The 57671-nt window shown below is 69.8% G+C and carries 43 protein-coding genes and 2 pseudogenes (1 of these 45 running past the window's edge); 34 read left to right on the top strand and 11 right to left on the bottom strand.

Annotation, left to right across the window (positions count from 1 at the left end):
• Positions 1–427: 427 nt before the first annotated feature.
• A complete protein-coding gene (gene rpsA, locus NQ707_RS08455; protein ID WP_064725231.1) occupies positions 428–1900 on the top strand; it encodes a 30S ribosomal protein S1 in 1473 nt (490 codons plus the stop codon).
• A 208-nt stretch (positions 1901–2108) separates the two neighbouring features.
• Here the strand turns inward: rpsA and NQ707_RS08460 are convergent, their stop codons facing one another.
• The gene (locus tag NQ707_RS08460; protein ID WP_404435482.1) at positions 2109–2759 is read right to left on the bottom strand and encodes an IMPACT family protein; all 651 of its coding nucleotides are present in this window, start codon (positions 2757–2759) and stop codon (positions 2109–2111) included.
• 365 nt (positions 2760–3124) lie between these two features.
• On the opposite strand from NQ707_RS08460, the gene NQ707_RS08465 reads away from it, so the two are divergent.
• Both NQ707_RS08465 and coaE read left to right on the top strand, forming a co-directional pair.
• Complete coding sequence (locus NQ707_RS08465) at positions 3125–3889, top strand: hypothetical protein (protein ID WP_404435433.1); 765 nt, start codon at positions 3125–3127, stop codon at positions 3887–3889.
• Positions 3890–4050: 161 nt separating this feature from the next.
• Positions 4051–4674 (top strand): dephospho-CoA kinase, encoded by a 624-nt coding sequence (coaE, locus tag NQ707_RS08470; protein ID WP_404435435.1) that lies wholly within the window; start codon positions 4051–4053, stop codon positions 4672–4674.
• A 45-nt stretch (positions 4675–4719) separates the two neighbouring features.
• Here coaE and NQ707_RS08475 read toward each other — a convergent pair whose 3' ends face one another.
• Positions 4720–6870, bottom strand: a complete 2151-nt coding sequence (locus NQ707_RS08475; protein WP_404435437.1) for a siderophore-interacting protein — start codon at positions 6868–6870, stop codon at positions 4720–4722.
• Positions 6871–7024: 154 nt separating this feature from the next.
• Here NQ707_RS08475 and NQ707_RS08480 point away from each other — a divergent pair.
• The 3 genes and pseudogenes from NQ707_RS08480 (at position 7025) to NQ707_RS08490 (ending at position 11897) form a co-directional block, all read left to right on the top strand.
• Positions 7025–8853: pseudogene (locus tag NQ707_RS08480) on the top strand (BCCT family transporter).
• 182 nt (positions 8854–9035) lie between these two features.
• Complete coding sequence (locus NQ707_RS08485; protein ID WP_404435438.1) at positions 9036–10541, top strand: APC family permease; 1506 nt, start codon at positions 9036–9038, stop codon at positions 10539–10541.
• 27 nt (positions 10542–10568) lie between these two features.
• Positions 10569–11897 carry an NAD(P)/FAD-dependent oxidoreductase gene (locus NQ707_RS08490; protein WP_061225448.1) on the top strand — a complete coding sequence of 443 codons (1329 nt, stop codon included), beginning with the start codon at positions 10569–10571 and terminating at the stop codon, positions 11895–11897.
• Positions 11898–11924: 27 nt separating this feature from the next.
• On the opposite strand, the gene NQ707_RS08495 is transcribed toward NQ707_RS08490, so the two are convergent.
• Positions 11925–12848 (bottom strand): helix-turn-helix domain-containing protein, encoded by a 924-nt coding sequence (locus tag NQ707_RS08495; RefSeq protein WP_404435441.1) that lies wholly within the window; start codon positions 12846–12848, stop codon positions 11925–11927.
• 138 nt (positions 12849–12986) lie between these two features.
• Here NQ707_RS08495 and NQ707_RS08500 point away from each other — a divergent pair, with 138 nt between their 5' ends.
• From NQ707_RS08500 to NQ707_RS08520, 5 genes and pseudogenes are all read left to right on the top strand, one after another.
• Positions 12987–14414: an aldehyde dehydrogenase family protein gene (locus NQ707_RS08500; protein ID WP_061225446.1), complete on the top strand. Its 1428-nt coding sequence runs from the start codon at positions 12987–12989 to the stop codon at positions 14412–14414.
• Positions 14415–14490: 76 nt separating this feature from the next.
• On the top strand, positions 14491–16017 hold the full coding sequence (locus NQ707_RS08505; protein ID WP_404435443.1) for a GMC family oxidoreductase: 1527 nt from the start codon (positions 14491–14493) through the stop codon (positions 16015–16017).
• Positions 16018–16176: 159 nt separating this feature from the next.
• Positions 16177–18378, top strand: a complete 2202-nt coding sequence (gene uvrB, locus NQ707_RS08510) for an excinuclease ABC subunit UvrB (protein WP_404435445.1) — start codon at positions 16177–16179, stop codon at positions 18376–18378.
• Positions 18379–18389: 11 nt separating this feature from the next.
• Positions 18390–20204 carry a DUF262 domain-containing protein gene (locus NQ707_RS08515; RefSeq protein ID WP_404435447.1) on the top strand — a complete coding sequence of 605 codons (1815 nt, stop codon included), beginning with the start codon at positions 18390–18392 and terminating at the stop codon, positions 20202–20204.
• Between the two features lie 151 nt (positions 20205–20355).
• Positions 20356–20518: pseudogene (locus tag NQ707_RS08520) on the top strand (ISL3 family transposase); the annotation flags it as partial.
• Between the two features lie 174 nt (positions 20519–20692).
• On the opposite strand, the gene NQ707_RS08525 reads toward NQ707_RS08520, so the two are convergent.
• Entirely contained in the window at positions 20693–21451 is a 759-nt protein-coding gene (locus NQ707_RS08525; RefSeq protein ID WP_269208927.1) for an aspartate/glutamate racemase family protein, read from the bottom strand.
• Positions 21452–21457: 6 nt separating this feature from the next.
• Positions 21458–23170 (bottom strand): NCS1 family nucleobase:cation symporter-1, encoded by a 1713-nt coding sequence (locus tag NQ707_RS08530; protein WP_404435449.1) that lies wholly within the window; start codon positions 23168–23170, stop codon positions 21458–21460.
• A gap of 172 nt (positions 23171–23342) precedes the next feature.
• On the opposite strand from NQ707_RS08530, the gene NQ707_RS08535 reads away from it, so the two are divergent.
• From NQ707_RS08535 to NQ707_RS08555, 5 genes are all read left to right on the top strand, one after another.
• The gene (locus NQ707_RS08535; RefSeq protein ID WP_196825998.1) at positions 23343–24629 is read left to right on the top strand and encodes an amidase family protein; all 1287 of its coding nucleotides are present in this window, start codon (positions 23343–23345) and stop codon (positions 24627–24629) included.
• Positions 24626–25996: an allantoinase AllB gene (gene allB / locus NQ707_RS08540; RefSeq protein WP_404435451.1), complete on the top strand. Its 1371-nt coding sequence runs from the start codon at positions 24626–24628 to the stop codon at positions 25994–25996. Before NQ707_RS08535 ends, allB begins: the two co-directional genes overlap by 4 nt.
• Positions 25997–26156: 160 nt before the next feature.
• Positions 26157–27458, top strand: a complete 1302-nt coding sequence (locus tag NQ707_RS08545) for an alanine--glyoxylate aminotransferase family protein (RefSeq protein WP_331279324.1) — start codon at positions 26157–26159, stop codon at positions 27456–27458.
• Between the two features lie 32 nt (positions 27459–27490).
• Positions 27491–28978 (top strand): allantoate amidohydrolase, encoded by a 1488-nt coding sequence (locus NQ707_RS08550; RefSeq protein WP_196825996.1) that lies wholly within the window; start codon positions 27491–27493, stop codon positions 28976–28978.
• Between the two features lie 56 nt (positions 28979–29034).
• A complete protein-coding gene (locus NQ707_RS08555) occupies positions 29035–29877 on the top strand; it encodes a MurR/RpiR family transcriptional regulator (protein WP_196825995.1) in 843 nt (280 codons plus the stop codon).
• A gap of 702 nt (positions 29878–30579) precedes the next feature.
• Here the strand turns inward: NQ707_RS08555 and NQ707_RS08560 are convergent.
• Positions 30580–31068: an Lrp/AsnC family transcriptional regulator gene (locus NQ707_RS08560; protein ID WP_254303294.1), complete on the bottom strand. Its 489-nt coding sequence runs from the start codon at positions 31066–31068 to the stop codon at positions 30580–30582.
• Positions 31069–31293: 225 nt separating this feature from the next.
• Between NQ707_RS08560 and NQ707_RS08565 the strand changes: the two genes are divergently transcribed.
• A complete protein-coding gene (locus tag NQ707_RS08565) occupies positions 31294–32724 on the top strand; it encodes an MFS transporter (protein ID WP_404435454.1) in 1431 nt (476 codons plus the stop codon).
• 123 nt (positions 32725–32847) lie between these two features.
• On the opposite strand, the gene NQ707_RS08570 is transcribed toward NQ707_RS08565, so the two are convergent.
• Entirely contained in the window at positions 32848–33084 is a 237-nt protein-coding gene (locus NQ707_RS08570; RefSeq protein ID WP_279751913.1) for a hypothetical protein, read from the bottom strand.
• Between the two features lie 291 nt (positions 33085–33375).
• Between NQ707_RS08570 and NQ707_RS08575 the strand changes: the two genes are divergently transcribed.
• The 7 genes from NQ707_RS08575 to thrS all read left to right on the top strand — a co-directional run bounded on the left by NQ707_RS08575 (position 33376) and on the right by thrS (position 43856).
• Positions 33376–34575, top strand: coding sequence for a TerC family protein (locus NQ707_RS08575; protein ID WP_061225441.1), 1200 nt, complete (start codon positions 33376–33378; stop codon positions 34573–34575).
• A 129-nt stretch (positions 34576–34704) separates the two neighbouring features.
• Positions 34705–35040, top strand: a complete 336-nt coding sequence (locus NQ707_RS08580) for a hypothetical protein (RefSeq protein WP_061225440.1) — start codon at positions 34705–34707, stop codon at positions 35038–35040.
• 32 nt (positions 35041–35072) lie between these two features.
• On the top strand, positions 35073–36038 hold the full coding sequence (locus NQ707_RS08585) for a fumarylacetoacetate hydrolase family protein (protein WP_404435456.1): 966 nt from the start codon (positions 35073–35075) through the stop codon (positions 36036–36038).
• On the top strand, positions 36031–36804 hold the full coding sequence (locus NQ707_RS08590; protein WP_404435458.1) for a 3-keto-5-aminohexanoate cleavage protein: 774 nt from the start codon (positions 36031–36033) through the stop codon (positions 36802–36804). Before NQ707_RS08585 ends, NQ707_RS08590 begins: the two co-directional genes overlap by 8 nt.
• A 32-nt stretch (positions 36805–36836) precedes the next feature.
• Positions 36837–40256 (top strand): PHP domain-containing protein, encoded by a 3420-nt coding sequence (locus NQ707_RS08595; protein ID WP_404435460.1) that lies wholly within the window; start codon positions 36837–36839, stop codon positions 40254–40256.
• A 147-nt stretch (positions 40257–40403) separates the two neighbouring features.
• A complete protein-coding gene (locus NQ707_RS08600) occupies positions 40404–41690 on the top strand; it encodes an SLC13 family permease (RefSeq protein WP_129357541.1) in 1287 nt (428 codons plus the stop codon).
• A 150-nt stretch (positions 41691–41840) separates the two neighbouring features.
• The gene (gene thrS / locus NQ707_RS08605) at positions 41841–43856 is read left to right on the top strand and encodes a threonine--tRNA ligase (protein WP_404435463.1); all 2016 of its coding nucleotides are present in this window, start codon (positions 41841–41843) and stop codon (positions 43854–43856) included.
• 78 nt (positions 43857–43934) lie between these two features.
• Here the strand turns inward: thrS and NQ707_RS08610 are convergent, their stop codons facing one another.
• The gene (locus NQ707_RS08610) at positions 43935–44441 is read right to left on the bottom strand and encodes an FBP domain-containing protein (RefSeq protein WP_061225544.1); all 507 of its coding nucleotides are present in this window, start codon (positions 44439–44441) and stop codon (positions 43935–43937) included.
• Between the two features lie 114 nt (positions 44442–44555).
• Here NQ707_RS08610 and NQ707_RS08615 point away from each other — a divergent pair, with 114 nt between their 5' ends.
• Positions 44556–45122 (top strand): HIT domain-containing protein, encoded by a 567-nt coding sequence (locus NQ707_RS08615; protein WP_133566117.1) that lies wholly within the window; start codon positions 44556–44558, stop codon positions 45120–45122.
• 13 nt (positions 45123–45135) lie between these two features.
• Here the strand turns inward: NQ707_RS08615 and NQ707_RS08620 are convergent, their stop codons facing one another.
• The 3 genes from NQ707_RS08620 to NQ707_RS08630 form a co-directional block, all read right to left on the bottom strand.
• Positions 45136–45741 (bottom strand): TIGR00730 family Rossman fold protein, encoded by a 606-nt coding sequence (locus NQ707_RS08620; protein WP_133566116.1) that lies wholly within the window; start codon positions 45739–45741, stop codon positions 45136–45138.
• A gap of 131 nt (positions 45742–45872) precedes the next feature.
• Positions 45873–46994 (bottom strand): hypothetical protein, encoded by a 1122-nt coding sequence (locus NQ707_RS08625; protein WP_166637380.1) that lies wholly within the window; start codon positions 46992–46994, stop codon positions 45873–45875.
• The gene (locus NQ707_RS08630) at positions 46987–49128 is read right to left on the bottom strand and encodes a M3 family metallopeptidase (RefSeq protein WP_224799478.1); all 2142 of its coding nucleotides are present in this window, start codon (positions 49126–49128) and stop codon (positions 46987–46989) included. Before NQ707_RS08630 ends, NQ707_RS08625 begins: the two co-directional genes overlap by 8 nt.
• Before the next feature lie 44 nt (positions 49129–49172).
• Between NQ707_RS08630 and NQ707_RS08635 the strand changes: the two genes are divergently transcribed.
• From NQ707_RS08635 to secF, 9 genes are all read left to right on the top strand, one after another.
• A complete protein-coding gene (locus NQ707_RS08635; RefSeq protein WP_404435466.1) occupies positions 49173–50474 on the top strand; it encodes a MurT ligase domain-containing protein in 1302 nt (433 codons plus the stop codon).
• Positions 50475–50476: 2 nt separating this feature from the next.
• Positions 50477–51250, top strand: coding sequence for a type 1 glutamine amidotransferase (locus tag NQ707_RS08640; protein WP_224799480.1), 774 nt, complete (start codon positions 50477–50479; stop codon positions 51248–51250).
• Positions 51251–51382: 132 nt separating this feature from the next.
• A complete protein-coding gene (locus tag NQ707_RS08645) occupies positions 51383–52144 on the top strand; it encodes a YebC/PmpR family DNA-binding transcriptional regulator (RefSeq protein ID WP_058731447.1) in 762 nt (253 codons plus the stop codon).
• The gene (locus NQ707_RS08650; protein WP_058731446.1) at positions 52134–52790 is read left to right on the top strand and encodes a crossover junction endodeoxyribonuclease RuvC; all 657 of its coding nucleotides are present in this window, start codon (positions 52134–52136) and stop codon (positions 52788–52790) included. The genes NQ707_RS08645 and NQ707_RS08650 overlap by 11 nt, the downstream gene beginning before the upstream one ends.
• A 56-nt stretch (positions 52791–52846) precedes the next feature.
• Complete coding sequence (gene ruvA, locus NQ707_RS08655) at positions 52847–53464, top strand: Holliday junction branch migration protein RuvA (protein WP_404435469.1); 618 nt, start codon at positions 52847–52849, stop codon at positions 53462–53464.
• A gap of 91 nt (positions 53465–53555) precedes the next feature.
• The gene (gene ruvB / locus NQ707_RS08660) at positions 53556–54590 is read left to right on the top strand and encodes a Holliday junction branch migration DNA helicase RuvB (RefSeq protein ID WP_404435471.1); all 1035 of its coding nucleotides are present in this window, start codon (positions 53556–53558) and stop codon (positions 54588–54590) included.
• Between the two features lie 112 nt (positions 54591–54702).
• Positions 54703–55197, top strand: a complete 495-nt coding sequence (yajC, locus tag NQ707_RS08665) for a preprotein translocase subunit YajC (protein ID WP_075513846.1) — start codon at positions 54703–54705, stop codon at positions 55195–55197.
• Positions 55198–55288: 91 nt separating this feature from the next.
• Complete coding sequence (gene secD, locus NQ707_RS08670; RefSeq protein WP_404435473.1) at positions 55289–57109, top strand: protein translocase subunit SecD; 1821 nt, start codon at positions 55289–55291, stop codon at positions 57107–57109.
• Positions 57102–57671, top strand: the 5' portion of a protein-coding gene (secF, locus tag NQ707_RS08675) for a protein translocase subunit SecF (protein WP_404435475.1). It continues 570 nt past the right edge of the window; only the first 570 of its 1140 coding nucleotides appear in the window; its start codon is at positions 57102–57104; its stop codon lies beyond the right edge, outside the window. Before secD ends, secF begins: the two co-directional genes overlap by 8 nt.

Raw genomic sequence — 57671 nt, forward strand, 5'->3', positions numbered from 1 at the left:
GGCCCGGCGGGCCCGCAGCTCAGCGATCCGCGCCGCCGTCGTCAGCAGCTCCGGAGTGCCCGCGGCCCCCTCGTCCCGGGGGGGGGCCCCCCCCCCGGGGGCCCCAAACCCCCCCCCCCCCCCCCCCCGGGCCCCGGCCGGGCGCGCGGGCCCCCCCCCCCCCCCCCCCCCCCCCCCCCCCCCCCCCCCCCCCCCCCCGGGGGCCGGCGGGCGGGGGCGGCCCCCGCCCCCCCCCCCCCCCCCCCCCCCCCCCCCCCCCCGCCCCTAGACTTGACGGGTACGCCCAGGCGTACGCCCTATCAGTAACCAAGCACATGTCCGTGCCGTGCGTCCTCGTCCTGCCCGCCAGGAGGGGGATCACCCGCCGGGAGGCGGGCCGAGGCGTCGGACCCGTTCGACCAACGATCCACATCGGAGCCCCTACTACATGACCACCAACACCCCCCAGGTTGCCATCAACGACATCGGAACCGAAGAGGACTTCCTCAAGGCCGTTGATGAGACCATCAAGTACTTCAACGACGGTGACCTCGTCTCCGGCGAAGTCGTCAAGGTCGACCGCGACGAAGTTCTGCTGGACATCGGGTACAAGACCGAGGGCGTGATCCCCTCCCGCGAGCTGTCCATCAAGCACGACATCGACCCGGACGAGGTCGTCGCCGTGGGTGATGAGGTCGAGGCTCTGGTCCTCACCAAGGAGGACAAGGAAGGCCGCCTGATCCTGTCCAAGAAGCGCGCGCAGTACGAGCGCGCCTGGGGCGACATCGAGAAGATCAAGGAAGACGACGGCGTCGTCGAGGGCACCGTCATCGAGGTCGTCAAGGGCGGGCTCATCCTGGACATCGGGCTGCGCGGCTTCCTGCCGGCCTCCCTGGTGGAGATGCGCCGCGTGCGCGACCTCGCCCCGTACATCGGGCAGAAGATCGAGGCCAAGATCATCGAGCTGGACAAAAACCGCAACAACGTGGTCCTGTCCCGTCGCGCCTGGCTCGAGCAGACCCAGTCCGAGGTCCGCTCCAACTTCCTGCACCAGCTGCAGAAGGGCCAGGTCCGCACCGGTGTGGTCTCCTCCATCGTCAACTTCGGCGCCTTCGTGGACCTGGGCGGGGTCGACGGCCTGGTGCACGTCTCCGAGCTGTCCTGGAAGCACATCGACCACCCCTCCGAGGTCGTCGAGGTCGGCCAGGAGGTCACCGTCGAGGTGCTCGAGGTGGACATGGACCGCGAGCGCGTGTCCCTGTCCCTGAAGGCCACCCAGGAAGACCCGTGGCAGACCTTCGCCCGCACCCACGCCCTGGGCCAGGTCGTGCCCGGCAAGGTCACCAAGCTGGTGCCCTTCGGCGCGTTCGTGCGCGTGGAGGACGGCATCGAGGGTCTGGTGCACATCTCCGAGCTGGCCGTGCGCCACGTGGACATGGCCGAGCAGGTCGTGTCCGTGGGCGAGGAGCTGTTCGTCAAGGTCATCGACATCGACCTGGATCGCCGCCGCATCTCCCTGTCCCTGAAGCAGGCCAACGAGGGTGTGGACCCGGACGGCACCGAGTTCGACCCGGCCCTGTACGGCATGGCCGCGGAATACGACGAGCAGGGCAACTACAAGTACCCCGAGGGCTTCGACCCGGAGACCAACGAGTGGCTCGAGGGCTACGAGGCCCAGCGTGCCGCCTGGGAGCAGGAGTACGCCAACGCCCAGGCTCGCTGGGAGGCCCACAAGGAGCAGGTCCGCAAGGCCCTCAACGAGGACGCCGATGCCGCCGCTTCCGCGGCCACCGGCGGCCGCGGCGGGTCCTCCGCGCAGACCTCCTACTCCTCCGAGGCCCCGGCGTCCGACGCCGGCACCCTGGCCTCCGACGAGGCCCTGGCTGCTCTGCGCGAGAAGCTCACCGGCGGCAACAACTGATCTCCTCGGCACTCGCCGCGCCGCCCGTCAGGGGCCCGCGGTGAGGCCGTGAGATGAGGCGAAGGCCCCGTCCCCGTGATGATTCACGGGGGCGGGGCCTTCTCTCATGTTCGTGGGAGTGGGGGAGTGCGCCGAGCCGTCGCTGTCGTGGGTTTTGGGGCGCGGATACGCCACGTGGGTGACGGTTCGCGGAGGGGGAGCGGCGGGGTCAGCCGTCGATCCAGGTGACCGCGCCCCAGGTGATGCGGGCCTGCCCAGAGCTCAGCGCGGCCAGGCGGGCGGCGGCCTCTTCCTGGGCGGCTGGGTCATCCGGAACGGACAGGTGCAGGACGGCGTGATCCGGGGCGTATTCGGTGTCCTGCAGGGCGAAGCCGTGGGCGCGCAGCTCGTTCTCCAGCTGACCGGCGCGCGCGTGCTCCACCGGGACGCTGCCCAGGCGGCGTCGGGAGCGGGTCACCAGGCGGGCTTCATCCAGGGTCTGGGTGACGGCCTCGGTGTAGGCGCGCACGAGACCGCCGGCACCGAGCTTGATCCCACCGAACCAGCGCACGACGATCGCGCACACGTCCGTCAGATCCGCCCGCTCGGGGTCCAAGGGGTCGGGACGGTGGGACAGCAGGGCCTGCAGCATGGGGATGCCCGCGGTGCCGGCCGGCTCGCCGTCGTCGGAGGAGCGCTGCACGTCCCGGTCCGGCCCGAGGACGAAGGCGGAGCAGACGTGGCGGGCGTCGTGGTGACGGCGGCGGATCCGCTCGATGTGCTCCCGGGCTGCCTCCTCGGTCTCCACCCGGACCAGGTGCCCCAGGAACTCGCTGCGCTTGATCTCCAGCAGACTCTCCACCGGCTCGGTGTCGGCCAGGACGGTGCAGCGGCGCGCGCGAGTCTCGGCCTGCGGGGCGGCGTCAGTCGGTGCCGAGGCGCTGGCCTGATCGGCTGGTTCGGCGGGAGCGTCGGGGGAGGAGTCGGTCACCAGCCCAGTCTACGAACCCCGCGCCGCGGATCCGGTGCGCTGGCTTCGGCACCGGGCCTTCGACGTTGCCGTATGCGACGGTGTGCGGCGCAGTCCGGATTCGGTGCGGTGAACCCGTATCGGGGATCTCGAGGGTCGGCGGGCGGGCTCGACGCCGGGGTTATCCACAGCCCGACCCCGAGAGGATGAGGTGTCTCACTAGACTGCGGAGCACCCGGCGCCCCAGGACCGGCGCTACTCCAAGGAGGCATCCCATGACCCAGCATCCCATGACCCAGCAGCCCCCGTTCGATCCGCACCACCCACCGGGCCAGATCCCGCCCGAGCAGCAAGCCCCCTACGGCCAGCAGCCTCCGCCGGAGGACCACGGCAGACCCGGAGCCTGGCGGGGGCCGACCCTGCGAGAGCAGTGGCACCGACTCACCCACCCGGCCGTGCTCGGTCAACGGGACCCGCTCCCACCCGGTGCGCCGCAGGGAGGGCCGGGCCTCGGCGCACCGCCGCCAACGGATTCCGCCGGAGCGGAGCGTCAGGTCTCCGTCGATCAGCTCGTGTGGCAGATGGAGGAGCGTCGTCTCAACGCCCGGAAGGAGCTGGGACGCCGCACCAAGGGGGCGCTGGTGTGGTACCCGCTGCCGGAGGGCCCCGGGCACATCGTGCTCGCGGTCCTGCTCTTATTGGTGGGGATGGGAGCCTCCGCCGTGTGCCTGCTCGGTCCGGGGCTGATCGTGCTCTTCTGGGCATTCATGGCGCTGGTGGCCCTGCTCTTCGGTGCCCCGCCGAGTCAGGTGGGGCCCGCGCTCATGGAGGAGACGGGTCCGGCCCTGGTCTGGGCCATCGTGATCGTGGCGCTGGTGATGCTGGCGGGTCTGCTGGGAGCGGTGGCCAACGTCATCGTGAACACTGCCCGGCGGCATCGGGACGCCGTGGTCTGGCCGGGGCAGGTGCTCAGCGCGGCCATCCCGGTGGTCCTGGCCGTGTGGTGGGTGTCGATGCTGCCGCCCACCATCCTCGGGTGACCCCGGCCGGCACGCAGCGGCCGGTCCACCGCCCCGGGCCACCGTATCGGGAGCGTCGCGTCGGGACCGTCGCCTCAGGCGCATCGCATCGGGAGCGTCGCATCGGGAGGGTCTGCCTGCGAAGATGGCCTGGACAGGACATCGACGAAGGGGGACGGGCTGTGACGCTGCACATCGGACTGACCGGCGGCATCGGATCGGGGAAATCCACGGTGGCCGCGCGGCTGGCGCAGCTGGGTGCCGTGGTGATCGACGCGGACCGGATCTCCCGGGAGCTGATGGCCCCCGGCTCACCCGTGCTGGAGCAGGTCACGGCGGTTTTCGGCTGCGAGATCCTGGATGCGGACGGCGCCCTGGACCGCCCGGCCCTGGCCCGGCGGGTCTTCGGCGACGAGGAGGCCCGGCAGCGACTGAACGGCATCGTGCATCCGGCGGTGCGCGAGGAGGCCGCGCGTCAACGGGTGGCCGCCGCCCAGCGCCCCGGATTCGCGGGGGTGATCGTGGAGGACATCCCGCTGCTGGTGGAGACCGGGCAGGCCGACCGCTTCGACGGCGTCCTGGTGGTCACCGCGGACGAGCCGGAGCGGGTGCGCCGCCTGGTCGAGGCCCGGGGGATGGACGAGGGGGACGCCCGTGCCCGGATCGCCGCGCAGGCCACCGACGCCGAGCGGGCCGAGGTCGCCACCTGGACCGTGGACAACTCCGGAACCCCGGAGCAGACCCGCGCGCAGGTGGAGCGGATCTGGGCGGACTGGCAGGAGAAGCTGGGCCGCGCCGACGACTGAGCGCCGGGCGCCGCCTCGGCGCGGGTCTGTGTTCGGTGCTCAGGCTCAGGCGTTCAGCCGCAGGGCCACCTTGCCCCACCCCAGCTGCTCCACGCGCACCCGGCTGAAACCAGCCTCCCGGGCCATGGCGAGAAGTCGCTCCTCGGAGCGCGGGGCCGAACCGGTCAGGGCCACGGTCATGAGCTCCTGCACCGCGGCCGACGGCGCGAGCTCATCCGGGCGCGGGGCGTCGATCACCACCGCGCGCTCCGAGGCCCGGCGCAGCGCCCGCAGGTGCGCCAGCGCCTCGGCGTCGTCCAGGAGACTCAGCCACAGCACCGAGACCACGGGCCGACCACGGGCCGGCAAATCGGCGTCGTGGGCGTCAGTGAGGACCACGGGTTCGCTCGGGTCCACGACCTTCTCCGGCCTCGAGGCCTCCTGCTCGCGGTCCGCCAGCATCTCGGCGAGGACCTCGGCCCCCGGCCCCACGAGGGCGGGGGAGCCGGCGCCCATCTCCGCCAGCACCCTGAGGATGGGGTGCTGCAGGAAGGGCAGGGTCGCGGCGCGCTCGGCCATCTCCTCCCACAGCTGCGACCGCTGCTCGATGCTGCGGGCGAAGCCCTCGCCGTGCTGACGCCGCCACGCGGAGGCCCCACCACCCAGGGCCTGCGGCAACCGGGTCAGCTCGGCGATCTGGGCCAGAGCGAAGGGCTCGAAACCCTCCCGCTGGTGCTCATCGGCCACCAGCTCTCGACCCAGCTCGGTCAGGGACCACCGGGTGACACCCGTTTCCGTGTGCACCGCGGACGTCCGGTCGGTTGTGGCCGGGTCGTCGACGGTGGAGTCCCCGAACGGCGGGCGGTTGGGGGCTTCGGCCCCGGGAACGGGGGAGCCGGAGGGTTCGGTCCCGGCAGTGAGGGAGTTGGAAACCTCGGCCCTGGGAGCGACGGAGTCGGAGACCTCGGTCCCGGGTGCGGAGGTGCCGGGGGAGTCCCGTCGGGTGAGCAGCCCCTCTCGGGCCAGCAGATCCAGCAGCGGGAGCAGGAGCGCGGCGTCCAGGCCCGCGGCCTCGGCGATCTGCGCGGTCTCGAGTCCCTGTGCGCCCTCGAGTCCCGGCGTGTTCTGGACCCCCTGAGAAGCCTCGGGCTCCGGGGACGCTTCGGGGCCCTGCGCGGATTCGGCCTCCTCGGCGTCGGCCAGGGCGTCCAGCAGGCCGGTCTGCACGGCAGCGGCCACCGCGAACCAGGCCACCGGGGCGACGGGCAGGGTGGTCGGCGCGGCCGGTTCCCGGCCCCCTCGCGGCCCGTCGGTCCCAGTGCCGCTCGCGGACTGGGCGGCGCCGGCGGCCCTTCCGCCCTGCCCGCGCCCGGCGGCGCGTCCGGAAGAACCCGGCGCGGCGTCGGCGGCGCGCCCGGAGCTGTCCATGGCGACGTGCCAGTATCCGGTCATGGACTGGTGGGTCTTGGGGATGACCCGCTCCCGGCTGGCCCATCGGCGCAGCGGCAGCAGACTGCGCGCCTCGCCCGCGGCCCACAGGAACGGGTCCGGCCCCAGCTCCAGCCCGGCGAAAGTCTCGCGCACCGCGCGCAGCAGCCCCGGCCCGTCCGGGCGCTCCTTGCGCACCCACGTCACGGAATCCCCCTCGCGCAGGGCGAGCTCCTGGCGGGCCGCGTCCTCGGACACGGTGATCACCGCGTGCGCCGGGGCCTGCACGGGGCGTTCGTCGAAGAACCGCCCGATCGCCGGCAGCGCGGTCTCATCCCCGACCAGCAGCATCGCGGAGATCTCCGCAGGAAGGTGCATCGAGAACTTCGGGCCGACGAAGCTCAGCTCGTCCCCGGGTCGCGCTGCCCGGGCCCAGGCGGCCGCCGGACCGTGCCCGTGCAGCACGAAGTCCAGAGTCAGCTCCCCGGCGTCGGCGTCCACCGCGCGCGGGGTGTAGTCCCGGGTGATCCGCGCCGAGGCCGGGGTCCACTCGATGCCCTCGGACAGCTGCCGCGGCAGCACCGCCTGGACCGGGCCGTTCTCGGCGAAGATCAGCTTCACGTGGTCATCGAAGCTCGGGGCCCGGAAAGCCGGGGCGGTCGTCTCCAGCCCGGCCGGGACGAAGGAGCTCAGCTGCTCCCCGCCCAGACGGATCCGCCGCATCCGCGGGGTGACCTCCTGGACGGAGAGCACCCGGACGGTGCGGACCACGAGGGGATGGACGCTCATCCGATGCTGGGCCATGGCTTCCTTCCGTCGCCGGGCGAACCGGGGAATCTGCAGGTGAGGCCAGGCTAACCCATGGGGCGGCGTCGGGGGCCGGCGTCGGATTCTGCCCGGAGCCGACTCCGCACCCGGTGATCAGGTGCCTTATGATGTTCGGATGCTTCACTCGCTGCATCGACGCCTCGGTCTGAAGACCACCCCGGGGATCTTCTTCCCGGCCGCCGCGTTCATCCTCCTGTTCTCCGCGGCGACCATCGCCTTCCCCCAGACCATGATCGACGTGTTCGGTGCGGTCTCCGGGTGGATCCTGACGTACCTGGGCTGGTTCTACGTCCTGGGCACGGCCCTGTGCGCCCTGTTCCTCGTCTACGTCTGCGTCAGCCGCTTCGGCCGGATCAAGCTCGGCCCGGATGACTCCGAGCCGCAGATTCCACCCTGGCCTGGTTCGGCATGACCTTCGCCGCCGGCGTCGGCGCGATCCTGATGTTCTGGGGTGCCGCGGAGCCGCTGACGCACTTCGCCCGCCCGCCCTACGACGGCGTCGAACCCGGCAGCCAGGAGGCCGCCCTGGACGCGCTGTCCATCGCGGACTTCCACATCGGCCTGGGCGTGTGGGTGCTGCTGACCGTGCCGGCGCTGGGCTTCGGGTACTTCACGTACAAGCGGCGCCTGCCCCCGCGCGTGTCCTCCTCCTTCCAGCCGCTGCTGGGCGACGGGATCCATGGGCCCTGGGGCAAGACCATCGACGTCATCTCCCTGATCGCCTCCGTGTTCGGCATCGCCGTGTCCGTGGGCCTGGGTGCCCTGTAGCTGAACTCCGGGGTGACCATCATGTACGGGGTGCCCGTCTCCGGGTGGGTGCAGGCCGTGATCATCGCGCTGATCACCGCGGTGGCCCTGACCTCCGTGCTCAACGGCATGGACAAGGGCGTGAAGCGCCTGTCCACGTTCAACATCGTCCTGGCCATGGCGTTCCTGCTGTTCATCCTCATGGCCGGGTCCACCATGTTCGCGCTGCGCGGCGTCGTGGAGTCCGTGGGCAACCTCCTGTACATCCTGCCGAAGATGATGTTCTTCAACGACACCTTCGCCAACACCGGGTGGCTGGGGCAGTGGCCGGTGTTCTACTGGGCGTGGACCATCTGCTGGGCGCCGTTCGTCGGGCTGTTCCTGGCCAAGATCTCCCAGGGCCGCACCATCCGCCAGTTCGTCCTGGGCGTGGTGGTCCTGCCGACGGCCTTCACCATGATCTGGGTCGGGATCTTCGGGATGAACGCCTTCGACATCGAGATGCACGGCGAGGGCGGCCTGGTGCACACCGTCGTGGATGAAGGGGACATCCCCGGGGCCATGTTCCAGCTCCTCGGCAACTTCCCGTTCCTGCCGGTGGTCGCGGTGGTGGCGATCGTGCTGATCTTCATCTTCTTCGTCACTTCCATCGACTCCGCCTCCATCGTCATGGACTCCATGGCCAATGGGCACGAGGACGAGTCCCCGATCCGCCAGCGGGTGTTCTGGACCGTGTCCATCGGGCTGGTGGCCGCCTCCATCCTGCTGTTCGCCGGTGAGCTGGGGCTGGACGCCCTGCAGAACGTGGTGATCATCATCGGCCTGCCGGTGTTCATCCTGACCTTCGTGCAGGCGTGGATGATCGTGCGGGCCTTCAAGGAGGACGCCGGGGAGCTGCCGCCGCTGCGCACCCGGCAGTGGAAGCAGGTGCTGCCGGTGGAGGAGTACCGGCGCCGCGCCCAGGAGGACTTCACCAGCGTGCAGGAGTACTCCATCCACCCGGAGTACGACGAGACCACCGCGCCCGAGTACGAGTCCCTGGTGCCCAACACCTACCAGGAGATCCGCCGCCAGCGGGCCGAGGGAGGTTCGGATGAGGCCGCGGACCTCGCCGAGGGCACGGGCGCCGGGGAGGTCCCGGCCGACGACGTCGTGACCGGCGCCGAGCAGACGGTGGAGCCGCGCGAGCGCGGGTGAGGCCCGCCGGCTCTGTTGGGCCCCTTCTCCCGCCGCGATCTGTGGGATCGCGGTGGGGGAGGGGGCCCTTTCGCATGGGTGAGTTCACGTGAGGCCAATCCCAGCGCACTCAGGGACAAGCCTGCCGGCTATGGCAGGGAGCACAGTGGGGAGACGATCCGCCGTCCTCAGGAGAGCCCACCATGACCGCCATCACCGAGCACCCAGAACGGCAGGACCTGCCGCACACTCCGGGGCTTGCTCGCCGGCATCTGTCCACCACGGCACTGGTGTTCATGATCATCGCCGCCTCAGCCCCGCTGACGGTGCTCGCCGGGGGAGTGCCCACCAACTTCGCGGTCTCCGGACTGCTCGGAGTGCCCCTGGGATACCTGGCCCTGGGAGTCATCCTGGCTCTGTTCGCCGTCGGATACGGGGCGATGAGCTCGCACATCCAGAACGCCGGCGCCTTCTACGCCTATATCGGTGAAGGACTCGGACCCCGGCAGGGCATCGCCGCTGCCGTGTTGGCGCTGGTCTCGTACAACATGATGCAGATCGGGCTGTACGGGATGTTCGGCTTCGCGCTGAGCGCCTTCATCGCGACGATGGGGATCAGCCTGCCCTGGTGGCTCAGCGCCCTGCTCGGATGGGCCGTCGTCGCAGTTCTGGGTGTGCGCAGCGTGGACCTGTCCGCCAAGGTGCTCGGGGTGCTCGTGGCCCTGGAGTTCCTGGTGGTCATCGTGGTCTGCGTACTCTCCCTGGGTACCGCGCCGGAAGGGATCTCCGCGCAGACCCTCGAACCGGGTCAGTTCTTCGCCCACGGCATCGGGGTGCTGCTGGCCTTCGCGATCGCCGCCTTCATGGGCTTCGAGTCAGGAGCGATCTACTCCGAGGAAGCCAAAGACCCGCGGCGCACCGTGGCCCGCGCCACCTACATCGCCGTCGGTGTGATCGCTGTGTTCTACGCTTTCTCCGCCTGGGCCCTGGCCATGGGTGTGGGCCCGAGCATGATCCTCTCCCGCTCCGCAGAGGAAGGCCCGGACCTGGTGTTCCTGTGGCTTGCGCAGCACTCGGAACCGCTGTCCGTGCTGGCCAATCTGCTGTTCATCACCAGTCTGCTGGCTGCGCTGATCGCCTTCCACAACGCCGCGGCTCGATACTTCTTCGCCCTCGGTCGCTCGCGCGTCCTGCCGTCGCGCCTCGGAGCCTCCGGGCGCTCCGGCGCCCCGATCTGGGGATCACTGGCCCAGTCCTCACTCGCCATCATCGTCATCGCGGTCTTCGCAGTGGTGGGAACCGGATCTCCCCTGGGTGAGCTGTTCCCGGTGATCACTCTGTTCACCTGGTTGACCAACGCGGCGGCCTTCGGCCTGGTGTTCCTGCTGGCCGTGACCTCCGTGGCCGTCATCGCCTGGTTCCACCGCAACCCGGAGGGGCACGGTCCGTTGGCGAGGATCATCGCGCCCACCCTGGCCGCCCTCGGCCTGCTCACCGTCTTCGGGCTGATCCTCGCGAACTTCGGCCTGATGATCGGCGCAGATGGTCCCACCCCGCTGGTGATCGTCATGCCGACGATCATCCTCAGCTCGGGCGTTCTCGGCTGGATCTGGGCGGAGATCCTGCGTCGGCGCAGACCGGAGGATTTCGCCGGTCTGCAGGATCTGGACCATCACACTCAGCCCGTCGACCTTCCCACCTCTCGCTGAGAGACAACCCCACCGAAGGAGTCATCAATGAGCACCGCACACGTCATCGTCGTCGGCGCCGGATTCTCCGGGCTGATCGCAGCCCGCGAGCTGCAGACCGCCGGGTTCGACGTCGAGATCCTCGAAGCCCGCGATCGCATCGGGGGACGGGCCTGGACCCAGGAGAGGATGGGCCACACGCTGGAGCTCGGCGCCACGTGGGTGCATTGGATGCAACCGCACGTCTGGGCCGAGATCACCCGGTACGGACAGACCATCTATCCCAGCCCGATCACCGATCGCGCCTACTGGATCACCGGAGGCCAGGTGCGCGAAGGCACCGAAGCTGACATCGACACGAAGATCACCCGGCCGATGTCCGCGATCTTCGACGACGCCCGAGCCTTCTTCCCCAACCCCTACGACCCCCTGTACGTGCTCTCCGAGGACTACACCGGCCTACCCGAGCTTCCCGAGGCCTTCCGCGCGGCGGACCAACGCGGACCCCTGGACGTGCTGCGGGAGGGAGACTTCACCCAGGAGGAGATTGACCTGTGCGAGGCCTACTGGTCCGCCGGATACATCGGAGATCCCAACAACGGGTCATCGCTGATGGCCAACCAGTGGATCGCCCTCTCGGATCACAGCCTGCCGCTGCTGGATGCGCAGACTCTCCGGTACAAGCTGACCCACGGGATGCGGGGCATCTACGAGAGCATCGCCGCGGACCTGCGCTGTTCGATCCGACTGAGCACGGAGGTGGTCTCGGTCCGCCACGACACGACCGGGGCCCGGGTGGGTCTGGCGGACGGGGAGGTCCTGGAGGCCGACGCCGTCGTGATGACGGTGCCCGTCGGGGCGCTGGCCGGGATCCGCTTCGAACCGGCCCTGCCGGAGGGCATGCGCCGCACCATCGAGACCGGGTGGAACTCCACCGGCTTCAAGGCGTGGGTCAAGGTGGAGGGCCACCACAACATCTTCGGCTACGCGCCCCAGCCGCACACGGCCGCGATGCTGCGCAGCGAGTACTTCCTGGACGACGGCAGCACCATCTGCGTGGTCTTCGGGTCCGACCACACACGGGTGGACCTGGAGGACCCTGCCACGGGTCAGGCCATCCTCGACCAGTGGCGACCGGACCTGCGCGTGCTGGACTGCACCGGACACGACTGGGTCGCCGACCGCTGGTCCGGTCAGGCCTGGGCCACCCTGCGGAAGGGCCAGTTCACCGACGGCTGGCACCACTTCCGGGAGACCGGGACCCGCCTGCGCTTCTCCGGAGCGGACTGGGCCAGGGGCTGGCGCGGCGTCGTGGTGGATGGGGCCATCGAGATGGGGTTGGAGACCGCGCACCGGCTGATCCGTGAGCTGAGCTGAGTCCGGACCCCGCCATCTGCTATCCGTTCAGGAAGAGGATTCAGGCGCGGCGAGGACGCGGGTTCGATACGCGCTCGGTGTCTCCCCGAACTGTGCGCGGAAAGCCTTGGACAGATGCGGGGCATCCGGGATGCCGCAGCGGGAGCCGATGGCCGAGACCGATTCGGTGCGAGCCAGCGGATCCCCCAGGGCCTGACGGATTGCCTCCAGACGACGCTCGCGGATGTACGCCGCCACCGTGTGGTCCTCCGCGGCGAAGCGCGCGTGCAGCTGCCGCACGGAGACGTACAGGTGCGTCGCGATGGCCTGTGGTCCCAGATCCTCCTCCGCCAGGTGGTCCTCGATGTACGCCACCGCCTGCTGGAAGAGGGGATTCTCCGGGACGCTGCTCGTCTCTGAGGAGAGCACGGTGACCAGCATGTCCAGGGCGGAGCGGACCAGGTTCATCGCGTGCGCTCCGGAGAGCACGTCCAGGTTGTGCGCCAGCTGCTCGAACAGCGGCACCGCGACCCGCCCCAGACCCTCCGAGCGGCTGACGCGGGTCGCGGTGATCTCACCGATGAGGTCCGGGGCGATGTGTACGAAGGACTGCGGGAACTGGATGACCAGGCTGTGCTGCTCTCCGCGCTCGTACTCCAGCAGATAGGGCCGCTGTGTGACGTACAGGGCGAGGTCCCCTGGGCCGATGCGACATGCCCGGCCATCCTGGGTGAGCACGGCTGTGCCGGACAGCTGCAGGCTGAGTTTGCAGGCTGGGCGCGCGTGCGGATCGATGAGGTCCCGGGCGCGCTCCACCCGGTGGGGTCCGGTGGCCATCTCGAACAGGTGCACGTCTCCGAGGGCGACCTCGCGCAGCCCGGCGCGGAACGTCTGCTCATCCGCGGTGATGCGCAGCGGGGCGAAGGATCGCGAGATTAGGGCTCGCCACTGCGCCAGATCATGCAGGACCACGGGGCCTCCTTCCGGGGCGGTCGAGGGGTGCGCGCTGTGCCAAGTCCCGTGCACGAGAGAGCAAGGCAGGGTTCGTCCCCGCTGGAATAGTGCTGTGCACCACACTAGCCAATCGTCGTCGAGTCCTCGGGAGTCCCTATGAGCACCGTTCCCACCACCTACACTGAGCTGCTGAGCGCCGTCGATGCCGGAGCCCGGGCTCCGCGCGCCGTGCCTGTGCATGATCCGGCCACGGAGGAATTGATCGGATACGCGCCCCAGCTGGATGAGGATGACCTGGATCGCGTCGTGGCGACGGCCCGTCAGGCGCAGCGGGAATGGTCCGCTCGTTCTGAGGCTGATCGGTGTGAGCTGCTGGTGGCGGCAGCGGAGGCGATCGAGCGGGCGACCGAGCCGCTGGCGGAACTGCTCTCCCGCGAGCAGGGCAAGCCGCTGAACGGGCCCAACGCCCGCTTCGAGGTCGGGGGCTGCTCCGCCTGGACGCGGGCGACGGCCGGTTTCGAGCTGGGGGAGGAGGTCGTGGTCGACGACGGCCAGACCCGTGCGACGCTGACCTACCGTCCCATCGGCGTCGTGGGGGCGATCAGCCCGTGGAACTGGCCGATGATGATCTCCATCTGGCAGATCGCTCCCTCCCTGCGGATGGGCAACACCGTCGTGATCAAGCCCTCCGAACACACCCCGCTGTCCGTGCTGGCCCTGGTGTACGTGCTGAATTCGGTGCTGCCAGAGGGCGTGCTGCAGGTGGTCCCGGGTGGGCCGCAGCTGGGGGCGGCGATCTCCCGGCACGAGGGGATCGACAAGATCATGTTCACCGGCTCCACCGCGACGGGCCGCAAGATCGTGGAGGCCTCCGCGCCCACACTGAAGCGACTGACCATGGAGCTGGGCGGCAATGATGCCGGCATCGTCCTGGAGGACGCGGACCCGGAGGCCATCGCCGAGGGCCTGTTCTGGGGCGCGTTCATCAACACGGGGCAGACCTGTGCGGCCCTGAAGCGTCTGTACGTGCCGGATGCCCTGTACGAACCGGTGTGCCGGGCCCTCACGGAATTCGCCCGGTCCCAGCCGATGGGGATCGGCCTGGAGGAGCAGAACGTCCTGGGCCCGCTGCAGAACAGCGCGCAGTACGACGTCGTGGACCGGTTGGTGCGTGCGGCCGTGGAGGACGGCGCCCGCGTGTTGCTGGGTGGGAACCCGGATGCCGAACGGCCCGGATTCTTCTACCCGACCACCCTGGTGGCCGATATCGATCCGGAGAATCCGCTGGTGGTGCAGGAGCAGTTCGGTCCGGCCCTGCCGATCATCCGGTACTCGGACCTGGAGTGGGCGATCGAGCAGGCCAACGCCCTGGACGTGGGCCTGGGTGCCTCGGTGTGGTCCTCCGATCCCGCCCGTGCCCGGGAAGTCGCGGCCCGCATCGAGGCCGGCACCGTGTGGATCAACGGGCACGGCGGGATCGACCCGCGGATCCCTTTCGGCGGGATCAAGAGCTCCGGCTTCGGCGTGGAGTTCGGCGTCGAGGGTCTGAAGCACGTGGCTGTTCCCCAGGTCATCAACGGCTGAGGCCGCCCGACCACTCGCGTGGTCGCGTCGAAGCGCCGCTGGGTGACCGCGGCATCACAGGAGAGAGGACAGGTCGATGGAGACCGAGTACCTGATCATCGGCGCGGGCAGCGCCGGCAATGTCCTGACCCGTCGTCTGCTCGACGCAGGTCACACCGTCACCCTCGTGGAAGCCGGTGCGCAGGACACCAATCCGGACATCGCCCACTTCCGGGACCTGGGACGGATCTGGCACAGCGCACAGGACTGGGACTTCCAGACCGCGCCCCAGTCGGGCGCCAACGGGAGGCGGCTGCACCTGCCGCGCGGGAAGGTCATGGGCGGTTCCCACGCCCTGAACGCCGGAATCTGGGTGCGCGGCGCTCGCCAGGACTACGACGCCTGGGCCTATTCCGGATGCCCCGGGTGGGGATGGGAGGACGTCCTGCCGTATTTCCGGAAGATCGAGACCTTCGACGGTGGGGCGAGCGAGACCCGTGGAGGAGAGGGACTGCTGGACGTGCGAGGGGACTTCGAGCGCAATCCGATCCAGGAGGCGATGGTCGTAGCGGCCCAGCAAGCCGGATTCCCGCTGAACCCCGACTACAACAGCGGGGATCCCGAGGGGGTGTCTCGGATGCAGCTGACCATCAGGGACGGCAAGCGGTTCAACACCTGGCATGCCTACCTGCGTCCGGTGGTGGAACAGGATGGGCTGGTCCTGGTCACCGGGTCCGTGGTGCGCCGGGTGATCCTCGACGGCGGGCGCGCCGTCGGGGTGGAGCTGGAGCAGGACGGCGAGATCCGCGAGCTGCGGGCCGAGCGGGTGGTGCTGTGTGCCGGGGCGATCGGCAGCCCGGAGATCCTGCTTCGCTCCGGCATCGGGCCGCGTGAGCACCTCGAGGAGATCGGCGTGCCGGTGCTCGCAGACCTGCCGGGGGTCGGCGCGAACCTGCACGACCACCTGCTGGTGCCCGTGATCTTCTCCACCGATGAAGAGCATCCCGTGCCGGAAGCCACCGATGCTCCGGCGGAGGTCCACCTGTTCGCCAAGAGCACCCCGGATCAGGCCGTGCCGGATACGCAGCCGATCTTCTTCTCGGTGCCGATGTACTCGGAGGGGTACGGGGCAGGAGAGATGCCCGGACCGGAGAAGGGTTTCACCCTGATGGCTGGGCTCGTCCGACCGCAGAGTCGGGGCCGCCTGCGGCTGAGGGGACCGGACCCGGCGGACCCCGCGATCATCGACCTGGATGCCCTGGGAGTGAGGGCCGACGTCGAGGCGCTCATGGCCTCGGTGCGCCACTGCCAGGCCATCGGGGCGCAGACCGCGCTCGCCGAGGAGTGGGGTGCTCGGGAGGTGTGGCCCGGGGAGAACATTCCAGCGGATCGGTTGGAGGAGTACGTGCGGGACTCCGTGGTGACGTACCACCACCAGGTGGGCACCTGCGCGATGGGAACCCACCGGAACGCGGTGGTGGATCCTCGGAGTATGGCCGTGCACGGGGTGCGGAACCTGCACGTTGCGGACGCCTCGGTGATGCCGACGGTGCCCACCGGCAACACCAATGCCCCGACCATCATGATCGCGGAGAAGGCGGCCGACCTGTTGCTGGGCCGCTGAGGGAGGGCCCCTTCTCCCGCTGTGATCTGGGTGATCGCGGTGGGGGAGGGGCCCTTTCGCGTGGGTGTCCGGGAGATGTCCGGGCGGGAGTGCGGGGCGGAGAGTCGGCCGGGAGCGGACGGCGTCGAACACCTGTGCGATCCGGCGTAGGCTGGGCGCATGAGTCTTGCGCAGGAGATCCATCGCGTCGTCGCGCCCTTCGAAGTCGTCTCTGAATACCAGCCGGCCGGTGACCAGCCGAAGGCCATCGAACAGCTCACCGAGCGGGTGGAAGGCGGAGAGAAGGACATCGTCCTGCTCGGCGCCACCGGCACCGGCAAATCCGCTACCGCCGCGTGGCTGATCGAGTCCGTGCAGCGGCCCACCCTGGTGCTGGTGCAGAACAAGACGCTGGCCGCGCAGCTGGCCAACGAGCTGCGGGAGCTGCTGCCCAACAACGCGGTCGAATACTTCGTCTCCTACTACGACTACTACCAGCCGGAGGCGTACGTCCCGCAGACGGATACGTTCATCGAGAAGGACTCCTCGATCAACGAGGAGGTGGAGCGGCTGCGCCACTCCGCGACCAACGCGCTGCTGACCCGGCGCGACGTCGTGGTGGTCTCCACCGTCTCCTGCATCTACGGCCTGGGCACGCCCGAGGAATACGTGCGGCAGATGGTGACCCTGCGGCAGGGGGAGGAGATCGACCGGGATACCCTGCTGCGGCAGTTCGTGAACATGCAGTACGCCCGCAACGACGTGGACTTCCACCGGGGGACGTTCCGCGTGCGCGGGGATACCGTGGAGATCATCCCGATGTACGAGGAGCACGCGATCCGCATCGAGTTCTTCGGGGATGAGATCGAATCCATCCACACCCTGCACCCGCTGACCGGCGAGGTGATCCGGGAGGAGACGGAGATGTACGTGTTCCCTGCCAGCCACTATGTGGCCGGCGCGGAGCGCATGGCCAAAGCCATCGACGGCATCCAGCATGAGCTGACCGAGCGGCTGAAGGAGCTGGAGAGCCAGAACAAGCTGGTGGAGGCCCAGCGGCTGCGGATGCGCACCACCTACGACATCGAGATGATGGAGCAGATGGGGTTCACCAACGGGATCGAGAACTACTCCCGGCACATCGACGGGCGCGCGGCCGGCTCCGCCCCGCACTGCCTGCTGGATTACTTCCCGGATGACTTCCTGCTGATCATCGACGAGTCCCACGTGACGGTGCCGCAGATCGGCGGCATGTACGAGGGCGATATGTCCCGCAAGCGCACCCTGGTGGAGCACGGCTTCCGGCTGCCTTCGGCCCTGGATAACAGGCCGCTGAAGTGGGATGAGTTCCTGGAGCGGATCGGGCAGACCATCTACATGTCCGCCACGCCCGGCAAGTACGAGCTGTCCCAGGCGGACGGGTACGTGGAGCAGATCATCCGCCCGACCGGCCTGGTGGACCCGCAGGTGACGGTCAAGCCCACCAGGCATCAGATCGACGATCTGCTGGAGGAGATCACTAAGCGCACCGACCGGGATGAGCGCGTGCTGGTCACGACCCTGACCAAGCGCATGGCCGAGGACCTCACGGACTACCTGGTGGAGCACGGGGTCAAGGTGCAGTACCTGCACTCGGATGTGGACACTCTGAAGCGGGTGGAGCTGCTTCGGTCCCTGCGGCTGGGGGAGTTCGACGTGCTGGTGGGCATCAACCTGCTGCGCGAGGGCTTGGACCTGCCGGAGGTCTCCCTGGTGGCGATCCTGGACGCGGACAAGGAGGGCTTCCTGCGCTCGACGACGTCGCTGATCCAGACGATCGGGCGAGCGGCCCGCAACGTGTCCGGCGAGGTGATCATGTACGCGGACAAGATCACCGACTCGATGCGCACCGCGATCGACGAGACCAACCGACGCCGGGAGATCCAGGAGGCGTACAACCGGGAGCACGGGATCGACCCGCAGCCGCTGCGCAAGCGGATCGCGGACATCACGGACCAGCTGGCCCGGGAGGACGAGGACACCAAGGAGCTGCTGGCCATGCGGGCCGCGGCCAACAACCACACTGCGCCGGTCACGGGGAAGAAGACCGGGGCCGCTGGTGCTGGCTCGGCTGCTGGTGCCGGGGCCGGTGGGGGAGCGGGGAAGAAGTCCGCGACACAGAGTGACTCGGACAACGTGGCGCTGGCCGCAGCTGCTAGGATCCGGGAAGACGGCTTGGCCGCAGCACCCGCGGAGGATCTTCTGGAGCTCATCGAGCAGATGAACGAGCAGATGCGGAACGCGGCGGCGGAGCTGAAGTTCGAGTTGGCCGCCCGCCTGAGGGACGAGGTGGCCGACCTGAAGAAGGAGCTGCGTGCCATGCGGGACGCGGGACATGCTTAGGAGGAAATGACATGCAAATTGATGCAAACGAGAAGCCTTTTGGTGACATTCTAAGCGTTGGACAGCATACCGTGCCCAGATTTCAGAGGAATTATTCATGGACTGAGCAGAATATCCAAGAGTACTGGGATGATCTGGTCAGTGCAGGAGATTCTGGACATTTTCTTGGTAGCATGGTCACGGCGAAAAATGGTCCTGAGTCAAGCTTGATTGTCGATGGTCAGCAAAGAATGACAACAACTCTTATATTTCTTGCCTGCCTTAGGGATTATTATCTAAAATATAATAACAAAACTGGCGCAAGGGGCATTAATAACTACCTCAAATTCATTGATCGCGATGGAAATCATAAATCTAGACTCGTCCTAAATGGAGAGGAAGAAAATCACAGATTTCAACTCTGTATGTCAGAAGAGTGCGAAGCAAATGGGAGTGGGAAAAATCTATCTGGAAATATTCTAAGGAACTATCAAAAATTCTATGAATTAATTGGAAATAAACTGGACCAGGCAGAGGCGCAGGGAGAAGAGGATGAGGGTGAGAGTCGAAATACACCCACACTGCTTAGTGACGCCAGAAAAACTAACGAACTAAAAAATCTGCGCGACGCCGCTCTCAACTCGCGAATTGTCTATGTCCAGGTTGACACTATTGGTGAGGCGATGACGGTCTACGAGACCCTGAATGATCGTGGATTGTCCCTTACCACCCTGGATCTTGTGAAAAATGAGATATTTAAACATATTCCAGAAACCGCGGAAAGAATTGAAGAGCACTCCTGGGCTAAGATAGTTGAAAATGTGAATACATCGCAAATACAAAAAATTGATCTTGAGGGATTCTTGGGATATCATTGGAACTCCAAGGATATTGAATCTCGAAATGATCCTATAGTTGCAGTGAAAATAAGACGTTCCGTCGAAAACTACATTAAGGCGGGTGGCGAACATGATGTTACTGCAAGATTAATTCTTTCTGAGTTTCACGAAAGTTCAGAAATCTTGCGCATATTTGGCGAGCTGCTCAGATCACATGGATCCGCTACCGTCTGGCGGGGATGGGCCAGAGGTTATAGGGATGATAAATTCCAGAAAATCTCAGTCCCTCTTTATGGAATCTTGATCACGCATGCATTACCGCCGATGCCTACGCTCTTAGCTTTGTTTAGGAAGTACAAAAACGACCCGCATGTTATTAACTCTACGATACTCGCCCGTTTCTTGAGGGAGATTGAGCGTTTGCAGCTCAGATGGAGCTTGTCCAATAAAGGCTCAACTGCTACTGTGCGCCGCGCGTGGCGCTCAACGGCCTTCGACGTCAGCCGAGCCAAGACGAGAAACGAGATAATTAATTGCCTTAAACAATTCAGTGAGGTAGTGGATAGGATAATCCCGTCCGACAAACAGTTCTCCGACGGTATTGCGCGCCTGAGGAGCTACAATGGTTTCAGCGCAGATGCGGTTATGATAAGATATATCCTTGGCAGGGTAAATAGTAATTGGAGCGGTGTGGACTACGTTTGTGGGACCCACTCAAGCATTGAACATATCATGTCTCAATCTGGCAAGTCCATGAAAACTAACCGGAATGTTCCCGTGGCGAAAATTGGCAATCTCATGCTTCTTCCTGGCGAGGTTAACAGCCGCCTTCCGGAGGACTTTTCTGGTAAGCGCGAGGATTTGCGTAATTATACGCCTGAAGGGGATCGGACGCTACAGGAAGCTCTTACCACAGGGAGCTGGGATATCTCCGACATGAAAGAGCGATTTGACCATATTGCTGCTGAGTGTCAGAGGATCTGGCCCGTCTCATTTTCTAATTCTTAGTATTTGGTTCCTTGTGGAGCTCTTCGAGATCGAGGGCGTAGTCGGTTGAGTTCGCTGGTGGCGGGGTAGGAGTTGAGGTCTCCCGGATGATGGAGGTTCTTCACGATTTACCATCCCGAAAGACCTCGACCCGCTCCACCCTACGTTCGCGATGCCTGACCTGGCGACGTTCTGCCGGCTCGATGAGCTCGGGCTCGTTGTCGTGTGCCCGCTGCTTCAGCCCGACCGGCGGTGCCGGAGTGCCGGGTCGTCGGCGATGACCCGTGGCGTCGGAAGTGTGGCACGGAGGGGTGCCTCGGGAAACGGTGATGCGCTGGAGCCAAGCTGAGGACGCTGCTTCTGGAAAGGGGGTGAGACGCGGACACCTGGACGCTCCTGGTCGGGGACGGTGCCGTGCTGGAGGCCGCGGCATGAAGTGTACAAGCGACGGGCCGGGCCTCCTAGGGAAAGGAAGCCCGGGCCCTGGCATGGAGTCGGCATGGATTGGCTCAGAGAGAAGCCGGCGTGAAACTCTCCAGCAGACCGCGGTACTGCTTGGGCAACGGGGGAGCGAACTCCCCGCGGTGTGCCGGGAGCAGGCCCATCCGCGCCAGGTCCGCGACCAGGTTGACCCCGGCGACCACACCGTCCACCACCGGCACCGGCAGGGCCGCACGGACCTCCTCGAGCATGTGCGTCATGCCAGCACAGCCCAGGACCAGGGCGTCGACACCGTCCTCCGCCATCACCCGCTGCCCCTCCTCGATGAGCTTCTGCACCGCGCCCGACGCCGGATCCTCCAAGGCCAGCACCGCAACCTCGCAGGCCCGGACTCGCACGCAGCGCTCTGCGAAGCCGTAGGTACGTAGCAGGTCCTCAGCCCGGCCGACAGCCCGCTCCAGAGTGGTCACCACCGAGAACCGCCGCCCCAACAGGGAGGCCATGTGGAAGGCCGCCTCGGCCAGACCCACCACCGGCACCGGGGAGAGCTCGCGGGCCGCATCCAGACCCGGGTCCCCGAAGCAGGCCACCAGGAAGCCATCCGGCACCGGCCGACCCCGCTCCGAGGAGGACCACTCGCCGATCTGCTCCAGCAGGCCCGGAACGGCCAGGGCCTCGTCGTAGTGAGACTCGATCGATGCCGGACCCATGGACGGGCAGCCGCCCACCACCTCGGTGTCCGGGACCGCGGCCGCCCGGGCCGAGGCGAGGATGCTCTCGGTCATGGAATCATCTGTGTTCGGATTGATGACGCATACCACCGGCATCCCGGATCAGTCCTCCCGGGCCGTGTGCTCGGCAGTGCTCTGAGCGAGGACTGCGTCAGCCGGAAGCACGGGGGCCTCGGCCAGGTCGCCCTGCGCGGCCAGCTCCAGGGCGGCCTGCTCCTTGGCCTCCGCCTCGGCCTCGTTGCAGGACTGGGCGACCGGAACCTTGGGGTGCACCTTCTCCAGCAGCACCATGCCCAGGTAGCCCAGGCCGCAGCCGATGAACCAAGAGTAGTTGGAGACCCACGCCAGGCCGCTGCCGGCGCCGGCCATGGCCATCAGGTTGGGGCCCACCACAGCCAGCAGGGCGGGAACACCACCGATGACCAGCGCCCACACCGCATTGGGATTGAAACCATTGCGACACCAGTACATGCCCTGCGGGCTGCGGGTATAGAGGTGCTCGATGGACAACCGCTGGCGGGAGGCGATGTAGAACCCGGCGATCAGGATCCCGAACAGCGGCCCGATCAGCCCGCCCAGGGTATCCAGGGTGAAGTGGATGGCCAGGTCATTGCTGTACCAGTTCCAGGGGGTCAGCACCACGGAGCCGACCGCGGCGATCATGCCGCCGGTGCGCCAGGAGATCTTCTGAGGGGCCACGTGGGAGAAGTCGAAGGCTGGGGCGATGAAGTTGGCGACGATGTTGATGCCCACGGTGGCCAGCACGAAGGTGAAGCCGCCCAGCAGGATGGCGAACGGCGTGTCGATGGCCTCCACGGTCTTGATGGGATCGGTGATCAGGCGGCCGAACACGGGCACGGTGGCCGAGGCCGTGATCACGGTCAGCAGGGAGAAGAAGAGGAAGTTGAACGGCAGGCCCCAGAAGTTGCCCTTCTTCACGGACTCGAAGGACTTCCCGAAGCGGGAGAGATCGCCGAAGTTCAGCATCGGGCCGGAGAAGTAGGAGACCACCAGGGCGATGGCCGAGAGCATCACCGGAATGGATTGTAAGAACCCTAGCGGCTCCGCGCCGGAGAGGTTGAAGGAGATATTGTGCAACCCGGCCTTGGGCACCAGGTACACGCACAGGGCGATCATCACCAGGTACACCGCCGGTCCCGCCCAGTCGATGAACTTCCGGATGGAGTCGATGCCGCGCCAGAACAGGGCCGCCTGAGCTACCCAGAGGATGCCGTAGCTGATGTAACCCAGGGCCGAGAGACCCATGAAGCCGTGGGCGGAGGCGTCGTTCAGCGGGGCCAGCTGCGGCCAGAACTTCAGGAACACGATGGACAGCGACTCGGAGGCCAGGTAGGTCTGCACCCCGTACCAGGCCACGGCGATGATGCCGCGGATGATGGCCGGGATGTTCGCGCCCCGGATCCCGAAGATCGCCCGGTTCACCACGGGGTACGGCACTCCGGTGACCTGGGAGGGCTTGGCCGCCAAGTTCACGAAGACCTGCACGATCACGATGCCCAGTACCAGGGCCACCAGCACCTGCCAGGAGGCCAGTCCCAGGGCGAACAGTGAGCCGGCAGTCACGTAGCCGCCCACCGAATGCACGTCGCTCATCCAGAAGGCGAAGAAGTTGTAGCTGGTCCAGTGTTGCCGGCGCAGGGGAGCGATGTCCAGGTTGGACAGCTCCTTCTCCGGAGCGTAGGACGCCGGCAGCGCGGTGATGGTCAGGGAAGACGTCTTCGGCGCCGGGACGTCGGCGCGGGGCGGAGCGGAGGGCTGGGCTGCGCCGCTCCTGGGAGCAAGGTCGAGGCTCATCGTGGGTCCCCATCTGGTTGGTGCCGTACACGGCGCTCATCCGCCGATGGGGCCAGGCTATGAAACAAATATTTCATACTCTGTACCGAATGAGACGCCCGCGTAAATTTCGCATTTCCGGTCCGAAGATCATCGAAAGACCCATGAAACCTGTGATGGCTACGGTGAATCCATGACCGAGTACCTCAAGGACGGCGCCTCCGGGGCCGGAGTGTGGAGAGTGCCCCCGGAGTCCATGAAATCGGAATTGCGCGCCGTCGGGTGCCCAGCGGACCCCGCGGGGCGCCCCGCCGCCGGGCCCCTGGATGGCCTGCGCGTAGCCGTCAAGGACCTCTACGCCGTGCAGGGCCACGCCGTCGGAGCCGGGAATCCCGTCTACCTCGCCCAGCAGCAGACCGCCTCCGAGCACTCCTGGGCCGTCGCGGCCCTGCTCCGGGCAGGAGCCGTTCTGGAAGGCATCGCCCACACCGACGAATTCGCCTACTCCATCGCCGGGCGCAATCAGTTCTACGGGACCCCGCGCAACGGACGCGACGCCGACCGCATCCCCGGAGGCTCCTCCTCGGGATCGGCCAGCGCAGTGGCCCTGGGCCTGGCCGACATCGGACTGGGCACCGACACCGGTGGATCCATCCGCGTCCCCGCCGCCTATCAGGGACTGTTCGGCCTGCGAACCAGCCACGGCCTGCTGTCCACCACCGGCGTGCTGCCCCTGGCCCCGGACTTCGATACCATCGGCTGGCTCACCCGCGACGCCGCGACCCTCGCCGCCCTGACCGCGGCGCTCGTTGAGGACGGTACCCGCACCCCCGCCGGCCTGGGAGCACGCCCCGAGGTCCGGCGCATCCTCGTGGACGAGGCGCTGCTGGCCCAGACCGAGGACGACGTGGCTGCAGCCCTTCGCCAGCTCCTCGAGCACTGGGGTCGGGTCCCCGGCACCGAACTGGAGATAGTCCGGACCGGGCTGGCCTGGCACGTGGACGAATGGGCTGAGGCCTTCCGCCTCAGCCAGGCTGCCCAGGCCTGGCGCCAGTGGGGCCCCTGGGTGGAGCAGAATCCCGACGCCCTGTCTGCTTCCGGGGCGCGACGCTTCCGGACGGCGTCGCGTGTCACCCGCACCGAGGAGCGCGAGGCCCGGCGCGTGGCTGAGCGCGCCCGCCGTGAGATCCGGGTGGCCGTCCCCTTCGGGGCGGCCTTGGCCGTGCCCGCGGCCGCGACGGCGGCCCCCTCGCTGGAGGCCACCGTGCAGACCGAGGAGCTCGTGCGCCGCAAGACCATGCGCATCACCTGCCTAGGCGGGCTCTCCGGGCTGCCCGTCGCCGTCGCTCCCACCCACACCCCCGCAGGCCTCGGCACCGGCCTGGGACTCATGGGCTCCTGGGGCACCGACGTGGAACTGACGCAGATGCTCTCGCGCACGGTGGCCCGTGCTGCCGCCGTGGAAGGACCCCTGGCATGATCCGATCTCTCACCGCCCGCCGGATCCTCTGGGACGGAGACTGGGCCGAAGGCACCCTGGAGATCGCCGAGGACGGGCGCGTCGCCGGATTCCGGGCCCATGACGTCACTCATCTCGCCCAGGCCGCGCTGCAGGACGGGCACCTCCGACTCGCTGGGCACCAGGAAGCCTGCCCCGCTGTGGTGGACAGCCACGTCCATCTCAACGAACCCGGCCGCACCGAGTGGGAAGGGTTCGCCACCGGCACCCGTGCTGCGGCCCTCGGCGGCGTCGGCACCGTGGTGGACATGCCCCTGAACTCCGTCCCGCCCACCACCACCGTCCCGGCCCTGGCCTCCAAGCGCGCCGCCGCCCGCGGCCAGCTCCACGTGGACACCGCGTACTGGGGCGGAGCCGTCCCCGAGAACCTCGATAGCCTCGTCCCGCTGCACCGCGCCGGCGTCACGGGCTTCAAGTGCTTCACCCTGGACTCCGGGGTGCCCGAATTCCCTCCCCTGGACCCCCAGCAGCTGCACCGCGCCGCCCAGCGCCTGGCTGAGCAGGACGCCCTGCTCATCGTCCATTGCGAGGACGCCCCCACCCTGGGTACCGCCCCGCACGGGCCCACGTCCTCCTACCTGGAGTTCGAGCGCTCGCGGCCCGAGCAGGCCGAGGCCGCGGCGGTGCGGCAGGTGCTCGACGTCGTACGGCGCACCGGCGGCCGAGCGCATATCCTGCACGTCTCCTCCGCCGCGGGCGTCGAGGAGATCCGCGCGGGCAAGACCGAGGGCCTGCCCGTCACGGCCGAGACCTGCCCGCACTACCTGCGCTTCCTCGCCGAGGAGATCCCCGACGGGGCGGCCGAGTTCAAGTGCTGTCCGCCCATCCGCGGGGCCCACGCGCAGGACGCGCTATGGCAGGCCCTGATCGACGGCACCTTGGACCTGGTGGTCAGCGACCATTCCCCGGCCACCGCCGAGGAGAAGTTCGCCTCCGGAGGGGAGCTGCAGCAGGCCTGGGGCGGCATCGCCGGTCTCCAGACCTCCTGGATCGCCACTGCGGAGAAGGCTCGCGAGCGCGGCATCGGCACCGAGGAAGTCTCCCGGTGGATGGCCCGGAACCCGGCTCGGCTGGTGGGTCTGGGGGACCGCAAGGGGACCCTGGCCACTGGCTTCGACGCCGATGTACTGGTCTACGACCCGGAGCAGACCACCGAGGTGCTCGGTCCGGGGCTGGCCTACAAGAATCCCATCAGCGCCTATGCCGGGCTGCGGATCCGAGGAGCCGTGCTGGGCACGCTGTCGCGCGGGAACCCCGTGCACGGGGACTGGCTGGGAGCCGACCCCGAACTCCCGCGGGGACAGGAGATTCTCATGGACCTTCCCTGAACCACAGGCTTGCACCCCAGCTGGAGGAACGCCCCAGAGTCCCTGGCCGCTCCTGCAGCTCCGGGCACGGGCCGGAACTCCGAGGATCATCCCGGATCCAAGGCGCTCCCGTCCGCTCCGCATCTCGTCCCTCGCCCGCCCCAGAAAGAAGGCTTCGCCCATGACCTCCACTACCGCTCCTGCCAACAACAGCACTCCAGCCGCCGCCACTGCCGCATCGGCCGCACCCGCCGCCGGTTCAGTATCCTCTGGCCAGATCAACCCGCCGCCGCGCCTGCCCATGGGCCCCGGACCCATCAACGCGGATCCCCGGGTCTCCCGGGCGATGTCTGCGGCGATGGTGGGCCAGTACGACCCGGCGATGACCGCGCTGATGGACGAGACCAGTGCCCTGTACCGCACGGTCTTCGGCACTGCGAACCCGGCGACCGTCCTGGTGGACGGGACGTCCCGGGCCGGGATCGAGGCGTGTCTGGTCTCCCTGGTCAGCCCGGGCCAGAAGGTGCTGGTCCCGGTGTTCGGGCGCTTCGGCCTGCTGCTGGTGGAGATCGCCCGGCGCGTAGGCGCCGAGGTGGTGACCGTGGAGAAGTCCTGGGGCGAGGTCTTCAGGGCCGAGGAGATCAGCGCGGCTCTTGAGGAGCACCGTCCGCACCTGGTGGCCCTGGTCCACGGGGACACCTCCACCACCATCGCCCAGCCCCTGGAGGGCATCGGCGCGCTGTGCCACGAGTTCGGGGCCCTGCTGTACGTGGACGCCACCGCGTCCCTGGGCGGCAACGAGTTCCGCGCCGACGACTGGGAGGTCGACGCCGCCAGCGCCGGCCTGCAGAAGTGCCTCGGCGGCCCCTCCGGCTCCTCCCCGGTGTCCCTCTCGGCCCGAGCGGTGGCGACTATCGCCTCCCGCCACCACACCGAGGCGGGACTGGCCGAGGCCGACGAGGAGGAGCTCGGTGCCCGGATCGCCTCGAACTACCTGGACCTGGGCATGATCCTGGACTACTGGGGTCCCCGCCGCCTGAACCACCACACCGAGGCCACGGCCATGCTCTACGCGGCCCGGGAATGCGCTCGTCTGCTCGTCGAGGAGGGCATGGACTGCGCCGTCGCCCGCCATGCCCGCCACGGCGCCGCCATGGCCGCCGGGCTGCGGGGCCTCGGACTGGAGCTCTTCGGGGACCAGGAGCACCGGATGAACAACGTGGTCGCGGTGCGGATCCCGGAAGCGGTGGACGGCGACGCCGTGCGCCGGAACATGCTGGAGGACTTCGGCATCGAGATCGGCACCTCCTTCGGGCCGTTGCATGGGGTGGTCTGGCGGATCGGGACCATGGGCCACAACGCACGCCGCGATGCCGTCCTGCTCACCCTCAGCGCCCTGGAGGCCGTTCTGCGCCTGCACGGCCACCAGGCCCCGCAGCCCGGCGGAGGCGTCCGCGCCGCCCTGGACGTCCTGGACTCCTGAACCACCCGAGACCCCTCCGGAAGGAACCGACCATGACCCACCACGGACCCTCGAGCACCGCGCGAGACCTCGGCACCAGCGCCCAGGCCCGCAGCCAGGACTGGGCCGAGGACTGGACCCGCGATCGACGCACCTTCGGCCCGCTGACGCAGGATCTCCTCTCCCAGGAGACCTCGGGCCGTCGGCTGCTGATCGGGACGGATCTGTACGGCGAGGCCCCGGAGTCCCCGGCCCGCCGGGTCCTGAACCGGTGTGCGGAGATCGCCCGGATCTCCGCCCGACCCCACGGCATCGAGCGCACCTACCTGACCCCGCAGCATCAGCAGCACAACGCCCTGGCTGCGCGGTGGATGCGCGGGGCCGGTCTGCGCACCTGGGTCGACGCCGCGGGCACTCTGCACGGTCGGCTGGAGGCCCCCGAGCAGGCGCCAGGCGTCCCCGTCCGGATCCTGTACCTCGGCTCCCACCTGGACACGGTCCCCGACGCCGGGAAGTACGACGGGATCCTCGGGGTGGTCTCGGCCATCGAAGTGGTCTCCCGGTTCCGCCGCCAGGCCGCGCGCCTGCCGTTCTCCCTGGAGGTGCTGGCCTTCGGCGACGAGGAAGGCGTCCGCTTCGGGGCCACCCTGTTGGGCTCGCGGGCCCTGGCCGGCACCTGGGACGACGCCTGGCTGGAGCTGGCCGACGAGCACGGGACCACCATGCACCAGGCCTTCCTGGACTTCGGTCTGGACCCGCAGGCGGTGGGTTCGGCCGCCCTGAACCCGGAGCAGGCCGTGGGCTACCTGGAGACGCACATCGAGCAGGGTCCCCTGCTGCAGGAAGCCGACCGGCCGCTGTCTGTGGTCACCTCCATCTCCGGGGCGCGCCGGTTCCGCATCACTGTCACCGGCGAAGCTGCCCACGCCGGCGGCACCCCCTACGCGCGGCGCCGCGATGCCCTCATCGGGGCCAGTCGGGCCGTCCTGGCCATCAACGCGGTGGGCCTGGCCCAGGACGTCGTGGCCACGGTGGGGGAGCTGTCCGTCATCGGCGGGGCCGTGAACGTGGTGCCCGGGACCGTGGAGTTCTCCCTGGACCTGCGCGCCCCGGACGACCTCTCCCGGGACACGGCCTTCGAGACCATCCGCGCCGAGCTGGAGATCCTGTGCGCGGAGGCAGACCTGGGTCTGAACATCGAGCAGACCCATAGCGCCCCCGGGGCCGTGTGCGACGAGCGGTTGATGGGCGCGGTGCGCCACGGCATCGCCGCCGCCGAGCAGCGAGCCGGCGGCCCGGCCGAGACCGCACCGATGGAGCTGTACTCCAAGGCCGGGCACGACGCCATGGCCCTGGCCGAGGCCGTGCCGGTGGCCATGGTCTTCGTCCGCTGCCTGGACGGCATCAGCCACCACCCCGGGGAGTCCGTGCGGCCCGACGACGTCGCCCTGGCCCTGGACGCTGTGGAAGAAGCAGTGCTCGAGCTGGCCCGCCAGGAGACCTCGGCGGCGGGAGTAGTCCCCGGGCCGACCGCCGGGTAGGGTGCAGTCCGGTCGGGCAGGAGCCTGGGCCGCAGCAGATCCAGGAGCGTCAGATCATGCCCCAGCACCGCAGCATCGAGGCCAGGATCCGGGACCGCTGGGCCGAGTTCTCGCCCCAGGAGCGCCGCGCCGCCGAGGCCGTCCTGGCCCATCTGGAGGACCTGCCCCTCTACAGCTCCGCGGAACTGGCAGAGATCGCCCAGGTTTCCCCGTCGACCATGTCCCGCTTCTACCGCACCCTGGGCTACCAGAGCTTCGCCCAGGTCCGCGAGCACGCCCGGGCCCTGCGCGCCCAGGGCGTGCCGGTGGACACTCGACCCACCGCCGCAGGCCCCAGCACCCCCGCTCAGCGCCTGCTGGGCAGCAGCGCCCGCGTCGCGTCCTTGGAGCAGCTCCTCTCCGGCCTCACCTGGGCGCGCCTGGTCCAGGGCCTGGCCGAGGCCGAGACCGTGCGGATCGTCGGAGGGCGCAACAGCCACGCCGTCGCCGCCCACCTGCACCACCAGCTGCTGCAGTGCCGGCCCGACGTCCGGCTCCTTCCCGTGCCCGGACAGTCGCTCGCGGAGAACCTGGTCGGGATCGGCCCGCAGGATCTCACCCTCTGGATCGGCTTCCGGCGCCGGCCCCGAGGCTTCCGAGCGGCCTTGGAGCACGACGCCGCGGGGTCCGGCACCACCGCCCTGCTCGCAGACCCGTCCGCACAGGACCTCGCCGCGCTCGCGGACCTGGCCTTGGAATGCCCCATCCAGGGCGAAGGACCCTTCGACGACTACGCGGCTCCCATGGCGCTGTGCGCGCTGCTGGCCGACGACGTCCTGCGCGCCCTCGGCGCAGGAGGACGCGCCCGCATCGAGGAGATCACCGCCTCCTACGCGGTCCTCGGGGAGCTGGAGGACTGACGACCGCGTCCGACCTCATCGGAGCGCGTTCCCGGGCCCGGAAACCTGCTCTTAAGGCCGAACAGCTCGGGAGGACTCGCGGGCCTGGTTCGCTCGCGGAACAGCCGCAGACTCGAGGAACAGCACGGTCTCGGGCTCCGCACCAGGCATCCCCTCGTGGCGCGCCGGCCCTGATTCTTCCGCCGCTACCAACTCGCCCGCCACCAGGAGAGCCCGACATTCCCCGGCACCCGGCTCCGTCCGACCCCAGGACCCCGGTCGACGCCTTATCTCTCGAGCCCTGGGGTTGGGGCTGGTCGTCGACGAGGACATCGCCGACGTGGTGCGCGCCCACGCCCGCCTGGGGTAGTCGCCCTCTGTGTCTCTCGACTCCTCCCGGCGGGGGCTGAATATTCAGCCGTCCCGAGAACTTGGTCCGCTCGTGCGGTAGCTGAATCTTCAGCTCGCCCGAGGGCGCCTGAATATTCACTTGGGGTCAGCGCACGGTCATGGTCTGCGGCAGCTGAAATTTCAGCTCCGGGGGCGGTGCTTGAATATTCAGCTGCGCCGAACATCGTCATCGGCTGGGCGGGTTGAAAATTCAACCGGGCCAGGCGGGGGGCTTATCCGGTACCGGCGCGGGCCGGCCATGGTCGTCCGGAGGCGGGGCGACGAGTCAACCCAGTCAGGCGGGCATGGGCGCCACAGGCCGGGGGGACCGGGTCACTCCAGCAGCTGCGCCATCCGGTACTTCACCAGGGTCCGCAGGTAGAGGGAGGTGCGGGTGCGCAGCACGCCCGGGCACAGGCGGATCTCCTCGGAGACCCGGTACAGGTGCTCCTCATCCCGGGCCACCACCCGCACCAGCAGGTCCGTCTCCCCGGCCGGGGCCTGCACCTCCACCACCTCCGGGATCTGGGTCAGCCCCGCCACCGTGTCATCGATCTGGCGCTGATCCAGCTCCACCGCCACGTGCGCGCTCACCCGATACCCCAGTGATTCTGGCTCCACGCGCACACTGGGGGAGCGCAGCGCCCCACCGGCCTGCATCCGCTCCAGATGCGCCTGCACCGTGCGTCGGGCCAGGCGCGTGCGCTCCGCGATCGCCACCACCGTGGCCCGCGGATGCTCCTCCAACACCCGCAGGATCCGCAGATCCGTCCGATCCAACGACGCCGGCGCGCCCGCCCCACCCCGTGTGTCCTGAGGCACCAGAAACCCTTCCGTTGAACGATCTGCGCAGAAACAGTCACCGCCACCCGCGCAGAGTGAGCAGAATGAGCACCATTCTGGCACAGGGTTGCCCACTCTGCAGAGGGTCCCCACCATGGAGAGGTCCCACCCGCCGTCGTCGTCTCATCCCCGGAGGTTCGCAGCCAGGACCCCGGGGTCAGAGCTCGACGGCGCACCCACGACCGCGAAGGACCCATCCGCCCGATGTCCACCACCACCGCACCCGAGCGCGCCCAGCCGCCGCAGGGCTCCGCCTCACCCGCGCCCGCCCGCCGCAACTCGCCCGGGCGCGTCATCTTCTCCAGCCTCATCGGCACCACCGTGGAGTACTACGACTTCTACATCTACGCCACGGCCGCCGTGCTGGTGTTCCCCTCCCTGTTCTTCCCGCACCAGTCCGGCATCACCGGTCTGCTCGCCTCCTTCGCCGTGTTCGGCGTCGCCTTCATCGCCCGACCCCTGGGCTCCGTGATCTTCGGGCACCTCGGGGACCGCCTCGGGCGCAAGAACACCCTCGTGCTCGCGCTGCTGCTCATGGGCGGCGGCACCTTCCTCATCGGCTGCCTGCCCACCGCGCTGACCCCCGGCTGGGAGGTCGCCGCCCCGACCATCCTCGTGCTGCTGCGCTTCGCCCAGGGCATGGCGCTGGCCGGGGAATGGTCCGGCGCCGTCCTGCTCGCCACCGAGAACGCTCCCGTCGGCAAGCGCGCCCTGTACGGCTCCGTCCCGCAGCAGGGGGCCCCGGCCGGCTTCATCGTCGCCAACGGGCTGTTCCTGATCATCACCTCCCAGATGGCTCCCGAGTCCTTCGAGACCTGGGGCTGGCGCGTGCCCTTCTGGGGTTCGGCCATCCTCGTGTTCGTGGGCCTGTGGACCCGGATGAAGCTGCTCGAATCCGAGTCCTTCACCCGCGTGCAGGAGAGCGGGAAGGTCGCCAAGATGCCCGCCCTCGAGGTGCTGCGCCGCTCCTGGAAGACCGTGGCCATCGGAACGATCGTCGCCGTGTCCAACTACGTCACCTTCTACTTCCTCACCACCTTCACCCTCACCTACGGCACCACCGCCGCCACCGAGGACGCCGCCCGGGCCGCCGCGGAGAGGACCGGCAAGGCCTTCGACGCCGCCTCCTTCGTCCCCGGGCTCGGCTTCAGCCGCTCGGAGTTCCTGCTGCTGATGATCGGCGCGGTGCTGCTGCTGGTCGTCGGCAACGTGGTCGGCGCGGTGCTCGCCGAGCGGTGGGGTCGGCGCAAGGCCATGATCGGCTTCCACGTGGTCGTCGCCGCCTTCGGGCTGGCCGTGCCGGGGCTGCTGCGCGGCTCCGACGGCGAGGTGTTCTTCGCCCTGGCCCTCGGGTTCTTCGTCTTCGGGCTGATCTTCGGGCCCCTGGGCGCCCTGCTCTCCGAGCTGTTCCCCGCCAACACCCGGTACACCGGCAGCGCGCTGTCCTACCACATCGCCTCGATCCTCGGGGCGGCCGTCGCCCCGTTCATCTTCATCTGGCTGTGGGGCATCACCGGCGACATCCGCCTGGTGGGCCTGTACGTGGCCGGTGCCGCGGTGCTGTCCATCATCGCGCTGCTGTTCGTCCAGGAGCACACCTCCACCCAGGACCTGGCCGAGCGGATCCACGACTGACCCGGACCGGATCAACCTGCCCGGCATGACGGAAGGCCCCGCGCCCCATCGAGCGGAAGCTCGAACGGAGGCGCGGGGCCTTCTCGCGTCTCGGGCCGGCCGTAGCCGGGGGAGTGCGGGGCCTCAGTGGTCCCCGGAGACCTCCAGATCCGTGCCGTGCTCCACCGGGCGGACCCAGCCGTAGATCGCGGCGGCCAGGGAGAACAAGGCGGTGAAGCCCAGGAAGATCTGGCCCCACAGCACGAAGTCCGGGTTGTCGGTGGGCATGGCCCACAGGAACAGGGCGACCCCGACGCAGAACACGGCGATCAGGATGAAGCCGGTGACGTGGGCGGGCTGCTTCTGGCGCTGCTCGGACAAGAGGGGTACCTCCGGGAAGGATCGGCGGGACGGATGCTCAGTCACCAGGGTACGGCATCCCCGGGGCCCGCGGTGAGGTAGCATATCCCCTCGAGCAAGGGAGTATCCCCACCACCCCGCAGACGTCAGCACGTCGGGCACCGTCGCCCGGCCGGATGCGGGGGCCGCCCCGCCGTCGTCGGGCCCCAGCGCACCAGCGCGGAGCCGACACAGCACGGCAGGGACGGCGGGAGAGACTTGTGCGGCTTGCCGCACCCACCTCACCCACCCCTGAAAGCCCGAGGAGGCTTCGTGGAGATCTCCGCGCTGCAGTGGACTATCACCATCTGCGTCATCCTGGCCCTGCTGGCCTACGACTTCATCTTCCACGTGCGCAAGGCGCACGAACCCACCATCAAGGAAGCGGCCATCTGGTCCGCCGTGTACGTCGGCATCGCCCTGCTGTTCGGCATCCTCATCTTCTGGATGGACGGCGCCCAGTACGGGGCCGAGTACTACAGCGGCTACATCACGGAGAAGGCCCTGTCCGTGGACAACCTCTTCGTCTTCCTCATCATCATGGCCTCGTTCAAGGTGCCGCGGGCGGACCAGCAGAAGGTCCTCCTGTTCGGCATCATCTTCGCCCTGATCATGCGCACCGTGTTCATCTTCGTCGGTGCCGCGGCCATCAACCGGTGGTCCTGGGTCTTCTACCTCTTCGGCCTGATCCTCATCTACACCGCCGGCAACCTCGTCAAGGACGAGGTCACGGACAAGGACGAGGAGAACGAGGCGGACAACATCGTCATCCGCCTGGCCAAGCGGTTCATGCACACCTCCGATGAGTATGACGGCGACAAGCTGTTCACGCACATCGACGGCAAGAAGGTCATGACCCCGATGCTGCTGGTCATGGTCGCCATCGGCGGCACCGACCTGCTGTTCGCCCTGGACTCCATCCCCGCGATCTTCGGGCTCACCCAGGACCCGTACATCGTGTTCACCGCGACCGCCTTCTCCCTCATGGGCCTGCGCCAGCTGTACTTCCTCATCGACGGGCTGCTGGACCGACTCATCTACCTCTCTTGGGGCCTGTCCGCGATCCTCGCGTTCATCGGCGTCAAGCTCATCCTGCACGCCCTGCACGAGAACACGCTGCCGTTCGTCAACGACGGCGAGCCCGTGCACGTCGTGGAGGTCTCCACGGGGCTGTCCCTGATCGTGATCATCGGGGTGCTCACCGTGACCGTGCTGGCCTCCCTGTTCACCCCCAAGGGGCAGGCGGTGCGCGCGATCAACGGCGCCCGGGAGGCCGCCGAGGCTTACCTGAACCTGCCCGACGACGCCCCCGACGCCGAGCGCATCCGGCTCAGCGCCAAGCTGGAGAAGCACCGGCGCAAGCTGCCCGGCATCAAGCAGAAGCACCGGGACGAGCTGATCGAGTCCGAGACCCGATACCGGGACCTGCTCGAACGCGCTCGCGGGGAGCACGAGGCCTCCTCCGCCTCCTGACCCCGCCTTCCCTCCGATCCGCGGCCCCGTCCGCGCCGCCCCTGACCCGGGTGGTGCGGGCGGGGCCGCTTCGATCTGTCAGTCGCCCCTCCTAGCGTTTCGAACACATCTTCGAAACGAGGGGGTTCCATGGTTACGGCACGGGTCAGGACGACGACGGCGGGCCAGCCGCTGCGCGTGGAGATCGACGGTGCGCGGTACCGGGTCGCGGCGGACCCGGTGCAGTGGTTCGAGCGCCGGGCGTGGTGGGAGGAGGTCACCCGTGCCCCGAAGGACCGATGCCCGCACCTGGTGGACCGGGAGCTATGGCAGGTGCAGGTGGCCCCGGAGGCGGGGTCGGGCTCCGGGCGACGCCGCGCCGGGGCGGCGGCGTCCTCCCAGGTGGCGGCGGAGGACCTGCGTACGATCTCCCTGGAAAGGGACCGCAACACGGGGACGTGGATCCTCCTGGGTCGGTACTCTTGACCAGGACATCCATCACCGATGCTGGGGAGAACATGAAACTGGGACGCGCTTACGTGGAGAGCCTCTTCGAACAGCACACGGGCATCTACACGTGGGTGGAGATCGAGGGGCAGCGGTACTACCTCCGCGAGCTCGGCACCGCCTCCGTGGTGGACACCGACTTCTTCCACAGCGGCCTGGTCCGCGAGCAGATCAACTACTTCTCCGGGGTGGGTCAGACCGAGCTGACCCACCCCCGCAAGATCATCCCCACCATGCCCATCAAGCCGGGCAAGATCCTGTGCATCGGGCTGAACTACCACGACCACGCCGCCGAGGTGGGTGTGCAGATCCCCGAGCACCCCACCGTGTTCACCAAGTTCCGCAACGCCCTGGTGGGCCCGGCCGACCCCATCGCCCTGCCCCCGGAATCCCAGAAGGTGGACTACGAGGCGGAGCTGGCCGTGGTCATCGGCAAGAACGTGCGCCGGGCGGACGAGGCCCAGGCCCTGGAGGCCATCGCCGGGTACACCATCCTCAACGACGTCTCCGTGCGGGACTGGCAGGGCCGCACCTCCGAGTGGTTCCAGGGCAAGAACTGGGACAACTGCACCCCGGTGGGCCCGTACGTGGTCTCCCGAGACGAGGTGGATCCGGTCGCGGGCCTGCGCATCGAGTGCCTGATCGACGGGGAGACGGTCCAGTCCGGGACCACCGCGGACATGATCTTCACCCCCGCCCAGCTGGTCTCCTACATCTCCACCTTCATGTCCCTGGAACCCGGGGACGTCATCGCCTGCGGCACCCCCGCTGGGGTCGGCATGTCCAAGACGCCGCGCCGCTGGCTGCGCCCCGGCGAGGAGGTCACCACCCGCATCGAGGGCATCGGGGAGATCACCAACATCTGCCGTCCCGAAGCCGAGACCGAGGACCACTTCCAGGACAAGGCGTGGTGGGGTCCGGTGCTCTCCGAACGGGAGGCCGATGCCGCCACGGGCTGCTGGACCGAGGATGACTGAGCAGAGACGACGGGGTGGGGGTCCGGTGCTGAAGCTCTGCGTCAACGGCGCCAGAACACCTGCGGAGCATCCGCTGCTCAGCGCGGATCCCGCGGACCTGCTCGACGACGCCGTGGAGGCAGCGGCCTTGGGTGCGGGTCCCGTGCATCTGCACCCTAAAGACCGGGCCGGACGGGACAGTCTGCGTGCTGAAGATGTGGCGCGGTGGGTCGGTGCCTTCCGTCGAGCCCTCCCACGCATCCGGATCGGCGTGACCACCGGCGCCTGGGCTGAGACCGAGCCTGCTGCGCGGATCGAGCGCATCCGGTCCTGGACCGCGCTGCCGGACTTCGCCTCGGTGAACTGGCATGAAGACGGCGCCGAGGAGTTGGCGTCTGCTCTCCTCGCGCGGGGGATCGCCGTGGAGGCTGGTCTGTGGGACGCCGGGGCCGCCCGGGCATGGGTGGACTCGCCCCTGAGGCGGCGCTGCCTCCGTCCACTGCTGGAGGTCCAGGACCTCCCGGCTCCCCGCGCTGCAGCAGAGGCGCACGAGATGCTGCAGGTGGTGCGCGAGAGCGCACCAGAGTCCGTCCCCCTCCTGCACGGGGAGGAGCGCAGCGCCTGGCCCGTGCTGCGCATCGCCCGGGAACAGCACCTGGATACCCGGATCGGCCTGGAGGACACGCTGGTGCTGCCGGACGGAACCTCCGCCGCGGGAAACTCCCAGCTGGTCGCCTCCGTGCTGCGCATCTCGGCAGCGGGCGCGCCGTCGGCAACCTCCGATTGACTTAAGATTCGAACACCTGTTCGATAACGGGTGTGACGTTCCCGCACCTGGTCTCCTACAGCGCCTACAGCGCGCACTACGGCGTGTGCACGCCGGAGGAGATCGTCGCGGCCGCCGCCGCCCACGGAGCCACCCACGTAGGGCTGACCGACCGGAACGGGCTCTACGGCGCCGTCAAACACGTCCGGGCCTGCCTGGACCACGGCATCGCCCCCATCCTCGGGGTGGACCTCGCGCTCGCGGACCCGGCCCGCCAGCGCCTGATCGGGCGGATCGTGATCCTGGCCGAAGGCCACGACGGCGGAGGAGGCTACGGGGACCTGTGCGCCCTGATCTCCCGCGCCCACGGCGAGCACCGGGCCGCGCCCCTCGGCGACTCGCCCCACCCGGGGGAGGCGGTGGGCAGCGTCGGACGTGGCGGCCTCCCGCCCCTGCGCGCCCGGCCCCACCTGAGCCTGGCGGACCTCGCCGAAGCCGCGGCCGCCGGGCACGGCCGGTTCGTCGTGCTGCTCGGCCCGGACTCCGACGTCGGGCGCCTGGCCGCCGCCCGCCGATACCGCCGGGCCCGGGCGGCCCTGGCCGCCTGGCGCGCCGCGCTGGGGGCCCACCGGGTGCGGGTGCACCTGGTGGATCGGCTCACCCACCCCGGCGCCCCCTACGGCCTGTCCCACGCCGCCCGCCTGGCGGACCTGGCCGCCGAGGCAGGGGTGCTGGCGGTGCTCAGCAACGCCGCCCGCTACGCCACCGAGGACCAGGCCGTCACCGCGGACGTGCTCGACGCCGCCCGCGGACTCACCCCGCTGGGCGAAGCCCACCACCAGCCCAACGGGCAGGGCTGGCTGAAGGATCCGGCTGCCATGCACCGCATCGCCGGGCGCATCGCCGCGGCGGCCACCGGCCCGGTGAGCGTGGCCGGGCTGCTCGGGGCCACCGCCGAAACCGCCCAGCGCTGCGCCCTGAGTCCCGCCGCGGACCTCGGCTACGGCACCCCCACCGTCCCGGAGGCGCACCTGACCGGCACCCGGGACACCCCCATGCGGGAGCTGCGGGCCCGATGCGAGGCGGCCCTGCACCGGATCTACGGGGCGGAAGCGCAGCGCACCGTGCGCGGGCCCGGCATCGCCACGACCCACTGGGAGAGCCCCCGGGGGCGCATGGAACGGGAGCTGGCCGTCATCGAGACCCTGGGATTCAGCTCCTACTTCCTCACCGTCGCCCATGTCTCCCGGCTCATCGGGGGGCTGGGCATCCGCCACGCCGCCCGCGGCTCCGGGGTCTCCTCCCTGGTCAACCACCTGCTCGGGATCTCCGTGGTGGACCCCCTGGAGTACGGGCTGGTCTTCGAGCGGTTCCTGTCCACCGAGCGCTCGACCCTGCCGGACATCGACATCGACGTCGAATCCGCCCGCCGCCACGAGATCTACCGGGCCGTGTTCGAGCACTACGGGTCCCAGCGGGTCACCCTCATGTCCATGCACAACGGGTACCGGGCCCGCGGGGCGGTGCGCGACGCCGCCCGCGCCCTGGGCCTGGAGCAGGCCACCACGGACCGGATCGCCCGGGCCATCTGGCGCATCCCCGCCGGGCGGCTGCGCGAGCAGCTGGCCCACCAGCCCGAGCTGGTCGGGCTGCGGGACGAGGCCGCGCGCAACCCGCGGGTGGACCTGCTCATCGACCTCGTCGAGCGTCTGGACCGTCTGCCGAGGCACCTGTCCATACACCCGTGCGGGGTGATCCTCTCCAACGCCTCCCTGCTGCGGCGCACCCCGGTGCAGCCCTCCGGCATCGGCCTGCCCATGAGCCAGTACGACAAGCACGACATGGACCCGATGGGCCTGCTCAAGCTGGACATCCTGGGGGTGCGGATGCAGTCCGCGATGGCCCACACCCTCGAGGAGATCGAGCACACGCTGGGACATCGCCCGGACCTGGAGGCCGTGGACACCCGGGATGAGGAGACCTTCGAGCTGATCCGCTCCACCCAGACCCTGGGCTGCTTCCAGATCGAATCCCCGGGGCAGCGGGAGCTGATCGGGAAGATGCAGCCGCGGGAGGTCGGGGACCTGATCATCGACATCTCCCTGTTCCGCCCCGGGCCCATGCACTCGGACATGGTCCGGCCCTACCTGGAATCCCGTCACGGCTTCGCGACTCCCGCCCTGATCCACCCGGACCTGGCCCCGTACCTGCGGGAGACCGGCGGGGTCATGGTCTTCCACGAGCAGATCATCAACATCGTGGATCGGATGACCGGGTGCGGGCTGGCCGCCGCGGATGAGCGCCGTCGCACCCTCGGCGGCCCGCGGGAGCCGGAGACCGAGGCGTTCTTCCGGAAGGCCGCCGCGGCCCGCGGGTACCCCGGGCCCGTGATCGACCGGGTGTGGGAGGCCCTGGCGGCCTTCGGCTCATTCGGCTTCTGCAAGGCCCACGGCGCGGCCTTCGCGATCCCCACCTACCAGTCCGCGTGGCTGAAGACCCACTACCCGGCGCACTTCATGGCCGGGGTCCTGCAGCACGACCCCGGCATGTACCCGCAGCGGCTGCTGCTGGCCGACGCCCGCCGGATGGGGGTGGGTATCCTGCCGGTGGACGTCAACCGCTCCGGGACCAGCTACCGGGTGGAGCGCCGGGGGAGCGCCGAGCACGCGGAGCCGGGGCGGGCGCGGGACTGGGCGATCCGGCTGCCCCTGACCCAGGTCTCCGCGCTGTCCGCCGCGGAGATCGACCGGATCATCGCCGGCGCGCCGTACACCTCCGCGGCGGATCTGCGGGCCCGGGTCCGCCCGCACCGGCCCTCCCTGGAGCGCCTGGCCGCGATCGGCGCCCTGGACCCGGCCGTGTTCGACGGCGTCGCCGCGCCCGGGCAGTGGGCCGAGGGGCAGCGGGACGAAGGACAGCGGAGCGAGGACCGGCGGGCGACGTCGGCGCACGCGATCCCGCTGCAGCTGGCCCTGCCCCTGGGCGCTGCGGAGAACCCGCCCCCTCCACGGGAGAGCGCGGACCTGGCCGCGACCCTGCGCACCGAACTGGACGTGCTGAGCCTGGACGTCTCCGCGCACTTGATGGCCGGGTGGGCGGGCCGGCTCGCGGACTGGCCCCTGACCCGCGCGGCGGACCTGCTGAGCCTGCGCAACAGGACCGAGGTGTGGGTAGCCGGGGTGCGAGTCTCCACGATGACCCCGCCCATGAAATCCGGCAAGCGGGTGGTCTTCGTCTCCGTGGACGACGGCACCGGCTGTGTGGACGCCGCCTTCTTCGACGACGCCCAGGTCCTCTCCGGACCCGAGCTGTTCGGCACCCCCATGCTGCTGATCCGGGGCACCACCCGGCGCACCGGGCCCCGCGGCATCTCCGTGACCGCCCAGCAGGCCTGGGACCTGCGCAAGCTCATGGACGGGGCCGAGCCCCTGCCCTTCGCCCCGGCGCACCCCCGCCCCCTGGCCGCCGGCTGAACAGAACTCCCAGGAGCATCGCCCTACAATGGATCTCCGGGTGGCGCGCATCGCAGCCCGCCGCCGCACGCCTCACACACCCCGCAGCACCCGACCGGGGCCTCCGCACCGACCCCGGCCCCGCGCCGCACCACCGAAGGGATCACCGTGGATCCGGTCCAGACACTCTCCCTCGCGCTGCTCGCCCTCGCCCTCATCCTGGCGATCTGGCGGCGCATCAACATCGGCCTGCTCGCCCTGGCCGCGACCTTCGTCCTCGCCCTGACCGCCCACCTCACCGCCGACGACGTCTACGAGGCCTTCCCCGGCTCGATCTTCGTGCTGCTGGTCGGGGTCTCCCTGCTGTTCGGGCACCTCGAGCGCTCCGGGGCCCTGACCTGGTTCGTGGACCGGGTCTACCGCCTCATCGGGGAGCGCACCCACCTGATCCCCTGGGCCGGATTCCTCATCGGCGCCGTCCTGTCCTCCCTCGGCGCCTTCGCCACCGCACCCATCACCCTGCTCGTGCCGACCATCGCGCACCTGTCCCGCCGCTTCCCCCGCTCCTTCCTCATCAGCGAGCTCGCCGTGGTCATCGGCGCCAACTCCGCCGGACTCTCCCCGCTGAACCCCGCCGGCGCCGTCATCCGCAAGGTCGCCGACCAGCACCACATCAGCTACCAGCCCTGGCTGATCTGGGCCCTGAGCCTGGCCATGGCCGCCGCCGTCGTCCTCGTCCTGCAGATCGGCCTGGCCCGCTTCCGCGGCCCCGCCGCCGGGCAGAACCCCCAGGACATCGCCGCCGACGCCCAGCCCTACACCCGGCCCCTGGTCATCGTCGACGAGGACGCCGCCCGCGGGCTGCGCCCCGCCTACGCCATCACCGCCGCCGCCTCCCTGCTGGTCTTCGTCCTGTTCGTCGTCTTCGCCAAGACCGACGTCGGACTCACCGCCGTCGCCCTGGTCATCGTGCTCCAGCTGCTCTTCCGGCCCGAGGAGAAGAAGCTGCTGCGCTCCGTGCCCTGGCCCTCCGTGCTGCTGCTGTGCGGTCTGCTGACCTACCTCGGCGCCCTGCAGAGCATCGGCACCATGGACACCATCCAGGCCGGCCTGGAATCCACCGGCAGCCAGGTGCTCCTGGTGTTCCTGCTCGCCTACATGACCGCCGCCCTGTGCAACATCGAATCCTCGACCCTCGGGGTCCTCGGCCTGGTCATGCCCCTGGTCTTCTCCGCCTTCGGGGAGAACCCCGCCCTGACCTGGGTGCTCGCCGCCGTCGCCGCCCCCGCGACCCTCACCGTGATGAACCCCATCCACGTCGCCGGGACCCTGATCATCTCCTACACCGACGAACGCGACCAGCAGGCCCTGTTCCGCCGCCTGCTCGCCCTGTCCTTGGGCATCACCTGCGTGGCCCCCGGCCTCGCCGCGATCGTCCCGGCCCTGCTCGTCTGATCCCCCCGCCCTCTCCCCGGGGACCAGGCACGCCCCGGCCAGGAGCGCAGACGGTAGAATCGCCACGGTGCCCGCCCATCCGAGGCCGGCCCGCACCCGAACCAGCACGCCCCCGGTACCGGCGTGCCACCGAACAAGGAGTGAACGCCCATGGCCGCACCGGCCGAGACCCTGCACCTCTACGTCGACGGCGAAGCCCAGCAGGCGACCCCCGGGACCACCGCGGCCGAGCTGTTCGCCGATGAGCAGGACATCGTCGTCGCCCGCATCAACGGCACCCTCAAGGACCTGTCCACCGAGCTGGCCGAAGGCGACGACGTCGTGCCCGTGCGCATCCACGAGCCCGAGGGCCTGGAGGTCCTGCGCCACTCCGCCGCCCACGTCATGGCCCAGGCCGTCCAGCAGCTGCGCCCCGATGCCAAGCTCGGCATCGGCCCCTACATCACCGACGGCTTCTACTTCGACTTCGACGTCGCCGAGCCCTTCACCCCCGAGGACCTGAAGAAGCTCGAGAAGTCCATGATGAAGATCGTCAAGTCCGGGCAGACCTTCCGCCGCCGCGTCGTCACCCACGACGAGGCGCTCGCGGAGATGGCCGAGGAGCCGTACAAGATCGAGCTGCTGGGCCTGTCCCAGGGGCCCGGCTCCGGGGCCGACGCCGCCGAGGGCGCCTCCGTGGAGGTCGGCGAAGGTGAGATCACCATCTACGACAACGTGGACCGCAAGGGCGAAACCGTCTGGAAAGACCTGTGCCGCGGACCCCACCTGCCCAACACCAAGCTCATCGCCAACGGCTACGCCCTGACCCGCACCGGCGGCGCCTACTGGCGCGGGTCGGAGAAGAACCCGATGCTGCAGCGCATCTACGGCACCGCCTGGCCCACCAAGGAGCAGCTGCAGGAGTACAAGGACCGCCTGGCCGAGGCCGAGCGGCGCGACCACCGCCGCCTGGGGGAGGAGCTGGACCTGTTCTCCTTCCCCAAGACCATCGGCCCCGGCCTGCCCGTGTTCCACCCCAAGGGCGGCATCATCCTCCGGGAGATGGAGAACTACGTGCGGGAGCGGCACATCGCCGAGGGCTTCCAATACGTGAAGACCCCGCACATCTCCAAGGAGGACCTGTTCTACACCTCCGGGCACCTGCCGTACTACGCCGACGGCATGTTCCCACCCATGGAGGAGGAGTCGGTGAAGTACCGGCTCAAGGCCATGAACTGCCCCATGCACAACGAGATCTTCCGCTCCCGCGGCCGCTCCTACCGCGAGCTGCCCCTGCGGTTCTTCGAATTCGGCACCGTGTACCGGGACGAGAAGTCCGGGGTGCTGCAGGGCCTGACCCGCGTGCGGATGATCACCCAGGACGACTCCCACAGCTACGTGACCAAGGAGCAGGCCCCGGGCGAGGTGCGCCACCTGCTGAACTTCATGCTCTCCCTGCTGCGCGACTTCGGCATGAGCGACTTCTACCTGGAGCTGTCCACCCGGGACACCGAAGGGGAGAAGAAGGACAAGTTCATCGGCACCGACGAGCAGTGGGAGGAGGCCACCGCCATCCTGCAGCAGGTGGCCGAGGAGACCGGGCTGGACCTGGTCCCGGATCCGGGCGGGGCCGCGTTCTACGGGCCCAAGATCTCCGTGCAGGCCAAGGACGCCATCGGGCGCACCTGGCAGATGTCCACCGTGCAGTACGACTTCAACCAGCCGGCCCGCTTCGGCCTGGAATACCAGGCCGCCGACGGCACCCGGCAGGAGCCGGTGATGATCCACTCCGCGAAGTTCGGCTCCCTGGAGCGGTTCTTCGGCGTGCTCACCGAGCACTACGCCGGGGCCTTCCCCGCCTGGCTGGCGCCGGTGCAGGTGATCGGGATCCCCGTGGCCGAGGCCTTCAACGACTACCTGGCCGAGGTGGCCGCGAAGCTGCGCGCCGAGGGCATCCGCGTGGAGGTGGACGAGAGCACGGACCGCTTCCCCAAGAAGATCCGCAACGCCGCGAAGGAGAAGGCGCCCTTCGTGCTGATCGCCGGGGGAGAGGACGCCGAACACGGCGCGGTCTCCTTCCGCTTCCGCGATGGCTCCCAGGACAACGGCGTGCCCGTGGACGAGGCGGTGGCCCGCATCGTCGAGCACGTGCGCTCGCGCAACAACGCGGACCCGACGGCGGCCTGAGTCGGGTCACCGCGCCGAGCCGTCACGGGCGTGGGTTCTGGAGGCTCCAGAACCCACGCCCGTGACGGCTCGCGTTCCTCAGCCCTCCTCGGTCAGGCGGTCGATGAACCCGCGGGCGTTGGCGAGGGTCCGCTCCCGGCGGTCCTCCACGGTCATGGTCTCCTCCATCTGACGGACCCCCTCCGGGCGGCGTCGGCCCAGGGTGTAGTCCGTGCAGCGCAGGTCCTGGCACAGGTAGGTGCCCACCGAGCTGTAATGGCCCTTCCCGCCCTTGGCGGAGGGGCGCGCTGCCGAGAACAGGGACACCCCGGAGCCGGAGTGCAGGGTCAGGCAGAACTGGCACATCTGCGCCGATCCCCGCCCGCGGTTGGTCGCTTTGGTCAGCACGACCCCGCGCAGGGAGCCGTCCTCCTGGGGCACCACCGCGTAGCCGCGCTGCGGAGACTTCGGGTCGATCCACCCGAGGAAGACCTCCGCCTCCCAGTCCCAGGAGCCCAGCCCCGCCGGCAGGTTCAGGCGGGAGGCCTCGCCCTTGGTGCAGTTGATGAAGCTGGAGCGGATCTGGGATTCGGTCAGAGGGCGCATGGCTCCCAACCTATACCCGGCCCAGCGCCGACGGTCGGGCAGGTTCACCGGCCGCCGAATCCGCCGCCGTCGCACACCACCGGCACGGGCGCGCCACGGGCTAGTCTGGGAGCCATGAGCCAGCCGCAGGACACGGACCAGATCACCGACGACTTCCAGCTGCCCGGCGTGCCGGACGCCTTCCAGCGGCTGTGGACCCCGCACCGTCGGGCCTACGTCTCCGGCGGGCAGCAGGACTACGACGAGCACACCTGCCCCTTCTGCGCCGCCCCCACCCGCAAGGATGAGGACTCGCTGATCGTGCACCGCGGCAAGCACGCCTTCGTCGTGCTGAACCTCTACCCGTACAACCCCGGGCACGTGCTGGTCTGCCCGTACCGGCACATCGCCGACTACGACGAGGCCACCGAGCAGGAGACCGCGGAGATCGCCCGGTTCACCCAGATCATCATGGGCGTGCTGCGCGAGCAGTCCCACGCCGCCGGGTTCAACATCGGGATGAACCAGGGCAAGATCGGGGGAGCGGGGATCGCCGCGCACCTGCACCAGCACATCGTGCCCCGTTGGAGCGGGGACACCAACTTCCTGCCGATCGTCGCCGGCACCAAGACCGTCACCCAGACCCTCGCCGAGATCCGCGAGCTGCTGGCCGGGGCCTGGCCCGCCGACGACGACGCCTGAACCGGGCCTTGCCTCAGCGCCCCCACTTCGGTGCGGCCGGACGCCAGGCCCGCAGCTTGCCCAGCAGCTCCTCCGGCTCGCTCGCCACGATCAGCCGATTCCGGAAGGACTCCCGGATGAACCCGCGGGCCACCATCTCATCCAGCATCGCCAGCATCGGGGACCAGAAGCCGCCGACGTCGTAGACCGCCACCGGCTTGCGGTGGAAGCCCAGCTGCTGCCAGGTCCACATCTCGAACAGCTCCTCCAGGGTCCCGGCCCCGCCGGGCAGGGCCACGAAGGCGTCCCCGAGTTCGTTCATCCGCTGCTTGCGCCGGTGCATATCCGGGACGATCTCCAGGGCATCCAGCCCCTCGTGGGCGATCTCCCCGCGCACCAGACCCTCCGGGATGACCCCGCGCACCTGGCCGCCGGCCGAGCGGGCGGCATCGGCCACCACGCCCATCAGTCCCACGTTCCCGCCGCCGTAGACCACCCCGAGGCCCTCCCGCGCCAGGTGCTCGGCCAGGCGGCGGGCCTCGCGGGCGAAGGCCGAGTCATCACCCAGGGCTGAGCCGGTGAAGATCGTGATGGCCGACAGGGCCGGGGCGTCGGGATCGTCGTGCTGCTCGGTGCTCATGCGCTCATGCTAACCACCGCCCCGCCCGACCGAGCCGCCCGGAAGGGTGGGCCGGGGTGAAGAACGGGTGAACATCCCGCGGGGAGCGCGTCACCCCCAGAGGGCGGTGCCGCACCCGGCGGGTCGTGCGGTCACCGCCGGAGCACGACCTCGCGGTGCTTGAACTCCGCGGTGCTGACCAGCGCGGGCGCCTCACCGACGGCGCGGGAGAGGGCCAGGAACGGGCCCGCCGCCCCCAGCAGCTCGCCTCCAGATGATTCGATCTCAGGTACAGATTGATCGGCGAAACCTTTGACCTGTTGCAGAGGTTGAGTGGTGTCCCTGTCTAGCGCGGCGTAGATCCGCGCCATCACGGGGGACGGTTCCCACGCCTGATGGACGAGCTCCACGCCGTCCAGGGAGGATCCCACCTCCGGGGGCGCGTACCCCGCTGCTCCGGAGACACCGCTCGAGACTTCGCCGGACACACCGCCCGGAACGGCCTCAGCGGTACTGTCCGACGCCGCGCCCGCCGTCGGGCCCTGTGCAGCGCCCCAGTCGGCCAGCAGCCGCCGGGCAGCCCGCACCGCACTGTCGTGCGCGGCGTCGAGCTCCTCCGCCGGCCGCGGGGCGGCCCACGCCCGGTGCTTGGTCCGCACCTGCTTGAACTGGGTCAGCCCCAGCTCGCTCCCCACGGCGTCCTCCACTCGGCGCACCAGGATCCCGTCTGGGGCCAGCGCGATCCAGGTGGCCCGGGCCGCCGCCTGCTGATCCAGGCGGGTCACCTGGGAGCGCTCATGGGCCGTGCCCACCTTGGAGGCGGCATCCGGGAAGGTCGCGATGTACAGCCAGTGCGGACGGCTCACATAAGCCAGCGCGGCGTCGGTCAGCCGTGCCCCGCGGTGCACCCGGTGCAGGGGCCGGAAGCGGTCCAGGTGCCGACACAGCCCGCACTGCTGGCCGCTGCGGATGCGCTGGTGCTTCGGGCAGGCCACCGTGCGGAACCGCGCCGTGCCCTGCTCATCGACCTCGGCGTGGGCGAAGCCGGCGCACCAGCGCGGCTCGACGCCGTCGGGCACGGGCAGGGCCCGCACCAGCGGGGCGTCCCCGAGGTCCAGCCGGGTCCGCAGCACCGTCCCGCACGGCACGCCGTCCTCCACGGGCTCGACGGCGACCACCGGCTTCCGCTCCCGCCAGGACAGATCCCGCCATACCACCGGGGCACCGTCCAGATCCCGGATGAGCGCGGACCAGGAGGATACGGCCTCACTCATCGGCGCCGGTCCCCTCGGCACCTTCTCCTGCGGCACCATCCCGCTCGGCGTCGTCGTCCACCAGCCCGCGACGGCGCAGCAGCGGTCCGATCTGCGGGTCCCGGCCGAGCAGGTCACGGAAGGACTGCGCCGGATCCTGCTCGGAGCCGCGGGCCAGCAGCCGGTCCCGGAACACCTGCCCGTTCTCCCGGCGCAGCCCGCCGCGGGCGCGGAACCAGTCCACGGTCTCCGCGTCCATCATCTCGGAGAAGATGTACGAGTAGTACCCGGCCGAATAGCCGCCCTCGAAGATGTGCTTGAACATCCCGGTCGCATACCGCGGGGCCACCGGAAGATCCGCCAGCCCGTACCGGGCCAGCACCTCCCGCTCGAACTCCCGCACCTGCTGCGGAGTCTCCAGCGGCTCGGCGTCGGTGCCGCGGGTGTGCCAGGCCATGTCCAGCAGGGCAGCCCCCAGGTACTCCACGGTGCGGAAGCCCTCACCCCACCGGGCCGCCTCCTGCAGGGCGCGTGCGGCCTCGGTCGGCAGCGGCTCGCCCGTCTCGTGGTGGCGGGCGTAGTGGGGCAGCACTTCCGGGTGGAACATCCACATCTCGTTGACCTGCGACGGGTACTCCACGAAATCCCGGGGCACGTTGGTCCCGGCCGCGGTGGGCCAGACCACCGTGCTCAGCAGGGAGTGCAGGGCGTGGCCGAACTCGTGGAACATCGTGCGCACGTTGTCCGCGCTGAGCAGCTTCTCCTCGCCCTGCCCGGGACGGGTGAAGTTCAGGGTGTTCATCACCACCGGGGTCTGGCCGACCCGGGCGTCCCGGGGCACGATCTCGTGCATCCACGCCCCACCCTGCTTGGTGGGTCGGGCCCACGGATCCAGGCCGAACAGCCCCAGCAGGCGGTCCTGCTCATCGCGGACCTCCCAGAAGCGCACCTCCGGGTGGTATCCGGGCAGCTGCGGGCGGGCCGTGAACTGCACCCCGTACAGCCGCGAGGCGGCCGCGAACACGCCGTCGACCAGGGTCCGCTCGAAGGAGAAATATGGGCGCAGCGCCTGGGCATCCACGGCGTAGCGCTCCCGGGCCACCCGCTCCAGCAGCACCGGGACATCCCAGGGCTGGATCTGCCCGGGCTCGACGCCGGCGACCTCCGCCATCACCGCAAGCTCCCGCTGGAACGCCGCCCGGGCCCGCGGGGCCAGCTCCTCGAGCATCCCCAGCGCCCGCTGCGGGGTCCCGGCCACGGAGCGGCGCAGCTGCAGCTCGGCGTGGGTGCGGGCCCCGAACAGCTCGGCCCGGCGGGCCCGCAGCTCAGCGATCCGCGCCGCCGTCGTCAGCAGCTCCGGAGTGCCCGCGGCCCCCTCGTCCCGGGCTTCGCCCCGCCCCCGGTTCACCGAATCCCGCCACAGCCGACGCCGCGTGTCCCGGTCCTGCAGCGAGGACAGCACCGACGGCACCGCGAACAGGTCCTGCACCAGCAGGTAGCTTCCCGGGTGCCCGGCCAGCTGCGCCGCTTCGGCGGCCTGGCGCACCCGATCCTCGGGCAGACCGGCCAGCTGCCTCTCGTCCTCCAGCAGCAGGCCCGCCTGCTCAGCCCCGGCCAGCAGCCCGGCGCCGAACCGGGCGGACAGCTGCGCCAGCTCCTGCTCGATCCGCGCCACCTCGTCCCGGGCGGTCTCCTCGAGGAAGGCCCCGCGGTCCTCGAAGTCCTCGCGCCAGCGCCGCAGCACATGCCGCCGCACCGGATCCAGCCCCTCCTCCTCGACGGCGGCCAGCCGCCGGGCCAGGCGGGGATCCCGGGCGGAGGCCGCCTCATGCTCGGCCAGGGGGCCGGCCCAGCGGCGGTGCAGCTCGAGGACCTCCTCGGTGCCCATCGCACTGATGAAGGTGTGGAAGATCCCGGTGACCCGGGCAAACTGCGCGGCCGCCGTCTCCAGCGGCTCGATCACCGTGGCGAAATCCGCCGGGGCGGGATCTGCGGCGATCCGCTCCCAGGCATCCCGCTGCGCGGCCATCCCGGACCGCAGCAGCTCCTCCAGATCCTCCGGGCCGACCCCGGACAGGTCCGGCAGACCGCCGGGCAGCTCGGACGGGGACAGCAGGGTCGAGGGCGCGGGGGGCTCAGGGGTCACAGGAGTCATGGACCACACCCTAGCGGCTCACCCGCACCCGGCCTCTCGGTAGGATGGTCCCCATGCCTCACCCCCTGCGACCTCGAACCCTCACGCGACTTCTCGGGCAGGGCATCCGCGCCGCCTCCCGCCTGCGCGGCGGCGGCTCCGCCTTCCCCGGGCTGTTCATGGAGAAGGCCGACCCCGGCTTCGTCGCCCGCGAGCTGGCTCGGCTGCCCCACGGCGTCGTCGTGATCTCCGGGACCAACGGCAAGACCACCACCACCAAGATGACCGTGCAGCTGCTGGAATCCCAGGGGCTGCGGGTGTTCACCAACCGCACCGGCTCCAACTTCGTGCGCGGGGTCGCCGCGGCCCTGCTCGGGGAGATGGACCTGCGCGGGCGCCTGGAGGCGGACATCGCCGTGCTGGAGCTGGACGAGGCCCACGCGGTGCACTTCGTGCGGGCCGTGAAGCCCCGCCACGCCCTGCTGCTCAACGTCATGCGCGACCAGCTGGACCGCTTCGGGGAGATCGACACGACCCGCAAGATGCTCACCCAGGTCGTCCAGGCCACCACCGAGTCCGTGGTCCTCAACCGGGAGGACCCCCGGATCCGGCGCATCGCCGCGGACCTGACCCCCGGCACCCGCGCCGTCTACTACGGCCTGTCCGAGCAGCTGCGCTCCCGCTTCCCCTCGGATGATGAGATGCGGGACAAGACCCCGGCCCACCAGGCCGCGGACCTGCCCGAGGCCGACGTCGTGCTGGAGACCTTCGAGGGCACCCGCAGCGTCCTGTCCATCGGCGGACGCGAGGTCACCGCGCAGATCACCCTCTACGGCATCTACAACATCTACAACGCCGCCGGCGCCCTGGCCCTGACCCGCCAGATCATGGGGGACCGGACCGACGAAGCCGCGCTGCTGCGCGCCCTGTCCGAGGTCACCCCGGCCTTCGGGCGCGGGGAGTCCGTCCGCATCGGGGACAGCACCCTGCAGCTGCTGCTGGTGAAGAACCCCGCCGGGTTCCGCCTCTCCCTGGCCTCGGCCACCGGTGCGGATTGGGCCACGATGATCACCATCAACGACGAATACGCCGACGGCCGCGACGTCTCCTGGCTGTGGGACGTGGACTTCGACGTCCTGCGCGAGAGCGGGGTGGACGTCGTGGGCGGAACCCGCGCCTGGGACATGGCCCTGCGCCTGGAGCACGACGACGTCCCCGTGCGCGAGGTGCACCCCGAGCTGTCCGAGGCCCTGCGCGCCTTCCTCGACGGGGCCGGGGACCGCCCGATGCGCGTGTTCTGCACCTACACCTCCATGCTCGCGCTGCGCCGCGAACTGGGGAGGATCACCGACGTGGAGGAGATCTGACGATGACCCAGCGCAGCGCGCCCGCCGCGCAGACCCACCAGCCCGACGACGCCGCGGCCAAGGGCCACCTGCGGATCCTGCAGCTGTACCCCCGGGACATGAACATCTACGGGGACTGGGGCAACGTGCTCTCCCTGTCCCGCCGCGCCCAGAAGCACGGCTACACCACCGAGATCATCGACTACAACCCCGAGGACCGGTTCCCCGAGGACGTGGACATCGTCATCGGCGGCGGCGGCCAGGACTCCGGGCAGTCCGTGATCCAGGAGGATCTGCACGCCATCGCCCCCCGGCTGCGCCGGATGGCCGAGAACGGCGTGCCCATGCTGGTGATCTGCGGGCTCTACCAGCTGTTCGGCCACGAATTCACCACCGTGGACGGGCAGGTCCTGGAGGGCATCGGGATCTTCGACGCCCGCACCGTGGGGGGCAGGCAGCGGCTGATCGGCAACATCGTCCTGGACACCCCGGAGTTCGGGCAGGTCGTCGGCTACGAGAACCACTCCGGACTGACCTACCTCGGCCAGGACGTCCAGCCCCTGGGCACCGTGACCCTGGGACAGGGCAACAACCTCGACGACGCCGGGGAGGGCGCCCGGGTGCACCACGTCATCGGCTCCTACCTGCACGGCTCCCTCCTGCCGAAGAACCCCCGGATCACCGACTACCTGATCGGCCAAGCCGCCCGGCGCCGCTGCGGCTCCTTCGACCCCGAGCCGATCGACGACACCCTGGCCGAGCGCGCCCGCGAGGTCGCCGCCTCCCGGCCCCGCTGAGCACCCGGTCCGGCCTCGCCTCGGCCCGGGGCTGGACAGGCGCACTAGACTGGAGGAAGCCGTGCCCGCGGGTCCGCGCCCACCGGCGCGCCCGCGGCACCCCGACGATCCCCGACGCACGAAGGAGACCCCGTGTCCGGTCACTCCAAATGGGCCACCACCAAGCACAAGAAGGCCGCGATCGACGCCAAGCGCGCCAAGGCCTTCGCCAAGTACATCAAGGGCATCGAGGTCGCCGCGCGCATGGGCGGGGCCGACGTCGCCGGCAACCCGGCCCTGGACCTGGCCGTGTCCAAGGCCAAGAAGAACTCCGTGCCCAACGACAACATCGACCGCGCGATCAAGCGCGGCGCCGGGCTGACCGGCGAGGTCGTGGACTACTCCGAGATCCTCTACGAGGCCCGCGGCCCCCAGGGCTCGGCTCTGTACATCGAGTGCCTGACCGACAACAAGAACCGCGCCGCCGCGGACGTGCGCACCGCGGTGACCCGCTCCGGTGGCACCATGGCCGATCCCGGCTCCGTGTCCTTCATGTTCGAGCGCAAGGGCGTGGCCGAGGTGGCCAAGAAGGACGGGCTGACCGAGGACGACGTCCTGATGGCCGTGCTCGACGCCGGGGCCGATGAGGTCAAGGAGGAGGACGAGGTCTTCGAGGTCATCTCCGAGGCCTCCGACCTGCCCGAGATCCGCAAGGCCCTGGACGCCGCCGAGCTGGAGTACAACAACGACGACCCGCAGTTCCGGCCCACCATGACCGTGGACCTGGACGCCGACGGGGCGAAGAAGTTCCTCAAGCTCGCCGACGCGATCGAGGCGCTGGACGACGTGCAGAACGTCTACTCCAACGTGGAGATCTCCCCGGAGGTCATGGCCCAGCTCGAGGATGCCGAGTAGCACCCGATCCCTGCGCATCCTCGGGGTGGACCCGGGGCTGACCCGCTGCGGGTTCGGCGTCGTGGACATGGACGCCACCCGGAAGGCGAGCCTCGTGCGGGTGGGGGTGGCCGGGACCCAAGCCGCCGACTCCCTGGACGCCCGGGTGCTGCACATCCAGGAGCACGCCCTGGCCTGGATGCGCGAGCTGCGCCCGGACGTCATGGCCATCGAGCGGGTCTTCGCCCAGGAATCCGTGAACACGGTCATCGGCACGGCCCACGCCTCCGGGGTGGTCATCGCCGCGGCCGCCTCCCTCGGCATCCCCGTGGCCTGGCACACCCCCTCCGAGGCCAAAGCCGCGGTGACCGGCGACGGCCGGGCGGACAAGGCCTCGGTCGGGCGGATGGTGACCCGCATCCTGGGCCTGGAGGCCATGCCGCGCCCGGCCGACGCCGCTGACGCGCTAGCCTTGGCGATCTGCCACGGCTGGCGCTCCGGCGGGCTGGGCACCGGCTACGACATGACCGCGGGCGTGCAGACCCACCAGGGCTCGATCCCCGCCCGGGCGACCCGCACCGGGCTGACCCCGGCCCAGCGCGCCTGGCGGGAGGCCGAGCGCTCCGGGCGCCGCGGCGCAGGATCCGGCGGGGTCGGCCGCCGCTGAGCCCTCGGCCGACGCCGAGGCTGGGATTCGCAGATGTGTTCGAATAGGATGGGTCCATGATCTCCACGCTGTCCGGAACCGTGGCCCACGTGGGCCTGCACGAGGCCGTCCTCGAGGTGGGCGGCGTCGGCCTGCTCGTGGCCGCGACCCCGGCCACCCTCGCCGGCCTGAAGGTGGGGGAGACGGCCCGGGTGCAGACCCACCTGGTGGTCCGGGAGGACTCTCTGACCCTGTTCGCCTTCCGCACCGCGGAGGAGCGGGAGGTGTTCACCACGATGCTCGGGGTCTCCGGAATCGGCCCGCGCATCGCCTTGGCCGTGCTGGCCGTGCACTCACCGGCCGACGTCGCCCGCTCGGTGGCCGCCGGAGACGACAAGGCCTTCTCCCAGGTCCCCGGCATCGGCCCCAAGGGCGCCCGGCGGATCGTGCTGGAGCTGGCCGGCAAGCTCGTGCTGCCCGAGGAGGAGCCCGCCCTGCAGGGCGGGACCGGCTCCGCCGACGGGCCCGCCTGGGCCCCGCAGGTCACCGAGGCGCTGATCGGGCTGGGCTGGTCGGAGAAGGACGCCGCGACCGCCGTGGACGGCTATGTGCGCACCGACCCGCAGGCGGCGGACCTGACGGTGCCGGCCGCGCTGAAGGCCGTGCTCGCCGGACTCGGCGCGGCCCGCCGCTGACCCACCGCCACCCAGAGCCCTGCCGCCGCGAGGTGCGGCGCAGGATCGACCACGCGGCGGACCCGCCGGCCCGCCAGGAGGAGCACCCCGCATGAGCCAGCAGCCAGCAACCGGCGGCCCGGCGCCGCACGAGCGCCTCGTGGACGCCCAGGCCGAACCCGAGGACCAGGCCATCGAGGCGGCCCTGCGCCCGCGCACCCTGGACGACTTCGTGGGCCAGCAGCGGGTGCGCGAGCAGCTGTCCCTGGTGCTGCGGGCCTCCAAGCTGCGCGGGCGCAGCGCGGACCACGTCCTGCTCTCCGGCCCGCCGGGGCTGGGCAAGACCACCCTGTCGATGATCATCGCCGAGGAGATGGGCGCCCCGCTGCGCATCAGCTCCGGCCCGGCGATCCAGCACTCCGGGGACCTCGCCGCGATCCTGTCCTCCCTGACCCCCGGGGAGGTGCTGTTCCTGGATGAGATCCACCGGATGTCCCGCCCGGCCGAGGAGATGCTCTACATGGCCATGGAGGACTTCCGGGTGGACGTCGTCGTCGGCAAGGGCGCCGGGGCCACCTCCATCCCGCTGGAGCTGCCCGCCTTCACCCTGGTCGGGGCAACCACCAGGGCCGGGCTGCTGCCGGGGCCGCTGCGGGATCGCTTCGGCTTCACCGGGCACCTGGAGTTCTACGCCGTGGAGGAGCTGGAGCTGGTGCTGCGCCGCTCCGCAGGCCTGCTGGATCTGGACATCTCCGCGGAGGGCTACCGGGAGATCGCCTCCCGCTCCCGGGGCACCCCGCGCATCGCCAACCGCCTGCTGCGCCGGGTCCGGGACTGGGCCTTGGTGCACGACGTCGCCCGGATCGACGCCCGCGCCGCCGGGGCCGCCCTGGACATGTACGAGGTGGACGCCCGGGGGCTGGACCGGCTGGACCGCTCCGTGCTGCAGGCCCTGGTGGGCACCTTCGGCGGGGGACCGGTGGGCCTGTCCACCCTGGCCATCGCCGTGGGGGAGGAGACCGAGACCGTGGAGACCGTCGCGGAGCCCTACCTGGTGCGCGAGGGTCTGATGGGCCGCTCCCCGCGCGGACGCATCGCGCTGCCGGCGGCCTGGGAGCACCTGGGCCTGCCCCGCCCCGAGCAGTGAGCCGACCCCCGGCCGCGACCCCGCGGGAGGGGACGCATTCGGTGGGCACCCAGGCGCGTCCTCTAGGATGGGCGGGACCGTCCACCACCTCCCCGATTCATCGAAGGAAAACATGCACCTGTTCGCTGACCCGTCCGCCGGCACCCTGCAAGCAGCCGAGGGAGGTGCCGCGGGAGGCAACCTGATGTTCCTGCTCATCGCGGTCGTGTTCATCGTGCTCTTCCTGGTGCTGCCGGCCCGCCGGCAGAAGAAGATGCGCCAGGAGATGCAGCGCAAGCAGGAGGCCATGGGCCCGGGCACCCCCGTGATGACCCAGTTCGGCCTCTACGGCACCATCGCCTCCGTGGACCGCGACAACGCCACCGCGATGCTCGAGGTCTCCCCGGGCACCACCGTGAAGGTGCACCTGCAGACCGTGACCACCATCCTCGATGAGAACGGCAACGTGCCGGGCTCCCCGCAGGCCGCGGCCGCCGGGGCCCGCCCCGAACAGGAGGTCACCGGGCAGAACGACGCCGAGGGCACCGGGCAGCAGCAGGTCCGCGGCGGCACCACCGTCAACGGCGAGACCGTCGACCCCGAGGACCCGCGCGGCACCGACCGCTGACCCGCCTCACCCCCTCCCACCCCGCCAGGTGCCGGATGACCGCCTCCGCGCGGCCCGGCACCTGCGCATGAGCACTTCAGGACCTCCCTCCATGGCACGGAAGAACCGCACGGCCGGGGCGCGTCGCGCCCTGATCCTGCTGACCGCGATCATCGCGATCATGATCGGGGCGATCGGGCTGAGCACCGCCAAGTTCGGCGGCAGCTGGACCCCCAAGCTCGCCCTGGACCTCTCCGGCGGCACCCAGATGATCCTCTCCCCGGAATCCACCGACGGCGGGAGCATCTCCTCCGATCAGCTGGACCAGGCCGTGGAGATCATCCGCCAGCGCGTGGACGGGGCCGGGGTCTCCGAAGCCGAGGTCACCACCCAGTCCGGGCGCAACGTCGTCGTGTCCATGCCCGGCGTGCCGGATCAGCAGACCCGCGATCTCATCCAGGCCTCCGCGCAGATGTCCTTCCGCGCGGTGCTGGCCTCCGCGGACGGCAAGCCCGTGCCCGAGGGGCAGCGCACCGACTACGCCAAGCTCAAGGAGCCCACCGAGAAGCCCAAGAACGGCTCCGACCAGAACTGGATCACCCCGGCGCTGCAGAAGGAGTACGAGCTGAAGGACTGCTCGGCGAAGTCCTCCCAGCAGGGTCAGCGGCAGCTGCCCGCGGACCGCGCCGTCGTCGCCTGCTCGGCCGACGGGACGCAGAAGTACATCCTCGGGCCCGTGGAGCTGAAGGGTCAGGACATCAAGGACGCCTCCTTCTCCCAGGTCACCGCCGGCAACGGCATGACCACCACCGGGCAGTGGGGCGTGGACATCACCTTCGACGACGCCGCGAAGAGCACCTTCAAGGACGTCACCACCCGGCTGTACCAGATCTACGGCCAGGACCCGAACAACCCCCGCGCCTCCTTCGCGATCATGCTCGACGACGAGGTGCTCTCCGCCCCGCGCGCCGAAGCCGTGATCGCCGACGGGCAGGCGCAGATCACCGGCAACTTCACCGAGGAGACCGCGAAGAACCTCGCCGAGCAGCTGAAGTACGGGGCCCTGCCCATCAGCTTCCACATCGAATCCGAGCAGCAGATCTCCGCGACCCTGGGCACCGACCAGCTGGAGATGGGCATCATCGCCGGGCTGATCGGCCTGGCCCTGGTCTGCGTGTACTCCCTGTTCCAGTACCGCCTGCTCGGCTTCGTGACCATCGCCTCCCTCGTGGTGGCCGGGGTGATCTCCTTCGCCGCGATCATCCTGCTCGGCTGGGGCATCAACTACCGGCTGTCCCTGGCCGGGGTGGCCGGGCTGATCGTGTCCATCGGGCAGACCGCGGACTCGTTCATCGTCTACTTCGAGCGCATCCGCGACGGCCTGCGCGACGGGCGCAGCGTGCCCTCCGCGGTGGACCACGGCTGGCTGCGGGCCCGACGCACCGTGCTGGCCTCCAAGGGCGTGAACCTGCTGGCCGCCGTCGTGCTGTACTTCGTGGCCGTGGGCAACGTCCGCGGCTTCGCCTTCGCCCTGGGCCTGACCGCGATCGCGGACCTCATGGTGATCTTCTGGTTCACCCACCCGGTCATGGTGCTGCTCTCGCGCACCCGCTACTTCGGGCAGGGCCGCAAGCACTCCGGGCTGGACGCCGAGGCCCTGGGCGCGGTGCCGCTGTACCGCGGGGCCGGGCGACTGCGGGACCCGCAGGACGCCCCGCGGCATCGGCGCCGGAGGAAGGGCGCCGCCTCGGAGGAGCCGGCGGCACCGATGACCATCGCCGAGCGGCGTCGAGCCGAGGCGCGCGCGGCCGAGGACGCGCCGGCGCAGGACGCGCAGGATGAGCAGGACGCGGCGGGCGAGAGCCCCCGCACCGAGCAGACCCCGGGCGCCGGGACCGACGCCGAGGACACGGAAGGAGCCCGCCGTGGCTAGATTCGCCGAGTTCGGCAGCAACCTCTACACCGGGAAGACCTCCATCCCCTTCGTGCCGAAGCGGCGCCTCTGGCTGGGCATCGCCGCGGCCCTGGTGGTCATCTCCCTGCTCATCCCCGTGCTCGGCGGCGGGCTGAAATTCGGCATCGACTTCCGCGGCGGCTCCGAGTTCACGGTCTCGGACGTTGCGAACACCGACGTGAAGATCGGGGAGCAGGCCGTGGCGGACAACGCACAGGCCGAGCACACCGAGGTCACCAACATCGCCCCGGGCACCATCCGGGTCCAGACGGACCAGCTGGATGACGCCCAGACCCTCGCCGTGAAGCAGGCCCTGAAGGACGCCTACCACGTGACCGACGACGAGGTGACCTCCTCCTTCGTCGGACCGTCTTGGGGCGCCGGGGTCACCCGTCAGGCCACCTGGGGGCTGATCGTCTTCGTCGCCCTGGCCACCGTGGGCATGGCCCTGTACTTCCGGACGGTGAAGATGTCCCTGTCCGCGATCGCGGGGCTGCTGTTCACCGTGATCACCACGCTCGGGGTCTACGCCGCGTGCGGC

Source organism: Rothia sp. BD8 (genome assembly GCF_044878465.1).
GTDB lineage: Bacteria > Actinomycetota > Actinomycetes > Actinomycetales > Micrococcaceae > Rothia > Rothia kristinae.

Coding starts and splice junctions, on each gene's coding strand:
- NQ707_RS08610 (WP_061225544.1), bottom strand. CDS start 44,441: ATGCGCCCTCTGACCGAATCCCAGATCCGCTCCAGCTTCATCAACTGC.
- NQ707_RS08585 (WP_404435456.1), top strand. CDS start 35,073: ATGAAACTGGGACGCGCTTACGTGGAGAGCCTCTTCGAACAGCACACG.
- NQ707_RS08550 (WP_196825996.1), top strand. CDS start 27,491: ATGACCCACCACGGACCCTCGAGCACCGCGCGAGACCTCGGCACCAGC.
- rpsA (WP_064725231.1), top strand. CDS start 428: ATGACCACCAACACCCCCCAGGTTGCCATCAACGACATCGGAACCGAA.
- NQ707_RS08515 (WP_404435447.1), top strand. CDS start 18,390: ATGCAAATTGATGCAAACGAGAAGCCTTTTGGTGACATTCTAAGCGTT.
- NQ707_RS08555 (WP_196825995.1), top strand. CDS start 29,035: ATGCCCCAGCACCGCAGCATCGAGGCCAGGATCCGGGACCGCTGGGCC.
- NQ707_RS08590 (WP_404435458.1), top strand. CDS start 36,031: ATGACTGAGCAGAGACGACGGGGTGGGGGTCCGGTGCTGAAGCTCTGC.
- secD (WP_404435473.1), top strand. CDS start 55,289: ATGGCACGGAAGAACCGCACGGCCGGGGCGCGTCGCGCCCTGATCCTG.
- NQ707_RS08565 (WP_404435454.1), top strand. CDS start 31,294: ATGTCCACCACCACCGCACCCGAGCGCGCCCAGCCGCCGCAGGGCTCC.
- NQ707_RS08620 (WP_133566116.1), bottom strand. CDS start 45,741: ATGAGCACCGAGCAGCACGACGATCCCGACGCCCCGGCCCTGTCGGCC.
- NQ707_RS08525 (WP_269208927.1), bottom strand. CDS start 21,451: ATGCCGGTGGTATGCGTCATCAATCCGAACACAGATGATTCCATGACC.
- NQ707_RS08635 (WP_404435466.1), top strand. CDS start 49,173: ATGGTCCCCATGCCTCACCCCCTGCGACCTCGAACCCTCACGCGACTT.
- NQ707_RS08640 (WP_224799480.1), top strand. CDS start 50,477: ATGACCCAGCGCAGCGCGCCCGCCGCGCAGACCCACCAGCCCGACGAC.
- NQ707_RS08475 (WP_404435437.1), bottom strand. CDS start 6,870: ATGAGCGTCCATCCCCTCGTGGTCCGCACCGTCCGGGTGCTCTCCGTC.
- NQ707_RS08545 (WP_331279324.1), top strand. CDS start 26,157: ATGACCTCCACTACCGCTCCTGCCAACAACAGCACTCCAGCCGCCGCC.
- NQ707_RS08490 (WP_061225448.1), top strand. CDS start 10,569: ATGAGCACCGCACACGTCATCGTCGTCGGCGCCGGATTCTCCGGGCTG.
- NQ707_RS08535 (WP_196825998.1), top strand. CDS start 23,343: ATGACCGAGTACCTCAAGGACGGCGCCTCCGGGGCCGGAGTGTGGAGA.
- thrS (WP_404435463.1), top strand. CDS start 41,841: ATGGCCGCACCGGCCGAGACCCTGCACCTCTACGTCGACGGCGAAGCC.
- ruvB (WP_404435471.1), top strand. CDS start 53,556: ATGAGCCAGCAGCCAGCAACCGGCGGCCCGGCGCCGCACGAGCGCCTC.
- NQ707_RS08500 (WP_061225446.1), top strand. CDS start 12,987: ATGAGCACCGTTCCCACCACCTACACTGAGCTGCTGAGCGCCGTCGAT.
- NQ707_RS08650 (WP_058731446.1), top strand. CDS start 52,134: ATGCCGAGTAGCACCCGATCCCTGCGCATCCTCGGGGTGGACCCGGGG.
- NQ707_RS08615 (WP_133566117.1), top strand. CDS start 44,556: ATGAGCCAGCCGCAGGACACGGACCAGATCACCGACGACTTCCAGCTG.
- NQ707_RS08530 (WP_404435449.1), bottom strand. CDS start 23,170: ATGAGCCTCGACCTTGCTCCCAGGAGCGGCGCAGCCCAGCCCTCCGCT.
- NQ707_RS08580 (WP_061225440.1), top strand. CDS start 34,705: ATGGTTACGGCACGGGTCAGGACGACGACGGCGGGCCAGCCGCTGCGC.
- NQ707_RS08465 (WP_404435433.1), top strand. CDS start 3,125: ATGACCCAGCATCCCATGACCCAGCAGCCCCCGTTCGATCCGCACCAC.
- NQ707_RS08505 (WP_404435443.1), top strand. CDS start 14,491: ATGGAGACCGAGTACCTGATCATCGGCGCGGGCAGCGCCGGCAATGTC.
- NQ707_RS08485 (WP_404435438.1), top strand. CDS start 9,036: ATGACCGCCATCACCGAGCACCCAGAACGGCAGGACCTGCCGCACACT.
- NQ707_RS08630 (WP_224799478.1), bottom strand. CDS start 49,128: ATGACTCCTGTGACCCCTGAGCCCCCCGCGCCCTCGACCCTGCTGTCC.
- uvrB (WP_404435445.1), top strand. CDS start 16,177: ATGAGTCTTGCGCAGGAGATCCATCGCGTCGTCGCGCCCTTCGAAGTC.
- allB (WP_404435451.1), top strand. CDS start 24,626: ATGATCCGATCTCTCACCGCCCGCCGGATCCTCTGGGACGGAGACTGG.
- yajC (WP_075513846.1), top strand. CDS start 54,703: ATGCACCTGTTCGCTGACCCGTCCGCCGGCACCCTGCAAGCAGCCGAG.
- ruvA (WP_404435469.1), top strand. CDS start 52,847: ATGATCTCCACGCTGTCCGGAACCGTGGCCCACGTGGGCCTGCACGAG.
- NQ707_RS08625 (WP_166637380.1), bottom strand. CDS start 46,994: ATGAGTGAGGCCGTATCCTCCTGGTCCGCGCTCATCCGGGATCTGGAC.